Raw genomic sequence first — 56,533 nt, forward strand, 5'->3', positions numbered from 1 at the left:
GTTGTTGGCGGCCTCCTCGGCCGAGCCGGCGTAGGTCGAGGAGGTGTAGCCCTGCACGGCCGGAGCGGCCGGCGCCGCGGCGGCGGCGGTGGTGGGCAGTACCGCGAGGCCGGCCGCGAGGGCGAGGCCGAGGGTGGCGGACAGCACGGATCGCTTCATGTGGGGGCTCCGATTCCTGAGGTGACGTGGCCGGTTGGGGGCCGGCTTGGGGGACACCTGGTCAACGGGTGGTGTCCCCAGAGCTTCGGGCAAGCCGGTGCGCGTGCGGATGATGCCAACCCGCGATAGCACCGTCCAATACCCCTGCCGCCGAGCGGAATTGAGCTGTCTTTTCCTCGCCTTGACTCAACCGTGCCCCTGGCATTCCGTTCCGGCGGTGGCTAGGCTCCCGTTCGGGGAAGTACCCGGAGCGGCGGGCCGCTCGATTCCGGCCGAGCGGCCCGCCGCTCCGAACCCCGCCCGCGGACCGCGTCAATGGGCCTGTCCACCGCCCGTTCGCGGCCGTTCGCGCCGCGTCCCGCCGAGCAGTCGCGCCGAGCAGTCGCGCCGCGCTCCGAGCCGGCATGCCCGTCGGCGCGCACTTGAATGCCTGTCATGTCCTTGGCGAGGAAGCGTGACGGCGATTATGCTCCCGACGTGGAGCTCGACGTGAGACACCTCCGGGTGCTGTGCGCGATCGCCGATACCGGCAGCCTCCGCAAGGCCGCGCTCCAGCTCGGCATGACCCAGCCCTCCCTCACCACTCAGCTGCACCGCATCGAACGGGCCATCGGCGGCACCCTGTTCACCCGCGAGCAGACCGGCAGCCGGCCCACCGCGCTCGGCCACTCGGTGCTCTCCCGGGCCCGGCCGGTGATCACCGAGATGGCCGCCCTGGTGACCGCCGCCCGCCAGGAGGCGCGGGATTCGGCCGCCCCCGGGCGGCAGCGGCGGCTGCGGATCGGCAGTGTCGGCAACCGGGCGGTCGCGGCCTGGCTGCGCCGGGTGCACGAGCGGCTGCCGGACACCGACACCACCATCCACGTGGACATCTCGGCCAGCGCACTGCTGCGGATGGTCGCCGCCGACCAGCTGGACGTGGCCTTCGTGTACGAGAGCGAGGGCTTCCCGCTGCGGGTGCCGCCGGACGCCGAGCAGCGGGTGCTGATGGCCCGGGAGCCGCAGTTCGTCGCGCTCGCCGCCGGGCACCCGGCCGCCGCCCGGCCGGTCGTCCACCTGGCCGACCTCGCCGAGGACACCTGGATGGTCGACCCGACCGCCGACCACGAGTACGCGGCCATGCGCCGGGTGTTCAGCGAGGCCGGGCTCAACCCCCGGGTGGTGCAGGTGCGGGACAACGCCACCGCCGCCGAGCTGGTCGCCTCCGGCGAGGCCGTCCGCCCCTGCCAGCCCACCTCGCTGCCCGGGCCCGGCACGGTGGTCCGGCCGGTGCACGGGGACCCGCTGGCCGTCCGGCTGCTGTTCACCTGGCGTCCGCGGGTGCTCAGCGCGCCCGCCCTGGACGCGCTGTACGGCGAACTGCGGGCCGCCTACCTGGACCTGGCCAAGGACAACCCGGCCTACCTGGACTGGCTGGCCCGGCACGAGCCGGTGCTGCTGGGGCGGGCCGGTTAGCCGTCGGCCCCCGAGCCGCGGTCCGGCCGGCCGGCCTGCGCCCGCCTGCTCTCCAGGCCGTGGACCAGCACGCCCACCGCCACCATCAGCGCGCAGACCAGGCCCGCCGCGAGCACCCCGGAGTCGCCGAGCGCGGTGCAGGCCAGCACCAGCACGGCCCCCACCGGTGCCAGGGACTGGGCCACCGCGCCCCGCTTGGTGTGCCGGGAGTGCAGGAACCAGACGGTGGCCAGGTAGAGCGCGGTGGGCACGGTGACCGTCGCGGTGGCGGCCGTCGCGGAGATGTGCGCCTTGTGCACCGCCGACTCCACCGCCACCTCCAGCCCGGCGCCGATCGCCGCCGCCGAGCCGAACACCAGGTAGTGCCCGTAGCCCCAGACCAGCGCCTGCCGGTTGGAGCGCAGGTGCTCGTGGACGGGCCGGGCGAAGTAGATCCACCAGGCGGCGAAGCAGATCAGCAGCCCGCCGACCGCCACCGGCACCAGCCGGCCCAGCCCCTCGTGCTCGTCCACCGCCGACTGCACGGCGACGGTCGCCGCCGCCACCGTCTCGCCGAGCACGATGAGGGTGAACAGCCCGTACCGCTCGGCGATGTGGTGCGGGTGCCAGGCGGTCCGCAGCCGCAGCTCGGCGATCACCGGCACGGCCAGCTCGCACAGCACCCCGACCGGGACGGCGTACGGCCGGGCGCCCTGCGGCAGGAACAGCATCACCACCCAGCCGACCTGGCAGAGCGTGATCCCCGCCGCGTAGCCCAGCGCGACCCGGCGCGCCAGGCCGTGTTCGCTGGCGGCCGCGCGCAGCCACTGGGTGACCATCGCCAGGCGCATCACCACGTAGCCGGCGATCGCCAGCGTCAGGTCCTGGGTGGCGAACAGCCGGGGCACCCCGGCGGCGAGGATCAGCACCCCGGCGATCTGCACCAGCGTGGTGACCCGGTACGGCACGTCGTCGACGTCGTACGCGGAGGCGAACCAGGTGAAGTTCATCCAGGCCCACCAGATCGCGAAGAAGGCCAGCGCGTAGCCGCGCAGGCCGTCCCCGTAGTGCCCGGCCGCGAGCGAGTGGGCGAGTTCGCGCCCGGCCTGGCCGACCGCGACCACGAAGCAGAGGTCGAAGAAGAGCTCCAGCGGGGTGGCGACCCGGTGCGGCTCGTGCCGGTCGCGCGGGACCATCCGGCGCACCGGCGGCGGGTCGACGGGGTGGCTGCGGGGTGCCGCGGCGGCGGGGTCACTGGCCATCGGTACGGCTCCGGGAGTCGGGGGATCGTCCCGCGCATCCTGGCAGCGCTCCCGGCCCGGCGCACGCACCGGCGCGGCAGGTGTGCACGCTCGGGCACGGCCGTGTGCGCGCTCGGGCACGGCGGCGTACGCGCTCCCGGGCGCGACCGTGCGGGCGCTCGGGGACGGCCGTGCGCGTGCTCGGGGGCGCGGGCGGGAACCCGCGCCCCCCCCGGCCGCGACGGCCCTGAATGTCCCTTTTTTCCTTACCGTCAGCCGTAGTTGACGCTCCGGTGCGCGAACCGGGTGACACCTCGGCGGGTTTCCGGGCGCGTCCCGCGCGCTGCGTCGCGCGCGGGCGGGGCGCCGCTAGATTCTTCCCCGGTTGGAAGAGCGCGGGCCCGGTCGGGCCCCACGACACGGGCGGCCTGCGGGCAACGCGGAAGGTCAAGGCGGGTGGCGGGACAGCGGGGGCGGCACGGCCGATCCTCCCGCGTCCGCGCCACCGGCCTCGTGATCACCGCGCTGCTCGCCAGCGCCTGCCGTGCGTCCCGCCTCGTCGCGGCGGCTACTTCTCCCAGCCGATCCTGCTGTAGTCCTCCGCCGCCAGGCCGAAGGCCCCGTAGTTGGCCAGTCCCTTGCGGGTCGCCACGACCTCCGGCCGCTGGTAGAGCTCGACGGTGTGGCCGAGCTCCCAGATCTTCGCGTCCGCCTGGTTGTAGAGCTTCGCGGCCTCCGCCGGGTCGACCGCCCCGGCCGCCTTCTTCAGCAGGTCGTCGATCTCCTGGCTGCCCAGTCGCGAGGGGTTGCTGAAGCTGTTGTCGCCCACCGGCAGCCGGAAGTTGGTCAGGCTCTTGGACAGCGGGAAGGAGTCGGTGTTGCGCCAGCTCGCGATCTCGAACTTGCCCGGGTTCACGTACTTGGTGAAGAAGTCGTTCGCCGGCACCTTGTCCAGGCTGACCTTGGCGCCGGCCGCCTGCCACATCGCCACCGCCGCGGTGGCCAGGTCGATCTGGGCCTGCGGGGTGGAGTCGTTGAGCACCCAGTGCAGCTCCAGCGGCCGGCCGTCCTTGGTGCGCGGCTGACCGCTGCCGGCCTCCTTCCAGCCCGCCTCGTCCAGCAGCTTCTTCGCGGCGGCCAGGTCGAACCTGGCCCACTCGCCGGAGGTGTCCTGGTAGCCGGTCTGGTTGGGCATGAAGATGTGGTTGCCGAGCGGCTTGAACTCCACCGGCACCCCGTTGTTGGCGATCTTGATCAGCGCGGAGCGGTCCAGCGCCTTGCCGAGCGCCTGGCGGACCTTCTGGTCGGCCAGCGCGCCCGAGCCGCCGAAGGAGATGTGCACCTCGTCCCACGGGCTGGCGCTGCGGATCACGGTGTCCTTGGCGTTCTTGAGCTGCCCGTACGCGGTGGCGGTGCCGGCCGCGGCGTAGTCGATCTCGTTGTTGAGGTACGCCTGGGTCGTCGCCGACTGGGACATCACCCGGAAGGTGATCTTGTCGACCTTGGCCCTGGTGCCCCACCAGGCCGGATCCGGGACGAGGGTCAGGGTCTGCGCGGTCTTGTCCGCCGTGCCGACCTTCAGCGCGCCCGCGGTGATCGGGATCTTCTCCACCCAGCCCTTGTTGAAGTCGTCCGGGGTGGAGATGCCGGCCGCCGGGATCAGCGGACGGAACAGGTTCTGCCAGTCGGCGTACGGCTCGGCGAAGGTGACCTTCACCTCGGTCGGGTCGGCGCCCTCCTCGACCGCGGAGATCTGCTCGTAGCCGGAGGGGTCGGAGACGTTGTACGCCGGGTCCTTGCCGCTCGCGGCCTGCCAGTCGGCCTTGAAGTCCAGGTAGCCGAGCGGCTTGCCGTCCGACCACTTGGCCTTGGGGTTGAGCTTGTAGGTGACCACCTGCGGCGAGGTCGAGGTGACCTTGGCGTCCACCAGGTAGTCCGGGTTGGGCAGGAAGGTGCCGGCGGCGTCGGTGGTGAAGAGCGAGGGCTCCAGGTTGCGCATGATCGAGACCGCGGAGCCGTAGAAGCCGTCCACCTGCAGCGGGTTCCACTGGGTGATCCACTGGTACAGCGGGAAGCGCACCTCCCCGCCGTCCTTGAGCTGGTCCGCCGGCTTGGGGTTGAGGTCGTTGGCACCCGTGCCCGGCGGTTCGGTCTTGGCCACGTCGCCGGACGAGCCGCCCCCACCCAAGCTGCACGCGGTGACCGCCAGCGCGACGGCGACGGCGAGGGCGGTCGCCCGGCCGAGACGGCGGGCCGTGGTGGAAGCGTCCATGAGGGTCCCCCTGGGATTGGTGACGCGAGTCGGGGCGCGCGAGGTGTGACGAGGCTTGAGCGTGGGCAGCCAATTCGGCACCGGGCGAGCAGAACGTAACAGCGGATCAGATCCGCCACCAGGGGGAGGAGCGCACACCTGATCCAAAAGTCACACGCGGCAACACGGGCGCAACACCACCTCAGCGACCCGGTGCTTCACTCTGACCAGCGCTTTCCCGAATCCCGCTCCCCACCCGCCCACTGACGCCCCGACCGGGCCCGGAACGAAGGCCACCACCCGATGCCCACCAGACGCGTCGGCCCCACCCGCACCGCGACGGGCGGCCGTTGATGCTCCGCTACCTGGCGAAGCGGCTGAGCTACTACGCGGTGCTGCTGATCGCCGCCGTCTTCCTGGCGTACGCGATCTCCGCGACCGCCCTGCAGCCTCGCACCTACTTCGACGCCAAGGTCCCCCGCCCGGCCGTCGAATCGGTCGAGCGCCAGCTCACCGCGCTCAACCTGAACGACCGCACCCCGGTCGTCGAACGCTTCGGCCACTGGGCCGGCGGGCTGCTCCACGGCGACCTCGGCCGGACCATCCACGACACCCCGGTCACCGACGACTTCGGCCGCCGGGTCTGGGTCTCGCTGCGGCTGCTGCTGATCGGCAGCCTGCTCGGCATGGTCCTCGGCGTCGCGGCCGGGGCCTGGAGCGCCGTGCGCCAGTACCGGCTCTCCGACCGGCTGCTCACCGTGCTGTCCTTCGTGCTGCTCTCCACCCCGGTCTTCCTGGTCGCGCTCTTCCTCAAGAACGGCGCCATCGCCGCCAAGGACGCGGCCGGCCACGACGTCATCCCGTTCACCGGCTACGAGACCCCGGGGCTCACCGGCGGCCTCGGCACCCACCTCGCCGACTGGGCGCTCCACCTGCTGCTGCCCACCATCTCGCTGGCCCTCGGCGGCCTCGCCACCTACAGCCGCTACCAGCGCGGCACCATGCTCGACGTGCTCGGCTCCGACTACCTGCGCACCGCCGAGGCCAAGGGGCTCACCCGCCGGCAGGCGCTGCTCCGGCACGGGCTGCGCACCGCGGTGATCCCGATGTCGACCATGTTCGCCTACAGCTTCCTGGGCATCTTCACCGGCGCGATCTTCACCGAGACGATCTTCGGCTGGCACGGCATGGGCGAGTGGCTGATCCAGTCGATCAACGAACAGGACGTCAACTCCGTGGTGGCCGTCAACCTCTTCACCGCCGTCGTCGTCCTCGCCTCCGGCTTCCTCGCCGACACCCTGCACGCCGCCCTCGACCCGCGCGTGCGGTCCTGACCGGAGGCGATCCCCACCATGACCACCACCGTCGCCGACTCCCCCGCCCCGGCCGCCGCCCCCCGGTCCACCGGCCGCGGACGGCTCGTCCTCGGCCGGCTGCTCACCGCCCGCGGCGCCGTCGCCGGGGCCGTCGTCGTCCTGCTGCTGTTCGCGCTCGCCTTCGGCGGCCCGTACCTCACACCCTGGGACTACGCCGCGCCGGACTTCTCCGCGCTGCACCGACCCCCGTCCGCCCAGCACTGGTTCGGCACCAACGGGGTCGGCCAGGACGTCTTCGCCCAGACCGTCCGCGGGCTGCAGAAGTCGCTGGTCATCGGCCTGCTGGTGGCACTGTTCTCCACCGTGCTGGCCTCCCTGGTCGGCGCCTGCGCCGGCTACTTCGGCGGCTGGGCCGACCGGAGCCTGATGTTCCTGGTCGACCTGCTGCTGGTCTTCCCGTCCTTCCTGATCATCACCATCGTCTCGGGCCGGCTGAAGAGCGCCGGCTGGATCGCCTTCGTGCTGCTGCTCGCGCTGTTCAACTGGATGATCACCGCCCGGGTGGTCCGCTCGATGACCATCTCGCTGCGCGAGCGCGAGTTCGTCCGCGCCGCACGGTTCATGGGCGTACGACCGCTGCGGATCATCAGCCGGCACATCCTGCCGAACGTCGCCTCCTTCCTCATCATCGACGCCACCATCGCGGTCGGCGGCGCCGTGATGAGCGAGACCGCGCTCTCCTACTTCGGCTTCGGAGTCAAGGCCCCGGACGTCTCGCTCGGCACCCTGCTCGCCGCCGGGACGAGCGAGGCCCCGGTGTTCCCGTGGCTGTTCTACTTCGCCGCCGGGCTGCTGGTGGTCTTCGTCCTCGCCGTCAACCTGATCGGGGACGGGCTGCGCGACGCCCTCGACCCCACCTCCGGGGCGGCGCCCCGCCGTTCGCGGTCCGCCCGCCGTTCGCCTCGCACCCGTCGTTCCGTCAGCGGCCCCCGCGCCGCCAGCCGTAGGAAGCGCCCGTGACCACCGTCGTCGAAACCCCGCTGCTCGCCGTCCGGGACCTCCGGGTGGACTTCGCCGGGCCCGACGGCCCGGTCCCCGCCGTCCGCGGGGTGGACCTCACCCTGCGGCGCGGCGAGACCCTCGGCATCGTCGGGGAGTCCGGCTCCGGGAAGTCCGTCACCGCGCTGTCCGTACTCGGGCTGCTGCCCGGCACGGCGAGCGTCAGCGGCTCGGTGCGGCTGGACGGCCGGGAACTGGTCGGACTGCCGGGCCGGGAGCTCGCCGCGATCCGCGGCCGCCGGATCGCCATGGTCTTCCAGGACCCGCTCTCCGCCTTCACCCCGGTCTACCGGATCGGCGACCAGATCGCCGAGGCGGTCCGGATCCACCAGCGGGTGGACAAGGCCACCGCGCGCCGCCGGGCCGCCGAACTCCTCGACCTGGTCGGCATCCCGGCGCCCGACCGGGCCCTGGACAGCTTCCCGCACGAGTTCTCCGGCGGCATGCGCCAGCGCGCGATGATCGCCATGGCGGTCGCCAACGAGCCCGACGTCCTGCTCGCCGACGAACCCACCACCGCGCTCGACGTCACCATCCAGGCCCAGGTGCTGGACGTGCTGCGCACCGCCCGCCGGGAGACCGGCGCGGCACTCGTCCTGGTCAGCCACGACCTCGGGGTGATCGCCGGGACGGCCGACCGGGTCGCGGTGATGTACGCCGGCCGGGTGGTCGAGACGGCCGGAGTGGACGAGCTGTTCGCGGCCCCGCGCCACCCCTACTCGCTCGGCCTGATCGGCGCACTGCCCCGGCTGGACGGGCGCGGCGGCCCGCTCGTGCCGATCCCCGGCGCCCCGGCGCCGATGGCCGAACTGCCCCCGGGCTGCCCGTTCGCGGCCCGCTGCCCGCTGGCCGAGGAGCGCTGCTCCGCGGCCGAACCCGCCCTGGAAGGGACGGACGGCCACCTGTCGGCGTGCGTGCGGTCGGCCGAGCTCGCCGAGCGGCGTCCCGCACCGGCCGAGGTCTACCCCGTCCCGGAGCTGCCCACCGCCGCCGCCGGCCCCGACGACCGCTCCGCCCGCACCCCGGTGCTGTCGGTGAGCGGGCTCGGAAAGACGTTCCCACTGCTCAAGGGCACGGTGTTCAAGCGCAAGGTCGGCGAGGTGTACGCGGTGGACGGCGTCGACCTGGACCTGCGGGAGGGCGAGACCCTCGGCCTGGTCGGCGAGTCCGGCTCCGGCAAGTCCACCACCCTCTTCGAACTGCTGCGGCTCGGAGCCCCCGAGACCGGCCGGATCGAACTGCTCGGCCGGGACACCGCCGCGCTCACCCGGGCGGAGGCCCACCGGCTCCGCGCCCGGGTGCAGATCGTCTTCCAGGACCCGATGGCCAGCCTCGACCCCCGGATGCCGGTCGGTGACATCGTCGCCGAACCGCTGCTCGCCCAGCGCGCCCCGCGCGAGGAGATCGCCCGCCGGGTGCCCGAGCTGCTGCGCCAGGTCGGCCTCGACCCGGAGCACGCCGTCCGCTACCCGCACCAGTTCTCCGGCGGCCAGCGCCAGCGCGTCTCGATCGCCCGGGCGCTGGCCGTCCGCCCCGAGCTGCTGGTGCTGGACGAACCGGTCTCCGCACTGGACGTCTCCATCCAGGCCGGGGTGCTCAACCTGCTCCAGACGCTCAAGGCCGACCTGGGCCTGTCCTACCTGTTCGTCTCGCACGACCTCTCGGTGATCCGCCACCTCGCCGACCGGGTCAGCGTGATGTACCTCGGCCGGACGGTCGAGCAGGGCGAGGTCTCCGCCGTCTTCGACCGCCCCCGTCACCCGTACACCCGCGCCCTGCTCTCCGCCGTCCCGCTCCCCGACCCCGCCGCCGAGCGTGCCCGCGACCGCATCCTGCTGGCCGGCGACCCGCCCCCGCCCACCGAGCGCCGCACCGGCTGCGTCTTCCGCACCCGCTGCCCCCGCTACGCCGGGCTCACGGCCCCGGCCGACCGGGCCCGCTGCGAGCAGGAGCGGCCGGCCCTGGTCGGCGGCGCGCCGGCGGCGGACCACCAGGCGGCCTGCCACCACCCGGAGCCGACGGCCGGAGGGGGTAGCGGACGGTAGCCGCTCGAACGCGATTCGGTGGATCGGGTCGGCGGCGTGTAAAGTCTTCGACGTCAGCAGGCGCCGCTAGCTCAGTTGGTTAGAGCAGCTGACTCTTAATCAGCGGGTCCGGGGTTCGAGTCCCTGGCGGCGCACATGGCAAGGTCTCAGGCCGTCCACTCCGGTGGGCGGCCTGAGGCGTTTCCGGGCGCCGGTCAGCGGGTTGCAGCGGGTGCCGGTGGGTGCCGGTGGGTGCCGCTGGACGCCTCAGCGGGTGTCGAGCACCGCCGAGGCCACCGCGTCAGGGCGGTCGAACATCACCAGGTGCCCGGCGGGAGCGGTGGTGCGGAAGTCCGCCCCGAGCAGGGCCGCCAGCTCCCGCTGCCGGGCCAGCCAGTCCTCGCCGCGCCGGGTCCGGCAGCCGTCGTCGGCGGCCAGCACGGTGACCGGCAGGTCCTCGGCCAGCGGCCGGGTGCGCCGCAGCCCGTCCAGCTCGGCGGCCGTGTCGAGGTAGCGGCCGTTCTCCCGCAGCAGCGCGCGCAGCGCCCGCCCGGTGCGGTAGCAGCGCCGGACCAGCGGCGCCGGGGCGAGGTCCTCGCGGCGGACGGTGGACAGCCGGGCCGTGGTCCGGCGGACGGCCGGGCCGAGCAGGTAGGGCACGGCGAGGGCGGTGGCGGCGCCGGCCAGCACCCGGGCCGCCAGGTCGCGCGCGGCCGGCGCCGGGTACGGCCGGACCCCCGCCTCCACGCTGCCGTCCACCAGCACCAGCCCGGCGGTCCGCTCGGGGTGCAGCCGGGCGAAGGCCTCGACGTGGAAGCCCGCGAGCGAGTGGCCGACCACGGTGCAGGGCTCGCGCAGCCCGAGGCCGTCCAGCACCGCCCGGATCCGCCCGGCCTCGCCGGCCGCCGTCGGCGCGGGCCGCCCGGCGGCGGGCTCGGCGGCGCTCAGCCCGTAGCCGGGACGGTCGAAGCGGACCACGGTGCGGTACGGCGTCAGGAACGGGACGACCAGGTCCCAGTCGAACCAGCTGCTGCCGAGGCCGCCGGAGAGCAGGCAGGGCGGACCGCCGCCCTCGACGCGGACGTGCAGCGGGACGCCGTCGACGCGCAGGAAGCGCGTCCGGCCGTCGGCCTCCGCCCCGGGAGCGCTCATGCCGGCCTCCGGTCCGGGAGCGGCTCGGGCGGGCGGTGCCGCTCGTCGCCGCTCCGGCCGCGCCGCTCGCCACTGTCCCGGCCGCGCTGCTCGGCGCCGTCCGCGTCGACCGGGCCGTACTGCTCGGTGCCGTCCGCGTCGGGCGGGTTCGGGCGGGCGGAGCGGGCCACGCCCAGGGCCAGCAGGCCGAGCCAGAGCGCGACCAGCAGCACCTGCAACCGCTGCCCGGCCCCGAGCGCCCAGGTGCCGTGCCCGGCCTGGAAGGCGGCGATCGAGGCGAGGCTCCAGCCGGTGGCGAGCAGCTCGGCGCCCAGCAGCCAGGGCCCGAACCGGCGCACCGGCGCCCACCAGCGGTAGCGCCGGGCGGCCACGGTGAGCGAGACCAGCGCGGCGAGCGCCCCGGCCATGGCGAGGCTGCTGGTGACGGCGTGCGCGGTGTGGGTGGCGGGGACCAGTCCGGCGGTCTCCCGGGCCGCGCACATCTCGTCGCTGGTGGGGGTGCAGCTGAGCGGCAGCCGGGAGTCGGCGGCGGTCGCGGCGCCGGACAGGGCCAGCGCGGACCAGCCGGCCAGCGCCCAGCGGTGCCGCCGGGAGGCCCCGGCCCGGCCGGTGGCGAGGGCGGTGCCGGCGGCGGCGAGCAGGCAGAGCCCGGCGGCCAGGTCGGTGGCCCGGAACAGGCCGCCCAGCGGCTGGTCCTCCGCGGCGAGTTCGCTGATGTACGCCTGCACCGGGTCGAGCCCGGTGCTCAGCACGACCTCCAGGACCCAGGCGGTGTACGCCACGGCGCTGAGCAGCAGCAGGGCGGCGACCGTCGTCCGCGCGGCGCGGTGTCCCGACCTGCCACGTCCTGGCCCGCCGGGTCCTGCTCGCGGGTGTCCTGGCTGGGAGCTGGGCACCGTTCCACCCTAACCAGCGGCGAACTCCGGCCCAACCGGAAGGAAAGGGACGGATCGGGCGGCGTCCACCGCGATGGTCGGAGGCACCCCTCGGAAGCGTGTATTGTTTTCCAGGTCAGCAGGCGCCGCTAGCTCAGTTGGTTAGAGCAGCTGACTCTTAATCAGCGGGTCCGGGGTTCGAGTCCCTGGCGGCGCACAGACAGTTGGGGAGCCTCTCGCAGCAGCGAGGGGCTCCCCGATTTTTTGGCCTCCGACGTCCGTTTTGCGTGTGATGTCGGTCTCGATTGGCGATCCGCCGGAGCCATCCGGCCCGTTCTGCTCGTCCAGGGCAGTAGAACCGGAATCGGGACAAAGGTCCCCAACCGCCGATGTCCCCGTCCGTGCGGGCTGCCCCGGTGCGCCCGCAGGAAAGGCCGCGCTTTGTCCAGAAACGCCCAGAGCGGCCGTCGCTCGCCGTCGATCAGCCTCCGCCCGGTCAAGCGGCTCAAGCGCACCACCGGCCCGGCCGGCGGGTTCGGCGGATCCGGTGGGTTCGGCGGGTCCGGCGGCAAGAAGTCGCGCCGTCCCAAGCGCACCGGCTGGCGCCGGCTGATACCCACCTGGCGGATGACCCTGCTCGGCGCCGGCTCGGCGCTGCTGCTCGGCATCGGCCTGTTCGCGCTGGGGATCGCCCTGGTGAAGGTGCCGGACGCGCACGCCGCCGCGACCGCCCAGAGCAACACCTGGCTCTACTCGGACGGTTCGGTGCTCACCCGCACCGGCCAGACCAACCGGCAGAACGTCACCCTGGACAAGGTCTCCCCGGCCGCCCAGCACGCCGCGCTGGCCGCCGAGGACCGGGACTTCTACAACGAGGGCGCGGTCAACGTCCAGGGCCTGGCCCGGGCCGCGATCAACACCGCCAAGGGCCAGGGCACCCAGGGCGGCTCCACCATCACCCAGCAGTACGTGAAGAACACGTACCTGAACCAGAAGCAGTCCATCAGCCGCAAGGTGAAGGAACTGTTCATCGCCATCAAGGTGGACGCCACCGAGAGCAAGGACGACATCCTCTCCGGCTACCTGAACACCTCCTACTACGGCCGCGGCGCCTACGGCATCCAGGCCGCCGCCCAGGCGTACTTCGGTGTCGACGCGTCCGCCCTCGACGCCGCCCAGGGCGCCTACCTGGCCACCCTGCTGAACGCGCCGAGCGCCTACGACGTGGCCACCGCCACCGCGGCGGGCAAGCAGAACGCCGTCAACCGCTGGAACTACGTGCTCGACGGCATGGTCAAGGAGGGCTGGCTCCCCGCGGAGGAGCGGGCGAGGACCGCCTTCCCGGAGGTCCGCGACCCGCAGCCCAACCCGGGCCTGTCCGGCCAGGCCGGCTACCTGGTCGACGCGGCCACCCAGTACCTCACCTCCAGCGGGGTGATCAGCGAGGCCGAGCTGGCCAAGGGCGGCTACACGGTCAAGCTGAGCATCGACCCGTCCCGTCAGCAGGCCCTCCAGGACTCCGTCCAGGCCCAGCTGCACGACACCCTGAACCCGGACAAGCGCAAGAAGGACGCGGCCGCCCAGGCCGGCGCCGCCTCGGTGGACCCGAAGACCGGCGCGGTCATCGCCCTGTACGGCGGCGTCGACTACGTGAAGCACTACGTCGACAACGCGACCCGGCGCGACTACCAGGCCGGCTCGACCTTCAAGGCGATCGCGCTGGCCGCCGCCTTCGAGAACGACGCCAGGACCCAGGACGGCCGCACCGTCACCCCGCGCACGGTCTACGACGGCACCAGCGGCCGGAAGGTCCGCGGCGGCAAGGGCACCCCGTACGCCCCGCCGAACGAGGGCGACAAGAGCTACGGCCAGATCAGCCTCCAGCAGGCCACCGACTGGTCGGTGAACTCGGCGTTCGCGCAGCTGGCGCAGGACACCGGGCTGCAGAAGGTCAAGGACACCGCCATCGCGATGGGCCTGCCCGGCAACACCCCGGGCCTCGACCCCGTGCCGTCCATCCCGCTGGGCGCGGCCACCCCGAGCGTGCTCGACATGGCGGGCGTGTACGCCACGCTGGACAACGGCGGCAGGCAGATCACCCCGTGGCTGGTGCAGTCGGTGGACCGCGAGGGCGAGAACGTCGCGCTGCCCGCGCACAAGACCACCCAGGCGATCAGCGAGGACACCGCCAACCAGGTCACCTCGATGCTCCAGGGCGTGGTGAGCGACCCGGGCGGCACCGGCTGGCGGGCGAAGGCGCTGGGCCGTCCGGCGGCGGGCAAGACCGGCACCACCGACGACCAGAAGTCGGTCTGGTTCGTGGGCTACACCCCCGAGCTGGTCACCTCGGTCGCCCTGTTCGGCCAGGACCCGGCCAACGGCGCCCAGGTCAGCCTGAGCGGCGTCGGCGGCATCGACGGCGCGGCGGGCGGCCAGTACCCGGCCCAGATCTGGACCAGCTACATGAAGGCCGCGCTCAAGGGCCAGCCGGTCGGCGACTTCCCGACCCCGGCCGGCGGTGACTCCGCGGGCGCCACCGACCTGCCGACCGCCCCGAGCACGCCGAGCAGCGGCCCGTCGACGGGCGCCCCCACCGGCGCTCCCAGCACCGGTCCCACCACGACGCCGGGCGACGGCTCGGGCTCGACCCCGTCGGGCGGCACGGACGGCGGCGCGACCACCGCGCCGACGGCACCGCCGACCAGCCAGCCGACCACCCAGCCCACCAGGCCGCCCCGGCCCACCTCGAAGCCGACGCCGACCACCCCGCCGACCACGGCCCCGACCACGCAGCCGACCACCCAGCCCACGGGCGGGACGGACGCGCTCGCGGGGGCGGGTGCCGGGTCGGTTTCCGGGGGCTGACGGGCGGGGGTTTCCGGGGACAGGTCCTCGGGACCGGGCCGGCCGGGCTCTCCGGCCCGGGTGAGTTCGCCACTCCGCACAGTTGTAGGCAGGACCAAATGACGGAATGGCGCCTTACCCGATCACTCGTATGACTGTCACAATGCGGCGGTGCACAGATCAACGGCCTCGCCCACCCTCCCTTCGGGCAGAACCCTCGGCCTCGGCCTGGCGCTGGTCTCCGCCGTCGCCTTCGGCGGCTCCGGCACCGCGGCCAAGCCGCTGATAGAGGCCGGGCTCTCCCCGCTGCACGTCGTGTGGCTCCGGGTCACCGGGGCGGCGGTGGCACTCCTCCCGGTCGCCTACCGGCACCGGCACGCCGTACTGCGCCGCCCCGGCCTGCTGCTCGGCTTCGGCCTGCTCGCCGTGGCGGGCGTCCAGGCCTGCTACTTCGCGGCGATCTCCCGCATCCCGGTCGGCGTCGCCCTGCTCATCGAGTACCTCGGGCCGCCGCTGCTGATCGGCTACGTCAAGTTCGTCCAGCGCAAGCCGATCACCCGCGGCGCGGCCGTCGGCGCCGGCGTCGCGGTGGCCGGACTGGCCTGCGTGGTCGAGGTCTGGAACGGTCTGAGCTTCGACGCGCTGGGCGTGCTGTTCGCCCTCGGCGCGGCCGTCTGCCAGGTCGGCTACTTCGTGCTCGCCGACGCCGGCCGGCACGGCGACCGCCCGGTCGACCCGCTCGCCGTCAGCGCCTTCGGGCTGCTCGTCGGCGCCGTGCTGCTCACCGCCCTCACCCGGCCGTGGCAGGCCGACTGGGGCCTGCTCGGCGGGTCGGTGGTGATGAACGGGCACTCCCTGCCCGCGTTCCTCCCGGCCGCGTGGATGGTGCTGATCGCGACCGTGCTCGCCTACCTGACCGGCGTGATCTCGGTCGGCTACCTCTCGCCGCCGATCGCCGGGGTGGTCGCCAACCTGGAGGCCGTGGTCGCCACCGTGACCGCCTGGGTGCTGCTCGGCGAGCACCTCGGGCTGCCGCAGATCGCGGGCGGCCTGCTCGTGCTGACCGGCGCCTTCGCGGCCCAGGCGAGCAAGCCCGCGGAGTCGGGCGCGGCTTCGGGGAGCGACGGGGCCGGGACGACCGGCTCCCGGGGCGACGGATCCACGGCTTCGAGAGCCCGTGCTGCCGAGTCCGGGGCCGGCCGGCCCGGCGTCGCCGGGACCGAAGAGGCCGAAGCCGGAGCCCGTGACCGGGTGACCGGGTGACCGGGTGACCGGGTGACCGCCGAGGGTGGGGTCAGCGGCCGGTCCAGCCGAACCAGTCGAGGTGATTGAGCGGCCACACGACGGCCGACACCGGGCCGACCACGTTGTCCACCGGCACGGCGCCGCCACCCGGGCCGTGCTGGTGGTAGCGGGAGTCCGCGGAGTCGCTGCGGTGGTCGCCCTCGACCCAGACGTAGCCCGAGGGCACCTTCACCGGCCCGAAGTCCAGCCCGGCGCAGGAGTCGTCCCCGGGGTGGAGGTACGGCTCGTCGACCTTCCGTCCGTCGACGGTCAGCGTGGTGCCCTGGCACTGCACGGTCTGGCCGCCGGTCGCGATGACCCGCTTGACCAGGTAGTTGTCGTCCTTCGGCGGCACCAGGCCGACGAAGCCGAGCACCGAGCTCACGGCGTTGGTGACCGGGTTGGGGTCGGTGGGCTGCGGCGGCAGCCAGCCCCCCGGGTCCTTGAACACCACCGGCTGCCCCGGCTCCGGCTCCCAGCCGGTCAGCGGCGCCAGCTTGTTCACGCCGACCCGGTCGCCGATCCGCAGGGTGTTCTCCATCGAGCCGGACGGGATGGTGAACACCTGGAACAGGCAGGTCTTGATCAGCAGCGCGACCACCAAGCCGACCGCCACCATCAACGGCAGCTCGATCCACCACGGACGGGGACGCCGGCCCGAACGGCGGGCCTTGCGACCGCGCGAACCGCGCGCCCGGCGGCGGGCCTCGGCGCGGCCGCCGGACACCCCGTGAGCGTTCGACGCGGAGTCGCTGGGGGCTCCGGCTCCACTGGGCGTTTCGGGCAGGTTCACCGCCATCGTCGCTGCTCCACCTCTCCGGCTGGGGAAGTCTGCACGCTACGCCAACCGTGGAGCCTGACGAAATCGGTCATTTAGCCGCCGCCGACATCACCGGGCGTCCCGGGGCCGCCCGGTGAGCCGGCCCTTGGGCCGTTCGTGACCGCTCGGGACCAGGTGCCCGGGCCCCGGGCCGGCAGCTCCCGGGCCGGCGGCTTTCGGCCGGCGGGGCCGGGCCTACGGCTTTGGGCCGCCGGGGCCGGGCCTACGGCTTTGGGCCGCCGGGGCCGGGCCTACGGCTTTGGGCCGCCGGGGCCGGGCCTACGGCTTTGGGCCGCCGGGGCCGGGTCTCAGGCGCGGGCGATGGCCTCGTGGTGGCGGATGACCTCGGCGATGATGAAGGTCAGGAACTTCTCCGCGAAGACCGGGTCCAGCTTCGCCCCCGCCGCCAGCTCCCGCAGCCGCTTGATCTGGTCCCGCTCGCGCGCCGGGTCGGCCGGGGGCAGCTTGTGCTCGGCCTTGAGCCGGCCGACCCGCTGGGTCGCCTTGAAGCGCTCGGCCAGCATGTGGACCACCGCGGCGTCGATGTTGTCGATGCTCTCGCGCAGGCTGGTCAGCTCGGCCCGTACGGCGTCGTCGATCCCCTCGGTCAGGCCGGTCTCGGGGGTCGTGGAGTGGTCCGTCATCGGGGCGGCTCCCGGTGTCTGCGGTGGGCGCCCGGCCGTACGGCGGCCGGGCTCGGGCCCGGGCAAATCTAACAGGGCCCCCGCTGCAGCCCCGCACCGTCGGACGGAACCGTCCACGATCCGGACGCCGGTCCGGGACCGGCCGACGGCTCCGCACTCCGCCCGCCCGCCGCGGCGTGACGCACCGGTCCGTCGCGGCGTCTGCCCGTAGGCTGGGCGCGCATGACCTGACGTGACCGCTCGAACACTCCCTCGACACTGGAGGAACCGACCGTGGCAACCACCCGCACCGCCACCACCGCGTGGGAGGGCAACCTCATCGCCGGGAAGGGGCTGGTGACCTTCGCCTCCTCCGGGATCGGCGAGTTCCCCGTCTCCTGGCCCGCCCGCGCCGAGACGCCCAACGGCAAGACCAGCCCCGAGGAACTCATCGGGGCCGCCCACTCCGCCTGCTTCTCGATGGCCCTCTCGCACGGCCTGACCGGCGCCGGCACCCCGCCCACCAAGCTGGAGACCCGGGCCGACGTCACCTTCCAGCCGGGGACGGGCATCACCGGCATCCACCTGACCGTCGTCGGCGAGGTCCCGGGGCTGGACGAGGCGGGCTTCGTGAAGGCCGCCGAGGACGCCAAGGCCAACTGCCCGGTGAGCCAGGCCCTGACCGGCACCACCATCACCCTGTCGGCCTCGCTGGCCTGAGCCACCCCCTCTCCCCTTCCTCTCTCCTCCCGCCGGCACCGCCTCCGGTCCCGTCCGCCCTCGGCTCCCGGCCCATTCCGCGCCACTTCCGGCGCGCGACCGGCGCCCAGGGGCGCGGCTTCGGCGCACGCGCCCCCGGTGCACATCATGTGATGTGCACCGGGGGCGTCTGCACGTACCGCCATTCATGATCACAAAGCGGGCGAATCACCCTGCCGGCGGTCACCGCGCGTTGCCGTCGCGGCCTATGATCGGCCGCAGCGCCCTGTCCTTCCGGTGGGTCCCCGCGCGCCGGCGCCCCACGACGGGCGGCCCGTAGCGGACCGACTCCGAGGACCACGACAGAGTGCGGAGCCGACCGCCGGGTCCCGACTGGCCGGCCGGACCATCGTCAAGCGTCAGCAGCGGACGGGAGCATGCCGTGCCGGGCCAGAACGAGGGGGCCGACGCACACCACCGGGGCGTGCGGCACGAGGGATCACCACGCCACCGCCACCTCGCCTCGCCGGTCCTGGGACCGGCCGCCGGATCCGCCACCGGGCCGGGCGCGGGACCGGACACCGGGCCGACCGCGGGGGCCGTCACCGCCCGCAGCGCCTGCGGGACGCTCGCGGAGCCGGAACTGCTGCTCTGCCCGACCTGTTCGGCCCCGCTCACCGCCGACGCCCACCGGGACCGGGACCGGGACCGCGCCGACGGCGGCACCGACCGGGCGGACGGCGGCACCGACCGGGCCGAGGGAGGCACCGACCGGCTGCTGGCCGCGCTGCGGGCCAGCGAGTCCCGGTTCCGGGCCGCCTTCTGCGACGCCGTCATCGGCATGGCCCTGATCGACGCCGAGGACCGGATCATCGAGGTCAACCCCGCCTTCGCCAGCCTGATCGGACGGAGCGTCGGAGACCTGGTCCGCACCCACCTGCACGAGATCATCGACCCGGAGGGCATGCCGGACCGGCTCTTCTCCGAGCTCGTCCACGGGGAGCGGGAACGGTTCCGCGTGGAGAAGCAGCTCAAGCACCGCGAGGGCCACACGGTCTGGAGCAAGGTCACCGTCTCGCTGATCCGGGACGGCGCCGGGGAACCGCTCTACACCCTGGCGCTGGTGGAGGACATCACCGAGCAGCGCCGGCTCGGCGACCGGCTGGAGTACCAGGCCCTGCACGACCCGCTGACCCGGCTGCCCAACCGCGCCTCCTTCTTCGAGCGGCTCGACGCCGCCTGCCTCGCCCCGGCCGACGGGCCGGGCCCGACCGGGGCCTCGGGCGAACGCCGGGTGGGGGTCTGCTACCTGGACCTGGACGGCTTCGCGGCGATCAACGAGGCGCTCGGCCACCACATCGGCGACCAGCTGCTGATCGCCGTCGCCACCCGGCTGCGGCACGGGTTCGAGGGGCGCGACACGCACCTGGTGGCCCGGATGGGCGGCGACGAGTTCGCCGTCCTGGTCACCGACAGCCTGGGCATCGCGCAGCTGACCGAGCTGGCCGACCGGATCCTGGAGATGCTGGAACGTCCCTTCGACGTCGCCGGGCACCGGCTGGTGATCACCGCCAGCGTGGGCGTGGTCGAGCGGTCCGTGCACGAGACCACCCCGACCGACCTGGTCAAGGACGCCGACGCCACGCTCTACTGGTCCAAGGCCGACGGCCGCGCCCGCTGGACCCTCTACGACCCGGACCGCGGCGCCCACCAGCTCACCCGGCAACTGCTCGCCACCGCGCTGCGCCCGGCCCTGGAGCGCGGCGAGTTCACCATCGAGTACCAGCCACTGGTCGGGCTGGCCGACGGAACCGTGCACGGCGCGGAGGCGCTGGTCCGCTGGCGCCACCCCCGCTACGGGACGCTCTCCCCGGACCGCTTCATCCCGCTCGCCGAGGAGACCGGCGCGATCGTGCCGCTCGGGACCTGGGTGCTGGAGGAGTCCTGCCGGCAGGCCAGGCAGTGGCTCGCCGAGTTCCCCGAGACCGAGACCTTCGTGAGCGTCAACCTGGCCGCCCGCCAGATCTGGGACTCCGACATCGTCGCCGACGTCGCCCGGGCCCTCGAACGCACCGGCCTGCCGGCCCGGCTCCTCCAGCTGGAGATCACCGAGAGCGCCCTGCTCGGCCCCGGCGGCCGACCCCTCCAGGCCCTCCAGGCGCTCGCCGACATGGGCGTGCGGATCGCGATCGACGACTTCGGCACCGGCTACTCCAACCTGGCCTACCTCTCCCGACTGCCGGTGCACGTGCTCAAACTGGACGGCACCTTCATCGAGGGCTTCCGCGAGCCCGCCGCGGCGGACCGCCCCGGCCGCCCGGAGCTCGGCTCCCGCCGCAGCGACGCGGACGAGCAGATCGTCGGCGCGATGGTGCAGCTCGCCCACACCCTCGGCCTGACCGTCACCGCCGAGGGCATCGAGAGCGCCGCCCAGGCCGAGCGCCTGCGGCTGACCGGCTGCGACACCGCCCAGGGCTGGTACTTCGCCCGCCCCGGCGAGGCCGAGCTGGTCGCGGCCATACTCCGCGAGGGCCGCCCCGCCCTGGACGGCGGCAGCCGCCGGGGCTGAGGCGGGGGAGGCGGCTGCCGGGTCGGGCCGCGGCGGGGCCGGTCGCCGAGCACGCGGTCGCCGTCTCGGCGCCCCCGTTACGCGTCGCCGTCGGGCACGTTCCTGTCGCCGGGTCGTTCCCGTCAGGCTGTTCCCGACCTCCCGACGGCGGGGCACCGCCGTCGGGAGGTCATCGCGAGGGGCATCGCCGGGGCCGCCGCCGTCACGCGGTCGACGTCAGGCCGTACGCCTCGGCGATCAGGCCGTACGAGCGGAGGCGGGCCTCGTGGCCGTGGATGTGCGAGGTGACCATCAGCTCGTCCACGCCGGTCCGCTTGCGCAGCGCCTCCAGCCCGTCGGCGACCCGGCCCGGGTCCCCGAGCACGACGTTGTCGAGCCAGCTGTCGATGAAGTCCGCCTCGACCGGGCTGTACGGGTACTGCTCGGCCTCCTCCGGAGTGGGGATCGGGCCGGGGTTGCCGCGCCGCAGCCGGAGCATGCCGAGGGCGGCGGAGCGGGCCAGGCGCCGGGCCGAGGACTCGTCGTCCGCGGCGACCGCGCTCACGCCGATCAGCGAGTACGGCTCGGCGAGCACGGCGGAGGGGCGGAAGGACGACCGGTAGAGGTCCAGCGCGGGGATGGTGTTGGCGCTGCTGAAGTGGTGGGCGAAGGCGAACGGGAGGCCGAGGCGGCCGGCCAGCTGGGCGCTGAAGCCGGAGGAGCCGAGCAGCCAGACCGGCGGGCGGTTCTCGCCCTTGGGAACGGCCGTCAACCGGGCGTACGGGTGGCCGTCCGGGAAGTCCCCGTCGAGGAAGTGGGTCAGCTCGGCGAGCTGCTGCGGGAAGTCGTCCGCGCCCTCGGCGAGGCCGCGGCGCAGCGCCCGGGCGGTGGCCGGGTCGGTGCCGGGGGCGCGGCCGAGTCCGAGGTCGATCCGGCCGGGGTGCAGGGCCTCCAGCAGGCCGAACTGCTCGGCGATGGCCAGCGGGGCGTGGTTGGGGAGCATGACGCCGCCGGAGCCGAGCCGCAGCGTCGTGGTGTTGGCCCCGAGGTGGGCGAGCAGGACGGCGGGGGTGGAGCTGGCCACTCCGGGCATGCCGTGGTGCTCGGCCACCCAGAAGCGGTGGTAGCCCCACTGCTCGGCCCGGCGGGCCAGCTCGGTGGTGGCGGCGAGGGCCTCGGCGGGGGTGTGGCCGACGCCGACGGTGGCCAGGTCGAGGATCGAGAGCGGAGCGGGTGCCGTTCCCCGGGCGGTGCCCCGGATCGCCGCGTCGGCCGTCGGCTCGGTCGCGTGCTCCTGCTGGTCCTCGGTGGTCATCCCGTCCGCCCTCCTGGCTGCCGTCCTTGAGCCGGCCGTCATGGGTGACCGCGCGGGCCCGGGTGGCCCGACGGTCGCTGTCGCCGACGGGGGTCAACCACGGCCGGGGGCTGACTGTTCCCGCCTCCGGGATGTCGTCCGGCCAGGGTCCGGTCGGGTTTCGGCCATTTCGCACGGAAGTCGGGTTGAAGCCCCGGCTGACGCAGAGCCAGCGGGCGAACACGGTTGGCGACTTCCCGCCAGCGCCGGAAGTCGCCAGCACGAGGTCTCGCGGCAGCGGGCGGGCGTCCGGCAGGCTGGGGACCAGGAGCGGGTCGCCGGAGCGGGATCCGCACTCCACCAGCAAGATCGTCGGGCTGGACCAGCACCGGACGATCACTGCGAGCCCTCGGCGCGGCACCCCGCCCCGGGGGCTCGTTCCAGTTGCGGCGGCCCTCCGCCGCCGGGGCGGCCCGCCGCCCGGCCCGACCGCACGACCTGCCAGGTCACGCGGTTCGCCGCCCGGAGCGCGGCCGGAATCAGCGGCCGTGATCCATGCCATACCGGGGTGCTTCATGGCATGAAAAGTCGAGGCGCTAGCGTTGACCCCTGCAGCCACCTGCTCCCCCGGGAGGCGTGGAGGGAGTAAGGGCCTTGAACTTCGTGGCGGCGGTCGGATCCTCGTGGATCTGCGCGCTGGCGCTCGTCGCCGTGCTCGGGGACGCCCTCCTTCCGTTCATCCCCAGCGGGACGCTGGTCATCCTGGCCGTGCTCAAGACGTCGCAGATCAACGGCGCCCCTCTGATGCTCGGACTGGGCGTGGCGGTCGCCTCCTTCCTGGGCGACCTCCTGCTGCTCAACCTCGCCCGGCGTGGCGCCCCGGTGCTGCACCGCCGACTCGCCCGGCGCCCGAAACTGGCGGCCAGTGTGACCCGGGTCCAACAGGCCCTGGTCGAACGCCCCCACGGCGCGGCCGCCGCGATGGTGGTGATCGCGCGGTTCGTCCCGGCCGGGCGGACCGTCCTCGACCTGGCCATCGGCCACTCCCCCACCCATCCGCACCGGTTCCTGCACTGGTCGGCGCTGGCGGCGCTGATCTGGGCCGCGTACATCGTGACGCTGGGCTGGCTGAACAGCCACTGGTTCAACACCGCCTGGCTGAGCCTGGTGGTCTCCTGCGCGGCGGCCACCGCCATCAGCACCGCGATCGCGCGCATGGTGCGCCGCACCCGGCGGCTCGCCGCGCTCTGACGGTCCGACCGGCGACCGCTCCCTGACGGCCTGCCCGCCCCTCGGTCGCTCACTCCGGCGGACACGCTCCGACCGCCCGTCCCCGCTCCGGCCGACATGCCCGGCCGTCCCGCTCCGGTCGGCGCGTCCCTTAGTGGGCTTCAGGCCTACCCGGCCCGACAAGGGGCAAAAGTTTTCCCAAAAGGGCGATCAACCGGGCCGAACGCTGACGAACTCCACCGGGGAGCGGGCTGCCCGGAGGTACCGTACTGACCGGGCCGCACGGGGGTGGACAGCGTCACAGGACGGCAACAGTCGACGCATCTCCGCAGCCCAGCCGGATGCGCCCAGCGTGTTGAGAGTCGTCAGTGCTCGACGACCTTGGTGGCCGTTGCGGCGGCATGACATGCTAACGGCGGAATAATCATCAATTGCCCGATTTGACCGGTGCGGTTGCGGACCGCCCTCACCACCGGCATCGGCACCCAGGGGAGACCATGACCAGCATCTCGCGCAGGACGGTGCTCAGTGCGACCGCTGCGACCGCGGCCCTCGGCGCGGTCGCGGCCTGCTCCAGCGGCGGATCCGGTTCGGGCCAGGGTTCCGCCTCTCCCGGCCCCAGCGGCACGAGCACCCCCCGGAGCGGCACCGGCGACCCCACCCAGGCGGTGGTGCCCAAGGGCACCCCGATCGGTGACGGCTCCAACGCGGACACCGGCCCGCAGCCGAACCAGCCCAAGCCCGAGAAGCTCAAGCCCGGCGAGCGGCCGCCGCAGTTCGTGGTCTTCTCCTGGGACGGCGCCGGCGGCACCGAGGACGGCCAGTTCCCCCGCTTCCTGAAGCTGGCGGAGCAGCACAAGGCCACGATGACCTTCTTCCTCTCGGGCATCTACGCCCTGCCCAAGGGCAAGGCCGACCTGTACCACCCGCCGAAGCACTCGGTCGGCGCCTCCGACATCCCGTACCTGTCGGACGGCGCGGTGAAGAGCACGCTCAAGCTCATCAGCCAGGCCTGGCTGGCCGGGCACGAGATCGGCACCCACTTCAACGGGCACTTCTGCTCCAGCCGTCCGGACAAGAACGGGGTCAACGTGTGGACTCCGGAGGACTGGCAGAGCGAGATCGACCAGGCGATCGGCTTCGTCACCCAGTGGCGGACCAACACCGGCTTCACCGACGTCGACCCGCTCCCCTTCGACTACAAGAAGGAGCTCATCGGCGGCCGCACCCCGTGCCTGGAGGGCCAGAAGGCGCTGCTGCCGACCATCGCCAAGCTGGGCTGGAAGTACGACGCCAGCTCCTCGGGCGGCCTGCAGATATGGCCGCAGAAGGTGCAGGACGGCAAGGTCTGGGACTTCCCGCTGCAGTCCATCCCGTTCCCCGGGCACAACTTCCAGGTCCTGTCGATGGACTACAACATCCTGGCCAACCAGTCCAAGGGCAGCACCAAGGGCGACCCGGCCATGTACGGCGAGTGGCGCACCCAGGCCGCGAACTCCTACCTGGCGGGCTTCGAGCGCGCGTACAACAGCAACCGCGCGCCGTTGTTCATCGGCAACCACTTCGAGCAGTGGAACGGCGGCATCTACATGGACGCCGTCGAGGAGACCCTCAAGGCCGTCGCCGGCAAGCCCGACGTCCGGCTGGTCTCCTTCAAGCAGCTGGTCGAGTGGCTGGAGGTGCAGGACCAGTCCACCCTGCGCAAGCTGCGTTCGCTCAACGTCGGCCAGGCGCCGGCGGGCGGTTGGGAGAGCTTCCTCGGCACGGCCGGCTGACACCGGGCCGACGTACCGGGCCGATCCGGACCGGCGTACCGGCCTGACGCGTCGACCGGCGGACGGCCGAAGCACCGGCGGCGGTCGGCGGGTTCTCGCACCCCGCCGGCCGCCGTTCCCCGTACCAGTCGGATCCCGGGGCGGCTCGGCTACCCGACGGCGAGGGCGTCCGCCAGCAGTATGCGGACGATGCGGTCCGCCCCGGCCTCGCCCCAGAGGATCGAGTAGTGGTTGGTCCCCGGCACCGGCGTGGCCGTCACCTTCTCCGGGTCCAGCCCGGCCAGCCCGATCCGCCCGTGGTCGTAGAGGCCCTGCGGCTCGTCCAGCAGCCCGCGCTCGGCCCAGAGCAGGTCGGCCGGGCAGGGCAGCCGGTGCACGGCGGCGGCCGCGTCCTCGTCCAGCAGGACCTGGGCGCCGTCGGTCTGCACGGCCTCCAGCACGCAGGAGGAACGCAGTTCGGGCTCCGCCCCGACGAGGTCGCGCTGGGTGTAGGCGTCGATCCCCTCGGTCCACCCGCCGGCGAAGGCGGGGTGCCCGCGCCAGAACTCCCGGTAGGCGTCCCGGTCCGGGAAGGTCGTGGACAGCCGGGCCAGCGCGGGGCCGAGCACCGCGGCCAGGGCGTCCTGCTCGCGGACGCCCCGCGGCAGCGGGAAGGTCACCGCCCCGTCGACCAGCAGGACGCGCCGGACCAGGTCGGGGTGCCGGACGGCGGCCAGGGCGGTGACCCAGGCCCCCATCGAGTGGCCGACCACCATGGCGGGCCCCGAGCCGAGAGTGCCGATCAGCGCGGCCACGTCGTCGGCGTGCCGGGCCAGTCCGTACGGTCCGGCGACCGAGCGGCTGGCGCCGCGGCCGCGCAGGTCGGGCGCGAGCAGGGTCACCCGGCCGGCCAGCCGGCGGGCGACCTCGTACCAGGCGAGGCCGTTGGCGGTGATGCCGTGCACCGCCACGACCGTCGGGGCCCGCGGGTCGTCGGCCGGCCAGCGCAGGACGGCCAGGTCCCCACCGGGCACGGGGACGGTCAACTCCTCGGGCTTCAGCGGCGACTGGCTCACGCGGGGGTACCTCCGGTGGGGTGGGCGGTTCCGGGGCCGGCCGGCGCCGGAGCGGACCGGGCGGATCGGTCGGCGCGGATGCGGGCAGGCAGTCTAGCCAGGCCGCCGGGCAGCAGGTAGACCACGGCGACGAACAGGGCGCCCAGCAGGAACAGGGGTTGGGAGAGCGGCACGCGCAGCGCCGCCGGCAGGTCGGCGACGGTCGACGAGTTGGCGAGGTCGCCGAGCCGGTGGCTCGCCCAGGTGTAGAGGACCCCGCCGAGCAGCGGCCCCCAGCGGGTGCCGGAGCCGCCGAGGACGACCATGACCAGGAGCGCGAGCGTGGCGTCCGAGGTGGCGGCCTGCGGGGTGGCGCCGCCGGTCAGCAGCAGGTAGACCACCCCGCCCAGCCCGGCGAGCCCGCCGGCCAGCACGAAGGCGACCAGCTTGTAGCCGTACGGCCGCAGCCCGAGCACCTCGACCCGGCGCTCGTTCTCCCTGATGCCCTCCCAGACCCGGCCCATCGGCGAGTTGACGGCCCAGTGGACCGCGGCGAGCGTCAGCACCAGGTAGCCGACGGCGATCCAGTAGAGGTTGGCGGTGTTCTCGATCCCGAGCAGCCCGTCGGGCAGCAGGTCGGCCGGGGCGGAGCGGCCCTCCTCGCCGCCGGTGACACCGCCGGGGTTGCGCTGGACGAGGATGGAGCCGGCCTGGGCGAAGGCCAGGGTGACCATGGAGAAGCCGATACCGGTGACGCGCAGGCTGACTGAGCCGAGCAGCAGGGCCAGCAGCACGGAGCAGGCGACACCGAACACCGCGGCGGCGGCGAACGGCAGTCGCAGCTCCAGCATGCCGAGGCCGGTGGCGTAGAGGCCGGTGGCGAAGTAGAGCGCGTGGCCGAAGGAGAGCAGTCCGGTCCGACCGAGCAGGAGGTCGTAACCGGTGGCGAGGGCCCCGTACAACAGGCACAGGGCGAGCAGTTGGAGGCTTCCGGGGCTGCCGAGCGGGCCGTCGAGCAGTCCCGGGACGGGAAGCGCACTGTATGGGGCGACAAGGAGCGTGATCAGCAGGGCGATCGGCCACCAGCGTAGCGCTCCGTGCATGACTGTCCAGCGATTAGTGACTGAATCACCTGTTCGAGGGATGGCGCCGGACCCGGCCCTGTGTTCACAATGGGTCTCGGCAAGGCCGGTGTCAGTCCCCCTTGCCACAGTGGCGGTGTCGGCGGAGCTGGTGTCAGTCCCCTCTGCTGACATGGTGGTCACGGCAGGGCTGGTGTCAGTCCCCCCTGCCGGAAGGGCGGCGCTGCGGCCGGCCGCGGGGCCACCGGTGCTCGTGATCGGTGTTTCGGCGCTCACGCGAGCCTCCCGGTGAGTCCACGGGGTCGGACGAGAAGCAGCACGGCGAGCAGGACGACGACCGAGAGGTCGCCGAGCCCGGCGCCCGTGTAGTAGTTGGCGAACTGCTGGACGAGGCCGACGCCCACCGAGGCGACGGCGGCTCCGGTCACGGAGCCCATGCCGCCCATCACCACCACGACGAAGGCGAAGATGAGCAGGCCGGTCCCCTGGCCGGGATTGACCGAACCGAAGTAGAGGCCGCCGAGGGCGCCGCCCAGCGCGGCGGCCGCCCCACCGAGGGCGAAGACGAGGGTGAACGCCCTCCGGACGTCGATGCCGAGCGCCGTGACCATCGCCCGGTCCTCGACGCCGGCCCGGACGATCAGCCCGTAGCGGGTGCGGGCGAGGAACAACCGAAGAGTGAGCAGCAACAGTGCGGCGGCGGCCACCAGCACGAAGCGGTTGACCGGGACGGTCGCACCGAGCACGTGCCAGGTGCCGGACAGCAGCTCCGGCTGGGGGAAGGGGCGGGAGTCCGCGCCCCAGATCCCCATCAGCAGGGCGGGTACGGCCAGCCCGACCCCGACGGTGGCAAGGATCTGGTCGCGCGGGCGGCTGTAGAGCGGCCGGATCAGGAAGAGCTCCAGCAGGACGGCGGCGGCCGTCCCGACCAGGGTGCCGAACGGCACCGCGAGCCAGAAGGAGAAGCCGGCCTCGGCGCCGGCCCACCACGTGGCATAGGCGCCGATGGAGAGCAGGGCGCCGTGCGCGAAGTTGAGCACGTCCATCAGACCGAAGATCAGCGACAGACCGGAGGCGACCAGGAAGTACAGCGCACCGAGACCGAGCCCGGTACAGAAAAGGAGGACGACGGTGTCCATCAGGGCTTCACCTCGGCGGTGACGACAGGAGTGGCCGGGGAGGCGGCGGGCCGGGGCCCGCCGGCGAGCGGGTGACGCGAGCCGACGCCGAGCAGGCGGCGGGCGGCCTCCTCGTCGGCCAACAGCTCGGCGGTGTCCCCGCGGTGGGCGGTGCGGCCGTCGGCCAGGACGGCGCAGGTGCCGGCCAGCCGGCGGACGAGGGCGAGGTTCTGCTCGACCAGCAGGACGGGCACGGCCTCGGCCGCACGGGCCAGCACCTCGGCCACCTCGGCGACGATCTTCGGGGCCAGGCCCTTGGTGGGCTCGTCGGCGATGATCAACCGGTTGCGGTTGAGCAGCGTCCGGCCGATCGCCACCATCTGCTGCTGGCCGCCGGAGAGCGTCCCGGCCAACTGTCCGGCCCGCTGCTTGAGTTCGGGGAAGAGCTCGTGGACGAGCGCGTAGTTCGGCTCACCGGCCCCGTCCCCGCTCCCGGCGGCGCGCTCGGCGAGGCGGAGGTTCTCGGCGACCGTGAGGCCGGCGAAGATCCCCCGGTCCTCGGGCGCGTACCCGATGCCGTGGCGAACGACCAGATGCGTGGGAAGGGAGGAGAGTTCGGCACCGGCGAGCCGGATGCTTCCGGTACGCGGCACCAGGCCCATGGCGGCCTTGACGGTGGTGGTCTTTCCGGCGCCGTTGCGGCCCAGGAGAGCGGTCACCCCGGCGGGGGCCACGTCGAAGTCGACACCGTGCAGGATGTGCAGCCCGTCGACGACCACCCGCAGATCGCGGACGGAGAGGAGGGGATCGACAGCCGGCGGCAGCGAGGAGGCGGAGTGCGCCGCGGGAGACGGGCGCTGAGCGGAGAACGGAGAGGAGGTCACAGCGCCTCACCCAGGTAGGCCTGTTGCACGGTCGGGTCGGCCATCACGGCCTCGGGGGTGTCCAGGGCGAGCAGGGTGCCGTGGTGCATCACCGCCAGCCGGTCGGCCAGGCCGAGCAGGACGTCCATGTGGTGCTCGACCATCAGGACGGTCCGGCCCAGGTCACGGTGCACGGAACGGATCAGCTCGGTGAGGGCGGGCACCTCCTCCGCGCTGACACCGGCCATCGGCTCGTCCAGCAGGATCAGCCGGGGCTCGGAGACCAGCAGGACGGCCAGCTCCAGCTTGCGCTTCTCCCCGTGCGAGAGCGCACTGGCCAGAGTGTCCGCGCGGTGGGTGAGATCGGTGCGTTCCAGGGTGTCGGCCAACTGCTGCTCGTAGCGGTCGGCCCGGCGCCAGAGCCGGTACGAGGCACGAGGCCCGGCCGCCGCCTGGGCGGCCAGACGGACATGGTCGGCGACCGTCGTGCCCGGCCAGAGGGAGGAGGTCTGGAAGGTGCGGCCGAGCCCGCGGCGGGCCCTGGCGTGCACCGCCTCGGCGGTGATGTCCGCGCCGTCGAGGTGGAGGCTGCCGTGGGTCGCCGGGTAGATGCCCGAGATCAGGTTGAAGAGGGAGGTCTTGCCGGCGCCATTGGGCCCGATGAAGGCGATGAACTCGCCTTCGCCGACCGAGAAGGAGACGTCCTCGACGATCGGCACGCCGCGGACGGCCCAGCCGAGCCCGTCCAGACGCAGCACCGGAGAGGAGGACGAGGACGGCCCGGAGAACGCAGAGGGCCCGGAGGCGGAGGCGGCGGAAGGAGTGGAGGAGGTACGGGCGGACATCGGGATCAGCCCGCCATCGGGGTGACCGGGGGTGCCGCCTCGTCCGCGGTCAGGGTCTTCTCCACCGAGGGCTTGGCGGCGGCGCCGTTGCCGGTCAGCCGCACCTGGAACATCGGCTGGAGCAGCGCGTGGTCCTCGGCGCGGACGGTGGTCTTCCCCTTCACCCCGTCGAAGCTCCAGCCCTCCAGCGCCTTGACCAGGGCCGAAGTGTCGTCGGTGGAGCCGTGGTTGGACTCGACGGCGTGCACGATCATCTGGGCGGCGGTGAAGCCGTCCGGGGTGAAGATGTCCGTCTTCCCTCCGGCGGCGGTGACGGCCTCGGTCATGGCCTTCTCCACCGGGGTGCCGGCGGCGCCGTCGAAGTAGTGGTTCAGGAAGGAGATCTTCTCGCCCGCCGGGCCGAACAGCGGGTAGGAGGCGGCCAGGTCGAGGCCCGTGACGACCTTGGTGTCCGCGAACGCGTCCTGCTGGTTGAGCGCCGTCCACAGGGCCGAGGCGGTGTCGCCGGCCCAGGCGACGAACAGCAGGTCGGGCTTGGCGGTCTTGGCCTGGGTGGCGAAGGGGGTGAGGTCGGTGGCGCTCGGCGGGGCGAGCACCTGGTCGACCGTCGCCCCCTCGGCACCGAGCACCGCCTTCACGGCAGCCACGTTGGCCTGGCCGAAGGCGTTGTCCTGAGCGAGCACGGTGACCTTCTTGCCCTTCGCGTCACCGACGAACGAGGCCGCGGTCCTGATGTCCTGGTAGGACTGGCGGCCGGAACGGAAGGTGTACTTGTTCAGGCCGGTGGCCTTGTCGGCGGCGGCCGGTCCGCTGATGAAGAGCACCTTGTTCTGGGCGGCGATCGGGCCGACCTGGAGGGCCACACCGGAGGCGGTGGATCCGGCCAGCACCTTGTAGCCCTTGCCGATCAGGTCCTTGGCGGCGGACACCGCCTTGGCCGGGTCGCCGGCGTCGTCCTGCTCCTCGAACTCGATCCTGTGCCCGTCGACCGCCCCGGTGCCCTTGGTCGCGTAGTTCAGGCCGGCCTTGAAGCCCTCCAGGTACTGCTTGCCGTAGGCGGCCAGTGGCCCGGTCTTGGAGTACACCAGGCCGACCTTGACCGGGCCCTTCGTTCCACCGTCCGCCGCGCTCGTCCCGGCCGTACCGGCCTTGGCGCAGCCCGAGGCGAGCAGGACGCAGGCCGCGAGGGCGGCGAGCTTCCGGGCCGGGCCGCCGGTCAGGGAGTCACCCGGGCCGACGCCGGCGGCAGTCCTGGAGGGCGTTGTCGAGCTGCGCATGATGACCGACTCCTGAGGTGCGGCGGGGTGATTGCGGGAACCGTAGGTGTGCGGTGGGGGCGGCGACATGTGCCCGGCCGATGCATCAGGCCATCGGGATGTGGCTCCGGCCTCCATACCGTCGGCCCGCCGCTGTTCTCCGGGCGCCCAGGTGTGGGACACCCACACGGTTCCCCGCTCACCCGTGGGGGCGGCCGCCATGGCTGACGCGGCCCCGGCCGGGTGACGGTGGAGGGGCGCGGAGCCCGTCCGGCGGCAGCCACCCCAGCGGCGTGCCCGACCCGGTCCGGCCCAGGCAGGACCCCAGCCCGGCCTGGTGCGGCCACGGGCTCCGCGCGGTTCCCGAAGCCCGCCGGCCTCCCCTCCCAGCTGCTCTCCCGCCTGCCCCCGCCTCCCTCCCGCCCGCTCCTCCCGCGGCCCCTCGCACCGCCCGCTCCCACCCGCCTCCCCTCCTCCCACTCCCTCACGAGGTGACCCCTTGGACAAGGTCCTGGACTCCCCCGCCGACGCGGTCGGGGACATCCCCGACGGCGCGGTGCTGGCCGTCGGCGGCTTCGGCCTCTGCGGCATCCCGAGCACGCTGATCGGCGCCCTGGTGGACTCCGGTGCCACCGGGCTGCGGGTGGTCTCGAACAACTGCGGGGTGGACGACTGGGGGCTGGGCCTGCTGCTCCGGGCGGGCCGGATCGCCCGGATGACCTCTTCGTACGTCGGGGAGAACAAGGAGTTCGCCCGGCAGTACCTCTCCGGCGAGTTGGAGGTGGAGCTGACCCCGCAGGGCACGCTGGCCGAGCGGCTGCGGGCGGGCGGCGCCGGGATCCCGGCGTTCTTCACCCCGGCCGGGGTCGGCACCCAGGTCGAGGAGGGCGGGCTGCCCTGGCGCTACGCGGCCGACGGCTCGGTGGCCCTGGCCTCCCCGCCCAAGGAGGTCCGCGAGTTCGGTGGCCGCCGGTACCTGCTGGAGGAGGCGATCAGGGCGGACTTCGCGCTGATCCGGGCCGAGGTGGCGGACCGGCACGGCAACTGCGTGTTCCACGCCGCCGCCCGGAACTTCAACCCGCTCTGCGCGGCGGCGGGCCGGATCACCCTGGTCGAGGCGGACCGGATCGTCGAGCCGGGCGAACTCCCTCCGGACGCGGTGCACCTGCCCGGGGTGTACGTCGACCGGGTGGTGGCCGCCGACCCCCTGGACCGCCGCGTCGAACGCCGGACCTTCCGCCCCGCACGCCAGGAGGCCTGACCCGATGCCCACCGAGACCGCCGTCACCAAGACCGCCGCCCGCACCGCGACCGCCCCCGCACCGGCGTCCACCCCCGCACCGGCCGTCGCCGAGGCCCCGGCCCCCGGCCTCGACCCGCGCAACGCCCTGGCCGCCCGCGCCGCGCGCGAGTTGCGCGACGGCCAGTACGTGAACCTGGGCATCGGCCTGCCGACCCTGATCCCCAACCACCTCCCGCCGGGCGTCGAGGTGGTGCTGCACTCGGAGAACGGCATCCTCGGCGTCGGCCCGTACCCGGAGGAGGGCGCCGAGCACGCCGACCTGATCAACGCCGGGAAGGAGACGGTGACGGTCGCCCCCGGCGCCTCGTACTTCGACTCCGCCTTCTCCTTCGGCATGATCCGGGCCGGGCGGATCGACGTCTCGGTGCTCGGCGCGATGCAGGTGTCGGCCGCCGGGGACCTCGCCAACTGGATGATCCCCGGCAAGATGGTCAAGGGCATGGGCGGCGCGATGGACCTGGTGCACGGGGCCCGCCGGCTGATCGTGGTGATGGAGCACACCGCCCGGGACGGCTCGCCGAAGATCGTCGAGCAGCTGTCGCTTCCCGCGACCGGCCGGGGAGTCGTGGACCGGATCGTCACGGACCTCGCGGTGGTCGACGTGACCCCGGAGGGTCTACGGGTGGTGGAGACGGCACCGGGCGTGGACTTCGCCGAGGTGCAGGCGGCGACCGGCGCCACCCTGCTGCCCCCGCTCTGACCAGTCCAGCCGCAGCCGGAACCCAGCACGGCTCCCGCGCGGACAGCGCGAACCCGGCACGGGCCGGCACGGCTCCCGCGCAGACGGCCGGATCGCCCCGAGGGCGGTCCGGCCGGTTCCGCTGCCTCCGCGCCCGCCTCCTCAACCGCCCTCCACCGCCTCCGAGTTCCACGCGTCCTCCGCTCGGCCGGAACGAATTCGCCGCAATAGCACCCGCACCGACCGGATCGGCCGGAACCACGGCATCTTCACGCCTGGGCGGCGGCGATCTCCCGGATTGGTTGCGATCACCGTTGCGCTCAGGGAGAGTTGAGGAGGTTAAGGGTCCCGACGTGTCCGGAGGGGAAGCTGGAGAGTGCATCGGGATCCCGGATTCGAGGCCGCCGTACCGACGTACCGACGCACAACTGAACCGGCCACACACGCCGAAATGTGCTGGACAGCCCGGAAACCGCCGGAGAACCGCGGTTCACCGGGCCGCGTTCCAGCCGATTCCGACCGGTTCCCCCTGTTCCACCCCAAACGGCTCCGAGTCGAGGCAAGCCCACGCAGATGCCGAGCGAGCCGAACAAGTCTCGAACTCCGGGGGGAGCAGCCATGACCAAGCCGTTCTCACGGCGAAAGGGCGTCGGAACGGCCCACGGGCGAGGTGCCGGGCAGCTGGACGAGGCCGCCCTGAGCAACGTTCCCGTACCCGAAGCCCCGTACGACTACGGCCACTTCAGCCGTCTCGCGGGTCCGGCCCACGACCCTGACGAGGACGACGACCTCGGCGCCGGCGTCTACCGGCCGGAACCGGCCACGTCGTACCGACCCGCGCCGTACGTACCCGCCCCGTACGCCACCGCCTCGTACGACCCCGCCCCGTACGCCCCCGCCCCGGACGAACCGCCCCCCGCAACCCCCTACCGCGTGCGCTACCGCAGCCTGCTGCGCCGCGAGCCGCACCGGATCCGCGCCGCGCTGCTGCTGATGGCCGCCCCCGTGGTGGAGGCGGTGCTGCTGGTCTGGCTGCTGCTGCCGGAGCACTGGCCCGAGCGGCTGGACGAGACGAACGGCCTGGTGCTGCTCGGCGACAAGGTGATGATCGGCATCATCGCCGTCGTCGAGGTGTTCCGGCTGGTCAACGTCGTCTCCAACACCCACGCCACGCTGGTCGCCCGCGACCCGGTCCCGGTGACACCGGAACCCGGCACCCGGGTCGCCTTCCTCACCACCTGCGTGCCGGGCAAGGAGCCGCCGGAGATGGTCCGGGCCACCCTGACCGCGGCCCGGGCCGTGCGGCACGACGGTCCGTACGACGTCTGGCTCTTGGACGAGGGAAACGATCCTGCAATGCAGGCGCTCTGCACCGAGCTGGGCGTCCGCCACTTCAGTCGCGCCGGCCGGCCGCACTGGAACCGGCCGAAGGGCAGGTTCCGCGCCGGAACCAAGCACGGCAACTACAACGCCTGGCTCCAGGCCCACGGCGACGACTACGAGTTCTGGGTGTCCGTGGACACCGACCACGTCCCGCTGCCGGACTTCTGCGAGCGGATGCTCGGCTACTTCCGCGACCCCGACGTGGCATTCGTGGTCGGACCCCAGGTGTACGGGAACTACCGCAGTTCCGGTTCGGCCGTCACCAAATTCTCCGAGAGCCAGCAGTACCTCTTCCACGCCCTCATCCAACGCGCCGGAAACCGTTACGGCGCGCCCATGTTCGTGGGCACCAACAACGCCGTCAGAATCAGCGCACTCCAGTCGATCGGCGGGTTGTACGACTCCATCACCGAGGACATGGCGACCGGTCTGGAGTTCCACCGGCGCCGGAACCCGCAGACCGGGGAACGCTGGAAGTCCGTGTACACCCCGGACGTGCTCGCGGTCGGCGAGGGGCCGTCCTCCTGGACCGACTTCTTCTCCCAGCAACTGCGCTGGAGCCGCGGCACCTACGAGACCCTGCTCACCCAGTACTGGCGGGTGCTGTGGCGGCTGTCGCCCGGGCGGCTGCTCAACTACTCGCTGATGGTGGGCTTCTACCCGATGGCGGCGCTCACCTGGCTGCTCGGCGGCCTGTCCAGCGTGCTCTACCTGGGCTTCGGCGCCTCGGGCGTGCACGTCTCCTCGGAGATCTGGATGATGCTCTACAGCGACGCCGCCGCGCTCCAGCTCCTCCTCTACACCTGGAACCGCAAGCACAACGTGAGCCCGCACGAGCCGGCCGGCTCCTCCGGGGTCGCCGGCATGGCGATGTCCGCGCTCTGCGGTCCGGTCTACGCGGCCTCGCTGCTCCAGGCGCTGGTACGCCGCCGCAGCCGCTTCGTGGTGACGCCGAAGGGCCGCTCGGCCAGCACCGACCGGCTCGGCACCTTCCGCTTCCACCTGTTCTGGACCCTGGTGTTCGGCGGCGCGATCACCGCCTCCTACTTCACCGGCTACGACCACGCCGCGATGCGCACCTGGGCCTGGATCGCCTTGGCGCTCACCCTCCTGCCGATCCTGATCAGCGCGGGCGACGCCGTCCGCCGCCGCCGGACCCGTCCCACCGCCACCCTCACCGTCACCGGCGGCCCGACGGCGGCCCCGCGGGTCGTCCTGGAGAGGCGCCGCCCGCGCCACGCCCGCGACCCCCGAGCCGCCCGGCTCTCCGGTCCGCCCCAGCCCGTCCCGACGGCGCCCCGGCCCGCACCGCCCGAACCGCCCGCCCAGCCCGCCCAGCCCCTACGGACCGCACCCGACCACGCCCGCAGCGGCACGCCCTCCCACTGAGCAGCACCGTCCACCGAACAGTGCCCCATACCGAACAGCACCGAACAGCGCCGCCCACCGATCCGCACCAGAGCCGCCCCCGACCGCCCCGCCCCCGACCGTCTCCCGAGGGGAGCACCCACCGTGAAGATCCACAAGGCCGGCCGCACCAAGCGCCTCGCCCTCGGCAGCACCGTCGCGCTGACCGTGGCCGGGATGAACGCGCCGGCCGTCCTCGGCTTCGCCTCCGAGCAGTACCACCACTACGTGATCAACCGGCCCGAGTACAAGGCGCGGTACGGCCACTGGCAGACCCTGTCGCTGCCAGCCGAGTTCCGGGTCAACGCCGTGCACGCGACCCTGCTGCGAACCGGCAAGGTCCTGATCGTGGCGGGCTCCGGCAACGACGAGAAGCAGTTCAACGCGGGCACCTTCAAGAGCCTGCTCTGGGACCCGGCGGGGAACACCTACAAGCTGGTCCCCACCCCGGCGGACATGTTCTGCGGCGGCCACTCCTCGCTCCCGGACGGCCGCGTCCTGGTGGCCGGCGGCACCCAGCGCTACGAGAAGCTGGCCGGCGCCGTGAAGAAGGCGGCCGGCATCATGCGGGTGCGCAACGAGAGCCCGGAGCGCGACCGGACCTTCCCGAAGGGCACCGTCTTCGTCTCCCCGGACGGCCACGAGTACGCCAGCACCGCCCCGGTGACCGTCCCGGCCGCGACCAAGACCGGCTCCGGCAGGCAGACCGTGGTCACCGCCGGGGAGCAGCACGTGTACGTGGAGGCGGTCGGGCCCGGCCCGGAGTACGTCTCCGGCTCCCCCGCCCAGTACCGGATCAAGGGCCTGAGCGGCGCCGACGCCCGCAACCTGTACGGGCAGAACGAGAAGCTGACCCTGGACAAGCAGGAGTACCAGGGCATCCGCTCCGCCTTCGAGTTCAACCCGGACACCGAGCTGTACGAGCCGGTCACCGACATGGCCCACGCCCGCTGGTACCCGACGCTGACCGGGCTGGGCGACGGCCGGGTGGTCACCGTCTCCGGGCTGGACGACACCGGGGAGATCCTCGACGGCAACGACAACGAGATCTACGACCCGAAGAGCAAGTCCTGGTCCAAGGGCCCCGACCACTACTTCCCGACCTACCCGGCGATCTTCCTCACCGCCTCCGGCAAGCTCTTCTACTCTGGCTCCAACGGCGGGTACGGCCCCGGCGACAAGGGCCGCGAGCCCGGCGTGTGGGACCTGTCGAACGGGGCCTTCCAGCCCGTCCCCGGCCTGCGCGACCCGGGCCTCACCGAGACCTCCTCCTCGGTGCTGCTGCCGCCCGCGCAGGTGCAGAAGGTGATGGTGCTCGGCGGCGGCGGTGTCGGCGAGTCCCCGCTGTCCACGGCCCGCACCGACATCGCGGACCTCTCCTCCGCCGTCCCCTCCTTCGCCCCGGGCCCGGACCTGCCGGCCGGCGGCACCCGCTACCTCAACAGCGTGATCCTCCCGGACGACACCGTCTTCACCACCGGCGGCTCCAGCGGCTACCGCGGCCGGGGCGACAGCGACCTGCTCAAGGCGCAGGTGTACCACCCGGACTCCAACAGCTTCAGCACCGCCGCCGCGCCGACCGTCGGCCGCAACTACCATTCCGAGGCGCTGCTGCTGCCGGACGGCCGGGTCGCCGTGCTGGGCTCCAACCCGCTCTTCGCGGACAAGGCCGAGACCCAGCCGGGCGGCTTCGAGCAGCGCATCGAGATCTGGACCCCGCCGTACCTGTACCGCGGCGACCGCCCGCAGGTCGGGGCCGTTCCGGAGGCGGCCAGGCTCGGCGGCACCGTCACCGTCGGGACGGCGCGGCCGGAGGCGGTCGCCACCGCCAAGCTGATAAGGCCGAGTTCGGTCACCCACGTGACGGACGTCGAGCAGCGCTCGGTGGCCCTGGACGTCACGGGACGGACGGCGGACGGCGTCTCGCTCACCCTGCCCGGCAACCCCAACCTGCTGCCGCCGGGCTGGTACATGCTGTTCCTGACGGACGCCGCCGGCACCCCGTCGGTCGCCCGCTGGATCCAGGTCACCGACTGACGCCCGGGCGCGACCGCAGGCATCCGCGCAACCTCAGGCGCCGGCGGCCTCAGCGCGCCGCCTGCGCGAGCCCCAGCGCGTACGGCAGCCAGAACTCGCCCGCCCGGGGCTCGCCCCGGCCGCAGTCGCCGTCCGACTCCCCCGGGTTCTTGATCCACAGGTAGGCGTCCACCCCCGGCCGGCCGGTCTCGGTGGTCGGCCGCTCGCCGAGCGCCCGCCCGGCCGGGTTGCACCACGCGTCGCCGCCCAGCGCACCGTTGCCGCTGCGGCTGGTGTCGATGACGAAGTTCTTCCCGCCCAGGGCCGCGGAGAGCCTGGCGCCGTACGCCGCGTTCCGGTCGGTGTCGTAGAAGTTGGCGACGTTCACGGCGAAGCCGTCCGCCGCCGCGATGCCCGACTTGCGCAGGGCCGCGGCCAGTTCCTCCGGGTCCTGGGCCCAGCCGGGGTTGCCCGCGTCCAGGTAGACCCGCGCGTTCGGGTTCTTCTTCAGCTCCTGGACGGCGAAGGCGAGCAGGCCGTACCGCTCGGCGGCCAGGTCGCCCTTGATACCGCAGCTGTCCAGGGTGTGCGCCACGGCGTCCGGCTCCAGCACCACCCAGGCCCTGCGGTCGCCGAGGGCCTGGGCGACGCCGGTGATCCAGGCCCGGTAGGCAGCCGCGTCGGGGGCGCCGCCGGCCGAGTACTGGCCGCAGTCGCGGTGCGGGATGTCGTACGCGACGAAGACCGCCGTCCGGCCCGCCTCGGTGGCCCGCCGGCTCACCTGCTCGGCGATCTCCTTGGCGCCCTGCTCGCCGAGCCACTGGGAGGAGGGCTGGGCGGCGATCCGCAGCAGGGTCTCGGCCTCCGCCGTCCGGCCCTGGCCGCGCAGCGCGGTCACCTGGTGGGCGGCGTTGGTCCGGTCGGAGACGTAGAAGGCCTGTCCGGGGATCTGCGCCAGGCCCCCGCCCGCACCCGCACCGCCGGCCCCTCCCGCACCCGGGCCGGTGACCGCGGCCGGGCTCTGCCCCGCCCCCGGAGCGGCGCCCGGTGCGCCACCGCCCGCCGAGCCGCCGCAGCCGGACACGGCCGCCAGTACCACCCCGGCCAGCAGCGCCCCCGCGGCCCCCCGCAACGTCCCTGTCCGCCCCAGCCCGCGCACGTACCGCCCCTCCCCGGGACCGGTCCGGCGACCGGTCGGCACCAGCTAAGCACACCCGGAACCGGCCGTCGGCCACCGCCGGTGAACGGCAAGTGGCCGTGGGCGAACGGGACATCGAACCCGCCCGGCCCACGGCCACCGACGCTCAGAACCCGCGGAGCACCACCCGAGGCGCTCCCGCCGGGGCTCAGGCCTCCTTCAGGTTCGGCACCTGCCAGTCGATCGCCCCGCCGCCGAAGGAGTCCAGCGCGGCGTTGATCTGCGAGAACGGACGGCTGCCGAAGAACAGCTTGGCCGACAGCGGCGACGGGTGCGCCCCCTGCACCACCACGTGCTTGGCGGTGTCGATCAGCGGCAGCTTCTTCTTCGCGTAGTTGCCCCACAGCACGAAGACCACCGGCTCCTCGCGGTCGCTCACCGCCTTGATCACCGCGTCGGTGAACTTCTCCCAGCCCTTCGCCTTGTGCGAGTTGGCCTCGTGCGCGCGGACCGTGAGCACCGCGTTGAGCAGCAGCACGCCCTGCTCGGCCCAGTGCATCAGGTAGCCGTTGTCCGGGGCGGGGATGCCCAGGTCGGCGTCCAGCTCCTTGAAGATGTTGCGCAGCGACGGCGGCGTCCTGGTGCCGGGCAGCACCGAGAAGCTCATGCCGTGGGCCTGGCCGTTGTCGTGGTACGGGTCCTGGCCGAGCACGAGCACCCGGACCTTGTCGTACGGAGTGGCCTCCAGCGCGGCGAACTCCTGGCCGCTCGGGGGGAACACCTCGTGCTCCGCGCGCTGGGCCGCCACGAAGGCCGCCAGCTCGGCGAAGTAGGGCTTCTCCGTCTCGGCGCCCAGCACCCCGCGCCAGGACTCGGGCAGCTCCAGCCCGCCGCCCACGCCGGCCTCGACCACGCCCGCCTCGACCGTGTCCGTCACGACATCTACCTCCCACACCGCGGCTGCTGCGCCGCACGCCCTCTTTCACCCCGAACGCTACACAGCCCCACCGACAACTCACTCCCCCGGAGCGGATTCCGGACTCCGGACGGCCACCGCCCGCTCCGTCGCCGGATCCACTTCCCGCTCCGCGTCCCGCCGCTCCACGTCCCGCCGCTCCGCCACCCGCCGCTCCACCCTCAGGTGCTCCACCACGTTGAGCGCCACCAGCAGCACCGCGAGCACCAGCAGCACCACCAGCGCCGGCAGCCGCACCATCGCGGGCAGCAGCGCCAGCACCACCCCCGCCGCGGCGATCCTGGTCGCCGCGACCTGACGGAACATCATCCAGCGCGTGTAGCCGAAGGTCAGCAGGTACAGCCCGCACCCGCCGTACAGCAGCGCCACCGGCCCCGCGCCGAGCGCCCGCCGCGGATCCGCGACCGTCTCCCCGAAGCCGACCGCCACCCCGATCACCCCGGCCGCCAGCGCCAGGTGCCCGTACTGGAAGACCCGCCGGACCAGGTCCCGGCGCGAGTCGGCAATCACCACGGCGTGCCGCATGGCGTCCGCCGCGTACACGAAGTACTGCCACCACAGGCCCACCGAGATCGTGAACGCCACCGCCACCGTGGCGAGTTCGGCCGCGTCCAGCCGGGCCGCGGCCGCCGTGCCGCCGATCCCGACGATCGACTCGCCGAGCACCACCAGCAGGAACAGCGCGAACCGCTCCGGCATGTGCGCCGGGTGGTACGCCACCACCGCGAGCCGCCGCCGGAACACCAGCGGCGCGGCCAGGTCGCCGAGCGCGGCCGCCGCCCACAGCGCGAGCCGCGGCCCCTCCGGCAGCAGCCCGCCCGCCACCAGCAGCGGCCCACTGACCAGCACGCCCACCCCGTAGGGCCCGCGCCACGCGCCCGGGATGCGGACCACCAGGAGCAGCAGCACCACCCGGGCCAGCCAGTACGCGGCGCCGAGCAGCACGCCCCGCCCGCCGTACGCGCCCGGGACCGCCAACGCCATGAACAGGCCGGCCAGCCCGACCAGCAGGATGCCCAGCCGGTCCCGCAGGTTGTCCACGTCCCGGATGTTGGCCTGCACGGTGGTGCCCACCCAGCACCAGTACACCGGCACGAACACCACCAGTGCCCGGACCAGCCCCGTCCCGTCGTGGTGGTGGTGCAGCAGCCCGGAGACCTGGGTGATCGCGAAGACGAACACCAGGTCGAAGTAGAGCTCCGCCCAGGTGACCCGCTTCTCCCCCAGCCCCTGTGACTCCCCCGTCACGCCCATCCGCCCGGCCCTCCCCGCAGGTACGAAGCGGCCCCGCTCCGGCGATCGACCGGAACGGGGCCCACGACAGCACCGCAGAGGTTAGGGGGTCTCCGCCGGTTCCCGCCAGGCACCGGTCCGACGCGGACCGCCGGACGCACTGCCCGGGGCCGGCCCGACGAGGAGCCCGACGAGCGGCCCGACCGACCCGACGAGGGGCCCGACCAGGGGCTCTAGACCAGCTCGACCAGGTCCGCGATCGACTTGACCACCCGGGTCGGCCGGTACGGGAAGCGCTCCACGTCGGCGGCGGAGGTCAGGCCGGTGAGCACCAGGATGGTCTCCATGCCGGCCTCCATGCCCGCGACGATGTCGGTGTCCATCCGGTCGCCGATCATCACCGCCGTCTCGGAGTGGGCGCCGGCGGTGTTCAGCGCCTCGCGCATCATCAGCGGGTTGGGCTTGCCGACGAAGTACGGCTCGACCCCGGTCGCCTTGGTGATCAGGGCCGCGACCGAGCCGGTGGCCGGCAGCACGCCCTCGGTGGAGGGGCCGGTCTCGTCCGGGTTGGTGCAGATGAACCGGGCACCCTGGTTGATCAGGCGGATCGCCTTGGTGAGCGCCTCGAAGGAGTAGGTGCGGGTCTCGCCGAGCACGACGTAGTCGGGGTTGTTGTCGGTCAGCACGTAACCGGCCTGGTACAGCGCGGTGGTGAGCCCCGCCTCGCCGATCACGTACGCGGTCCCCTTCGGCCGCTGGCTCTTGAGGAAACTGGCCGTGGCCAGGGCGGAGGTCCAGATGCACTCCTCCGGCACCTCCAGCCCCATCCCGGCGAGCCGGGCGCTGAGGTCGCGCGGGGTGTAGATGGAGTTGTTGGTGAGGACCAGGAAGGGCTTGCCGGACTCCCGCAGCCTGCGCAGGAACTCCTCCGCCCCGGGGATCGGCGTGCCCTCGTGGATGAGGACCCCGTCCATGTCGGTCAGCCAGGACTCGATGGGCTTGCGCTCTGCCACGTGCGTGTCTCCCGAAGTGTTGCAGCGTCTTGCGAAATACGAGGGCCCTGACGCGGCACAGCCTAATCCGCCCGGGTGTCCGGGGACAGGACGTCCCGTCCACCGGGACACCGGCACCGGCACCGGCACGCGGCCACTGGCACCGGCACCGGCAGTGGCGCGCAGCCACCGCCCACACCGGGCGGCGGCCGTTCCGTCGAAACCGGGAGCAACCGGGTGCCTCGTGATTGAGTAGGCGTATGAACCCGAAGACGACCCCCGGTCCGTTCCGCGTCGGCCTGATCGGCTACGGCCTGGCCGGCTCCGCGTTCCACGCGCCGCTGATCGCCACCACGCCGGGGCTCCGGCTGGACGCCGTGGTCACCGCCAACCCCGAGCGGCGTGCCCAGCTGGCGCGGGAGCACCCCGGTGCCCGCGCCGTGGACACCCCCGAGCAGTTGCTCGCCGACCCGGACGCGCTCGACCTGGTCGTCATCGCCTCGCCGAACCGCACCCACGCGCCGCTCGCCCGCGCCGCCCTGCGGGCCGGCCTGGCCACCGTGGTGGACAAGCCGCTGGCCGGCACCGCCGCCGAGGCGCTGGAGCTGTGCCGGCTCGCCGAGGAGCGGGGCGTGCTGCTCTCGGTCTTCCACAACCGGCGCTGGGACGGCGACTTCCTCACCGCGAGCCGGCTGGTGCACGGCGGCGCGCTCGGCCGGGTGCACCGCTTCGAGTCCCGCTTCGAGCGCTTCCGCCCCAAGCCCAAGCCGGGCTGGCGGGAGTTGGCGGACCCGGCCGAGGTCGGCGGCACCCTGTACGACCTGGGCAGCCACCTGGTCGACCAGGCGCTCACCCTGTTCGGGCCGGTCGAGACGGTGTACGCGGAGATCGACGTGCGGCGCGACGGCGCGGTGGTGGACGACGACGCCTTCCTGGCCCTCACCCACGCCTCCGGCACCCGCTCCCACCTGTGGACCAGCGCCATCACCCCGCTGATCGGGCCCCGGCTGCGGGTGCTCGGGGACACCGCCGGCTACGTCAAGCCCGGCATGGATCCGCAGGAGGCCGACCTGCGGGCGGGCCTGCGCCCGGACGGCACCCGCCCCTGGGGCGCCGACCAGCCCTCGCACTACGGCACCCTCGGCACCGACGAGTCCGCGATCTCGCTGCCGACCGAGCCGGGCGACTACCCCGCCTTCTACGCGGGCATCGCCGCCGCCCTGGCCACCCCGGGCACCCCGCCCCCGGTCGACCCGCGCGACGCGGTGGCCGCCCTGGCCGTGCTGGAAGCGGCCCGCACCTCCGCGGCGACCGGGACGACGGTCCGCCTGGGCTGACCGCGGTCCGGGCGGGGGGACCGCCGCCCTCACACCCCGATGACCTCCACCGCCGAGCCGAGCCCCCGGAAGTCCGCCAGGTTGCGGGTGTACAGCGGCAGCCCGTGGGCCGAGGCGACCGCGGCGATCATCAGGTCGATCCGGCGCGGGCGCGGCTGCCGGCCAGCGGCGATGGTGAGGGTGACCAGGGTGCCGTAGCGGGCGGCGGCCGCCGCGTCGAAGGGCAGCGGGTCGAAGTCCGCCATGGCAGCGCCCAGCACCTCCAGCCGGTCCGCCCGGCTGACCGGGTCGCGGGCCATCGACACGCCCTGCTGCAGCTCGGCGAAGGTGATCGCGGTCAGTTCCGGCACGGCCGGCAGGTCGGCGGGGTTGAGCAGCGCCAGGTCGATGTAGACACAGGTGTCCAGCACCCCGGCCGGCCGCCGCCGGGACGCTCTGCGGCGCTCAGCCACGCCGCCGCTCGAACGGGTCGTCGCCCTCGTCCCCCACCAGCTCCTCGGGCCCGAAGTACTCCTCGGCCTCCTTGCGCATCCGCTGGTAGTCCACCCGCGGCAGCTTCACGTGCCGCGCCACCAGCTCCTCCGCCGTGAGCCGCCGCCTCCCGGACACCGGCCGCAGCTCCGCGACCTCGACCCCGTTCCTGGTGATGTGGAAGGTCTCCCCCGCCTCCACCGCGTCCATCACCGCGGCGGAGTTGTTCCGGAACTCCCGCTGGGTAATCGTCCTCATCCCTCCACGGTAGCCCCGCGTAGCACCTCTGGCTACACCCCCGCGACGCCGCCGAAAGCCTCGCCGACCGCGCCCGATCCGCTAGGTTCGAACACGTCCAGGCACTGGCCCGCGGATGGGCCGGCGGCCCCGCGCAGCCGGCGGGTTCCGGCGAACGGGGCGCCGACCGTGAAGGCACTGTCACGGACCCTGGGAGGAAGACCCGGTGAAACGGCGCTGGGTGCTGCTCGGGGTAGCGCTGCTGCCGGTGTTGGTCGTCGGCCTGGTGGGAGCGCGGGCCTGGGTACGGGACCTGGAGCGGAACCCACCCGCGAACAGTGGGCGGCCGGGCTCGTGGATGACGGTCTCCTTGGAGCAGGTCATCGAGTTCTCGCGGGTCCGGCCGTCCGCGTCGGCGGTCGAGGTGCGGTGGTCGTACCTGAAGGGGCTCCAGGATGATCTGGCGTTCCTCTCGTTCCGGTTGCCGCCGGGCGCGGAGCAAGGATTCCTGGCCGACCTGGGAATCACGATGGGCCCGCACCCCGGCACCGGGTTCGGTTCCTACACGCTGGAGGGGTTCCGTCGGGCCGGGGCGCCGGCCCCGGCGACTGCGGGGCCCCTGCGGTACGGCTCCTTCATCGCCGAGCCGCTGCCCGGGCACAACAAGCGGCTGGGGGAGACGGTCTGGCTGGCGGCGGAGGCGGACGGGGGCACCCGGGTGTGGGTGGAGGCAGCGGATTCGCCGTAGCAGCGGGAACCGGACGGGCCGTAGGATTGTCCTGCTGGAACGTCAGGGAGCCGATGGGACACCGGGAGGGGGAGCGCGCCGTGACCATGGTTGCGATGCTGCTGGGCCTGCTCCGGGTGTTGACCGGGGAGTTGGTGGCCGACAGCGGGACGCTCGCGTCGGTTGCCGCCGTCGCGGCCGTGGTGCTGGTGGCCGGGGCGGTCGCCGGGGCGCTGGCCGGGGCGCGGCTCTCGGGAGCGCGGGCGCCGGCGGCGGTGCGCAGCGGGGTGCTGCGGCGTCGGGCGTTCGGTACGGCGTTCCTTCCGCAGCGTGATCCGGACGCCCGGGGCAGGCGACGCCCCAGGGCGCCGGGAGCGGCCCTGGCGGCCGCGTGAAACCCCTCGTTCCGTAGGCAGTTCCGCACGGCCGTCCTCCGCCGACCACTCATGTCATGAGACCCCGGAGGGCTCGCTCCACCATGTCCGTACTCGCTGTTCTCGATCCTGCCGTCGCCCTGGCGCACGCCGTCGTCGCCGCCGTCGCCCACCTGGTGCCGACCGCGCTGGCCATCGTCCTGTTCACCGTCGCCGTCCGGCTGGCGCTGCATCCGCTGGCGCGGGCGGCGGCGCGCGGGGAGAAGGCCAGGGCGCGGCTGGCGCCGAAGGTCGCCGCGCTGCGGCGCAAGCACGGGGACCGGCCGGAGCGGCTGCGGGAGGCGCTGGCCGAGATGTACCGGAAGGAGCAGGTGTCGCCGTTCGCGGGGTGCCTGCCGCTGCTGGTGCAGGTTCCGTTCTTCTCGGTGATGTACCGCCTGTTCACCACCCCGAACGACCTGCTGGACGACACCCTGTTCGGCGTTCCGCTGGGACTGCACGTCACGGGCGCGCACGGCGCCGGGCAGTGGGCGGTGTTCGGGGTGCTGTTCGCCGGGCTGGCGGCGGTCGGGTACGTCAACTTCCGCCGGGCCCGGCGCGCGGCCGCGGCGACGGTGGCGGCGCAGTCCGCCCCGCAGCCGGGGGCGGGACTGCTGCCGTACCTGTCGTTCGGGTCGGTGCTGTTCGCGGCGCTGGTGCCGGTGGCCGCCGTGCTCTACCTGCTGACGGCCGGCGTCTGGTCGGCCGCCGAGCGGGCCTGGCTGTACCGGGACGGGACGCCCGTGCCGGCGGCCGCGCTGGTCGCCTGATCAGCCACGACGGCCGGCAGTCGACAAGCCGCGGTCAGAAGTGGCGCAGCAGCTCGGGGAAGGTCCCGAGCTGCAGCGTCGCCTCGTCCGGGCCGAGTTCCGCGTGCTCCAGCACCCAGGTGTGCTGGTGCGGGATGAAGACGGTGCGCAGGCCGGCCCGGCGGGCGGGGGCGATGTCGGACTTGGGCGAGTTGCCGATCATCCAGGTCCGGTCGGGGTCGAGGCCGAGGTCGGCGGTGAGCCGCCGGTAGGTGTCGACCGACTTCTCGGCGACGATGTGGACGCCGCGGAAGTGGTGGTCGATGGTGGACTCGGTGACCTTGCGCTGCTGTTCGCCCTGGTCGCCCTTGGTGAGCAGCAGCAGGTGGTGGCGGTCGGCGAGGGTGGCCAGGGTGTCCGCGACGCCGGCGATCAGTTCGACGTTCCGGCTGGTCAGCGGGGTGAGCAGGGCCTCGATCCGGGCCAGCTCGTCGGCGGTGGGGGTGCGGCCGTTGAGCCGCTGCAGGCAGTCGGTGAGGCTCTGCCGGAAGACGGTGGCGCCGTAGCCGAGGGTGGCGGAGTTGACGGCCTCGATCTCGTCGAACAGGGCCCTGGTGCGCTCGTGCTCGGCGGGGGCGGCGACCCAGTCCAGGAAGCCGTCGATGACGCGCTCGAAGAGGACGTTGTTCTCCCAGAGCGTGTCGTCGGCGTCGAAGATCAGGATCTGGTCGGTGTGCATCCGGTGGTCTCCAGGAGGAATTCGGTCGGGCGGCGGCAGGAGTCGGTCGGGCAGCGGCAGGAGTCGGTCGAGCGGCAGCAGCAGTGGGTCAGACGGCCGACAGCGGCAGCGGCAGCGGGTCAGACGGCCGGCAGCAGGCGGGCGGCGCGGTCGAGGGTCTCCCGGAGGTTCTCCTCGGTGGTCCGCCGCCTGGCCTCCTCGACGGTGAGCCACTCCAGCGGGGACGCCGGGTTCTCCGGCCGGGCCTGCTCCGGGGTACCGGTGGCCAGCAGGAAGCGCAGGTCGGCGTGCTCGTGCGCGGGTTCGGTGGGCGACGCGGGGACGGGCACCACGGCGAGGTGGACGAGGGCGGGGCCGGGCCAGGGGGTGAGGTCGGTCAGGCCGGTCTCCTCCAGGCCCTCGCGCAGGGCGATGTCCAACGGCCGGGTCTCCCCCGGGTCGCCGTGGCCGCCGACGTGCAGCCAGGCCTGCTGACGGACGTGCCAGCGCAGCAGGACGCGGCGGGTCGGCGGGTGGACGATCAGCGCGGAGGCGGTGAAGTGGAGCGGGAAGGTGCTCCGGTTCCAGGCGTCGGCGACGCCGAGGAGGCCGCGGGCCCGCTCGTGGTCGGCACTCTCGACCGGGCCCTGCGGGCGGTGGTCGTCCAGCAGTAAGGCCAGGTCGGGGCTCTGGGACGGGCTTCCCGTGGTCACCATGGTTCTGTGCTCCTCGTTCCGCTCCGGGGCGGCGCGGACCGCGTCGACCGGCGTGCGGAAGGGGGCGGTCGGGCCCCGGGCTTCGGGCTTCGGGTTCCGGCGAACCCGCACAGCCTAGCCCGGGGGCGTTCGGGCGGCCCACCGGTTTTCACCGACGGGCGCGGGGCCCGGGACGCCCGAGCGGACGGGCCCGGGCCGGGCCGCGGCCGGGTCCACTGCGCGTTCGACGGGCCTTCCACGGGCCTTCCACCGGCGGACACTTCCGGTACGGACGGCGGCGTACCGGCTGGTCCGGGCGTCTCCCCGGAGGCCGTAGCCTGTGGTGATCGTTTCGGGACAGGTGGAGGGATGTCGTCATGGTGGCTGCTCCGGCGCTCGCCGAGCTGCGCGAGGTGTGCCAGCCGCAGGCCAAGCTTCAGAGCCGCAACGGCGAGCACTGGGCGGGCCGGCTCTACATGCGGCGGATCTCGCTGCGGACCACCCGGCAGCTGGTGCGCACCCCGGTGTCGCCGAACACCCTCACCTGGGTGATGGTGGCGTGCGGGGTCGGCGGCGGCGCGGCCCTGCTGATCCCCGGCCTGACCGGTGCGGTGCTGGCCGTCGTGCTGTTCCAGCTGTTCCTGCTGTTCGACTGCGTGGACGGCGAAGTGGCGCGCTGGAAGCGCCGGTTCAGCATGGCCGGGGTGTACGTGGACCGGCTCGGCGCCTACCTGGCGGATGCCGCGCTGATGATCGGTGCGGGCGTACGGGCGGCGCGCGGCGGCTCGGAGCTGTGGGTGTCGGCGGGGCTGGCGGCCGCGCTGGGCGTGGTGCTGCTCAAGGCCTCGACGGACCTGGTGGACGTCGCCCGGGCCCGCAGCGGGCAGCTCCCGGCGACCGAGGAGTCGACGCAGCCGCGCTCCCAGGGCATCGCGACGGCCCGCAGGGTCGCCTCGGTGTTCAAGATCCACCGGGTGACGAACGGCATCGAGGCCTCGCTGGTGCTGCTGGCGGCGGCTGCGGTGGACGCCGGGCTCGGCAACCTGGACGCGACGCGATGGTCCCTCGCGGGCATCACGGTGATCACCTGGGGCATGGTGGTCGCCCACCTGGCGTCGATCCTGTCCTCCTCGCGGCTGCGCTGAGCGGCCCGGGCGCGGGGCAGCCGCGCCGCGCGAAGCCGTAGGGCCGTAGGGCCGCAGGGAACCACCGGAAACCGCCGGAAACCGCCGGGAACGCTCCCTCCTCGGAACCAGTTGGACTACATATTCAGTCCAACGACATATACAGTCGCCCGACTGTTCCGACCGAAGGGGGCACCTCCATGCCGCCCCGCACGACGATCCGGACGGCCGCCACCCGGCCCGCCGCCGTCCTGCTCGCCGGGTACCTCGCCGAGCTGCTGTTCCGGCTCGCCCTCGTCCGGCAGATGAGCTTCCCGTCCGTCCACCCCGACGAGGACTCCTACCTCGCCCTGGCCCGGGTACTGGCCGGCGGCTCGGCGACCGAGATCCCGGTCGGCGTGGTCGTCCCCGGCGGGTACCCGCTGCTGATCTCCCCCGCGCTGCGGCTGGCCGACGATCCGGTGACCGCCTACCGCCTGGTCATGGGCGTCAACGCCGCCGTCAACGCGCTGGTCCTCCCGCTCGCCTACGTCGCGCTGCGCCGCCTCGGCCTGGACCGCCGGCCCGGATACCTCTTCGCCGCCGCGACCGCGCTGCTGCCGCCGGTGGTCTTCTACTCGCAGTTCGCGATGACCGACGCCGTCCTGCCCGTCCTGGTGCTCGCCTGGCTGCTCTGCCTGCACGGCTGGCTCGCCGACGGCCCGCCGCGCCGCCGCGCCTGGCACGCCGCCGGGGCGGGAGCCTCGGCCGGCTACGCGATGGCGGTGCACGACCGCGGCGGCGTGGTGGTCGCGCTGACCGCCGCCGTCCTGCTCGGCGTGCTGGTGCTGCGCCGGGCGCCGTGGCGCGCCACCGCGGCGGGGCTCGCGACGCTCGGCCTCGGCGTGCTCGGCGCCGAACTGCTGGCCGCCTGGCTGCACGCGCGGTTCACCGTCCAGGAGAGCGCGGTCGGCAGCCTCCTCTGGCAGGGCCTGGCCGACCCGGCGCTCGCCGGGCGGACCCTCGCCCGGACCGCCGGCCAGACCTGGTACTTCATCACCTCCACCTGGGGCATCGGCGGACTCGCCGTCGTCGCCTGCCTGTACGCGCTGTTCGACCGCCGCCTGCCGCGGGCATCGCGGATCACCGGCGGCGCCCTGGTGGCGCTGCTGTTCGGCACCGCGCTGGCCTCCGCCGCCGCGCTGCCGCCGGACGGCCGGGTCGACGACTGGGTGTACGCCCGCTACACCTCCTGCCTCGTCCCGGCGGCCTTCGTGACGGGCGTCGCGGTGCTCGCCGGGTACCGGCGCCGCGCGCTGCGCCGGGCGGCGGCGGTGACGGCCGGGCTCGTCCTGCTGCTCGCGGTGACCGTGACGCTGGCGGCCGGCGCGGAGCTGCGCACGTCGAACTTCATCCCCTGGAGCCTGCCCGACGTCTCGTTCCTGGCCTCCGACTGGGGCCGGCTGGACATGCCCCGCGCCTCCGCCGCCGCGCTGGTCGTGCTCGGCGGGGTGGTCCTGCTGCGCGGCGCCGGGGGCCGCCGGGTGCTCGGGGCCCTCGGGGTCTCGCTGGCGCTGTTCGCCGCCTTCGCGACCGTGACGATCACCGCGCAGGTCGCCCAGCCGCATTCGGTGGGGCGGGAGGGCCTGGCCACGGGCTTCACCCGCTCCTCCGGGATCGACCAGGACGACGACGTGGTGTTCGCGTGGGACGTCGACTGGTCGCTGCGGGCCGCCCAGACCTTCGAGGTCTACCGGGGGCGGGTGTGGTTCCGCGACCCGCGTTGGCAGCCCGTCCCGGCGGAGGCGAACGTCATGGTCCTCCCGCTGCCCGAGGCGGGCCGGCCGCCGGAGGCGTACTGGCCCGACCACCCCGCCGACTGGTACGTCGAACGGTTCGACGCCCAGCAGAACTGGGCGGTCTGGCACCGGCGTTGAGCTCTCCTCGGCAAACCGGCCGGCGCCGCCGCCGAGCCAGTCCCGGCCCACCGGCCGACACCGCCGCCGAGCCAGTCCCGGCCCACCGGCCGACACCGCCACCGGCGCCGCCCAGCCCGTCCGGGACCACGGAGCCGCGGTCCTACTCGCCCACCGTCCGGGCGTGGGCGGCGAGGACGGTGTCGAGCAGGCCGGGGAAGCGCCGCTCCAGGTCGACCGTGCGCAGGGCGGAGAAGCGCCGGTTGGCCTCCTCGCGCTGGCTGATCAGGCCGGACTCGCGCAGCACCTTGAAGTGGTGGCTCAGCGTGGAGGGCGCGACGTCCACCGGGAAGGTGCCGCAGGCCCGCTCGGACTCGGTGCGCAGGATGCGGACGATGGTCATCCGGGTGGGGTCGGAGAGCGCGTGCAGGATGTCGAAGAGGTCGATCTCCTCGGTCTCCGGGTGCGCGAGCGCCGGTCGGCGGCGGGTGCTGCGGGGCACGTGTCGACCTCCCTGGTCTGCGATGTTCGACATCCATGGAAACGGCGTGGTACCACTTCTCCCGCACCAATTTCGTCGTTCGTCGAACATCGTAGTCGAGGGGGCCCGACATGCGCGCACTGGTGATGACCGCACCCGGTGGATCCGAGAACTCGCAGGTCCAGGAGATCGCCGCACCGCACCCCGGACCGGGGCAGGTGGCGATCGACGTCGCCCACGCCGGGCTGAACTTCGTGGACGTGATGACCCGCCGCGGCGACGCCGCGTACGCCGCCGAGTGGCCGTACCGGCCCGGCAAGGAGGTGTCCGGCACGGTCCGCGAGGTCGGCGCGGGCGTCACCGGCCTGGCGGTGGGCGACCGCGTGGTCGCCGCGCCGGTCGGTGCCGGACTGGCCGAGGTGGTGCTCGCGGAGGCCGCCCTCACGGTGCCGCTCCCCGACGGGGTGGCGCTGCGCGAGGCCGCCGCCGTCCCGCTGGGCCTGGCCACCTCGCTCCTGCTGCTGACCGACGCCGGCCGCTTCACCGCCGGGGACACCGTGCTGGTCCACTCGGCGGGCGGCGGGATCGGCAACGCCGTCGCCCGGCTGGTCCCGCTGCTCGGCGGCGGCCGACTGATCGGCACGGTCGGCCGGGCGGAGAAGGCCGCGGCCGCGATCGCCTCCGGCTACCAGCACGCCTTCGCCCGGGGCGACGACACGGCCGAGGCCGTGCGCGCCGCCACCGGCGGCCGGGGCGTCGACCTGGTGCTCGACCCGCTGGGCACCGCGGCCCTCGACCTCGATCTGGCCGTGGCGGCGCCCGGCGCGCGGATCGTGCTGTTCGGCAACGCGAGCGGCGGCGCCGTCGCCGACCTGCCCCCGCTCAGCCGCCTGATGGCGGGCAACCTGACCCTCACCGGATTCAGCCACCGCGGCCTGGCCGCGACGGCCCCGGAGCGCCTGGCCCGCGCCATCCGCCGGGTCCTCGACCTCGTCGCGGACGGCGGCCTGGAGCTGCCGGTCACCGAACTGCTCGACCTGGACGCCGTTCCGGCCGCCCACGACGCCATGCAGGAGGGCCGGGCGACCGGCAAGTACGTGGTGCGCGTCGGCGGCTGAACCCGACGCCCGAGGCCAGGCTCCTGCCGCCTGCCGCCTGCCGCCTGCCGCCTGCCGCGCGAGCGTGCCCGGAACGGCAGCGCGCCCTGCCCGGGAAGTCGAATCCGCCGACTTCCCGGGCAGGGCGCGCTACTCGCCGGGACTCAGCGGCCGGCCGGGCTCGCCGCCCTGGCGGCGGAGGCGGCAGCGACGGAGCCCGCGCGGCCGGTGGCGGTGGGAGCGGTACGGACCGAACGCTTCAGTGCCATGTGCATGACAGGCTACCTTTCGACGAGGGATGAGGGTCGGGCGTCACCGGCGACGACGCGTCAGCTCAGCGGCCCGCCCGGGCACCAGGCGTCGCCCCAGGCCGTCGTCTGGACGCAGTTGTGACCGGTGGCGACGGTGGAGTCCGTCAGCGTCGCGTCGTCGGACACGGAGGCACCGGCCGGGGCCACCCCGCCCAACCAGGCGGCGGCACCCAGCGCGACCGCGGCCAGTGTCCGCGCCACGATTCCTCGCATGATGACAACTCCCATGACTTCGGGGACAGTTCCACACGTTTCGGACGTTTCCGCAGTTCCCGCGGCATCGCCCGGCCCGTGATCGCCACCCTGCCAGTCGGCGGATGGCCACGGCATCCCCCACAAGGGATCATGAGCCTGCCTGGCAGCTTGAGGAGGCATGCGATGGACTCCGGGACCGGCCCCGACGCGACCGCCGACGTACCCGCGCTCGACAGCGCAGCCGTCACGCTCTACCGGTGGACGGTCGTGCACGAGCGCCTCACCCCGGGGACCCTCGCCCAGGCCGCGTCGGAGACCGGCCTGAGCCTGCCGGAGTGCGAGGCGGCCGTCCGGCAGCTCACCGGCGCCTGCCTCTTCCAGGAACTGCGCGCCCCCGACGGCCCGGCACCCGGAGCCCCGCTACCCGACGGCCCGGCACCCGAAACCCCCACGGCCGACGCGCCGCTCGCCGGCTTCCCGCTCGCCGGCTCCCCGCTCGCCGGCTCCGCGCCGGCCGGCGCCACCATCGCCTGGCAGCCCGTCAGCCCCCAGGCCGCGACCGCGCAGCTGCTCTCCGCGCGCGACACCGCCCTGCGCGCCCGGGAGGAGGCCCTGCGCGAGCAGCGGCGGCTCATCCAGCGGCAGCGCGACGGCCTCGCGGCGCTGGTGCCCGTCTACCTCCAGGCCCGCCAGCACGCCTTCCCCCAGGGCACCATCGACCGCCTGCCGGACAAGTTCGCGGTGCGCTCGCTGCTCGCCGACGTGATCGACTCCTGCCGCAGCGAGGTGCTGGTCTCCAAGCACGGCGGGTCGTTCCCCCCGGCCGCGCTGCGCGAGGCGCTCCCGCGCGACCTCGCGCTGCTCGACCGGGGGATCCGGATGCGGAGCCTCTACCAGCACGCGACCCGCTTCGACCAGCCCACCCGGGTGCACGCGGAGCAGCTCATCGGGGCGGGCGCCGAGATCCGGACGCTGCCGGAGGTGCTGCCGCAGCTGATCATCGTGGACGGCTCGCTGGCCCTGCTGCCCGCCAGCTCCGGCGGCGCGCTGATCATCCGGGAGCCGGACCTGCTCTCCTACCTGCTGACGGTCTTCGAGCGGGACTGGGAGAACGCGACCCCGTTCGCCACCGGCCCGCAGGCCGCGCACGACGTCACCAAGACGATGAAGCAGAGCATCCTGGTGCTGCTCGCGAAGGGCCTCAAGGACGAGTCCATCGCCCGCCGCCTGGGCATCTCCCTGCGCACCTGCCGCCGCCACGTCTCCGAGCTGCTGGACAGCCTCGGCGCCCACAGCCGCTTCCAGGCCGGCGTGGTCGCGGAACGGCTGGGCCTGACCTCGCACCCGGCACCCGCCGAAGCCGGGGAGTCCGCCGCCGAGGCCGGGGAGCCCGCTCCGGCGGAGGCCTGCCCCGCGTGCGGCGGCCCGCTGACGGCGTCCGCCCCCTCCCCCGCCGGCCGGCGCCCGGGCGGCCGCCCGCCCCGCTACTGCTCACCGCGCTGCCGCTCCCGCGCCTACCGGAGCCGCCAGCGGGAACGGGCCGACGGCGTCACGTAACCCGGCTCCGGCGTGACGTAACCCACCGGCGCCGGCGCAGCGGAAACCCGGATGACCCTCCGCACCCGGTCTGCTTGACTCCCCGCCATGAGCACCTCGAACGCCCTGCCGGTCCTGCGGACCCCCAACCGGTGGGTCGCCTACGAGGCCGCCCAGCGGCTTCTGGGGATCACCGTGCACCACCGCTCGACGGAGGCGCACGCCTACGCGGAGGAGCTGACGGCGGCGGAGGCCCGGCGCCTGTTCGAGGCCTTCCCCGACCAGGTGCACCCGGGCGCCACCGGCCACGGCGTCGGGTACGACGAGGCCCGGCGGCTGCTGGCCGCGGGCGATCCCCGGGTGGACGAACTGGCCCCGTTCTCCTTCCAGTTCGACGACCGGCCGGTCGGATCGATCGAGGACCGGTTCCTCGGCCTCCTCGGCTCCTCGCCCGCCGCACTGTCCTGGAGCGGCTTCGCCTGGCCCGCCGTCCCCGAACTCGGCCTGGACCTCCGCGCCAAGAACGCCGGGGTCCAGATCGCCCTCAACAGCCGCAACGTCGACTACGACCGGCCATCGGACGACCACACGGTGTTCCTACACTTCCGTGCGGGCGACGTCCGGCGCGCCGAGTGGTTGGCCCGGTACGTGGGGCTGGCCCCCGTCGGCCCGGTGGAGCAGGGCTGGTAGCCGCCCGGGCATAGCCACCGATCGGCCGGCGTTGGGCCGGGCATGACCAGGATTCTGCTGATCGGCGCAACCGGAAGTGTGGGCAGGCACGTTGCGTCCTCGCTGGCCGAAGGCCGCCACGAGGTGCGGGCGTTGGTGCGGGACGAGGCGGAGGCCCGGCTGCCCGCCGGGGTCGAGGCCGTCCAGGGCGACCTGACGGTGCCCGGGAGTCTGGAACCGGCGCTGGCCGGCGGGGTGGAGGCGGTGTACCTGATGTGGCCTGGGCTGCCCGTTCAGCCCCGGGTGGTGGAGCTGATCGCCCGGCACGCCGAGCGCGTCGTCTACCTGTCGGCGGACGTGGCGGACCTCGCCGACGACGAGCCCGCCGTGATCTTCCACCAGGAGATCGAGCGGCTGATCCGGCGGTCGGGCCTGGGCTGGACCTTCGTCCGGGCGATCGACTTCGCGGGCAACCTGCTGGCCTGGGCGGACCAGGTGCGGGAGGGCGTGGTCCGCTGGCCGTACGGGCGGGCGCGGCGCTCGCTGGTGCACGAGCGGGACATCGCGGACGTCGTGGTGCGGGCGCTCACCGAGGACGGGCACGACGGGGCCAGGTACGTGGTCACCGGCCCGGAGTCGCTCTCGCACGCCGAGCTGGCCGGGATCATCGGCGAGGAGCTGGGCATCGCGGTGCGCTGGGAGGAACTGCCGGTGGAGACGGCCCGCGAGCAGCTGACGGCCGCCTGGGGGAACGCGGAGTTCGTGGCGGCCCGGCTGCGCGCCTGGGAGTCGTTCACGCGCGAGCCGGAGCGGGTGACCGACACCGTGCGCCAGGTGCTCGGGCGTCCGCCGCGCGACGTCCGCAGCTGGGTGCGGGATCACGCGGCGGACTTCCGCTAGGGCCTCAGGCCGTGGACGGTAGGCCGCGGAGGGTGCGCCCGGGCGCTGCGGGCGTCGTCAGTAGCGGACGGCCTTGACCACCACGGGCAGCAGGGTCATGTCCGCCGGCTGCCGGCTGAAGGCGATCGGCTCGGCCGTGCCGTTCGGCGGGATGTCCCCGGCACCGACGACGGAGCTGTCCACGGTCCTGCCGCCGGCGTCGGTGAAGTCGACCTGGACGGCGTAGGAGGCCGGGAGGGTCCCCCGGTTCCGGATGGTGACGACCACGGCGTGCAGGCCGCCGGTGTTCTGCCGCGCGACGCCGGTGACGGTGACGTCGCCCAGCGCGTTGCCGCCGTCCGTCACCCCGCCGAGCACCGAGGCGGCCTTCTCCCTGGTCATCGCCTGCTGCGCCGAGACGGACGCCTCGAAGGCGGAGGCCCTGGCGGCCTCGGCGGCGGAGGCAGAGGCGGAGGCTTCCGAGGCCGAGGCGATCGCGGCCGACGCCGAGGCCAGCAGCGACTCGGCGGCGGAGGCGATCGCGGAGGGCGGCTCGCCGGAGAAGGCGCCCGCCTCGGGCGCGGTGGCCGCGGGCGAGCCGGCGGCCGTGCCCGACGAACCGCTGCCGCAGGCCGCGAGCACGGCGACGCCGGAGGCGGCCGCGATCAGCGCGATCGTGCGCTGCGGCGTCCACCTCCGGCCCGGGCACCGGTCCCCACCCGGCGAGCGGCCGGACAACGAGAGGCGAGGCCGGCCGCGGCCGGGGAGACTGTGGAGTTCACGCACCGGGGATCCCTGTCCTGGTCGGAAGTCGGGGCCGAGGGGCCCGTACGTCCCCATGCTTGGCGGCATCCCGCTCCGCAGCGACAGCGCGTGACCCGTCCGGGTGGGCGGGCCCGCGCCCGGAAGGGGGCCGAGGCGCCCTCAGCCGCCGATGGTCAGCACCGCCTTGCCGTGCAGCCGCCGTCCGAGCAGGGCGTCGACCGCCTCGGCCGCGTCGTCCCAGTCGCCGCGCCAGGTGATGCCCGGGTCCAGCTCGCCCGCCG

49 protein-coding genes, 2 tRNA genes and 1 pseudogene (2 of these 52 running past the window's edge) are annotated in these 56,533 nt (G+C 73.8%); 26 read left to right on the forward strand and 26 right to left on the reverse strand.

Annotated features, from left to right (window positions below):
* Positions 1-159, reverse strand: partial view of a snapalysin gene (gene snpA, locus ACZ5GH_RS13265; RefSeq protein WP_387757009.1) — the 5' end (the start) only. The gene continues 465 nt to the left of window position 1, outside the view; only the first 159 of its 624 coding nucleotides appear in the window; the start codon lies at positions 157-159; the stop codon falls past the left edge of the window.
* A 435-nt stretch (positions 160-594) separates the two neighbouring features.
* Between snpA and ACZ5GH_RS13270 the strand changes: the two genes are divergently transcribed.
* On the forward strand, positions 595-1,614 hold the full coding sequence (locus tag ACZ5GH_RS13270; protein WP_387757008.1) for a LysR family transcriptional regulator: 1,020 nt from the start codon (positions 595-597) through the stop codon (positions 1,612-1,614).
* Here the strand turns inward: ACZ5GH_RS13270 and ACZ5GH_RS13275 are convergent.
* Both ACZ5GH_RS13275 and ACZ5GH_RS13280 read right to left on the reverse strand, forming a co-directional pair.
* Positions 1,611-2,855, reverse strand: coding sequence for a low temperature requirement protein A (locus ACZ5GH_RS13275; RefSeq protein ID WP_387757007.1), 1,245 nt, complete (start codon positions 2,853-2,855; stop codon positions 1,611-1,613). The two genes, ACZ5GH_RS13270 and ACZ5GH_RS13275, sit on opposite strands and share 4 nt — an antisense overlap.
* Before the next feature lie 547 nt (positions 2,856-3,402).
* Positions 3,403-5,106 (reverse strand): ABC transporter family substrate-binding protein, encoded by a 1,704-nt coding sequence (locus ACZ5GH_RS13280; RefSeq protein ID WP_464334345.1) that lies wholly within the window; start codon positions 5,104-5,106, stop codon positions 3,403-3,405.
* A 332-nt stretch (positions 5,107-5,438) separates the two neighbouring features.
* Between ACZ5GH_RS13280 and ACZ5GH_RS13285 the strand changes: the two genes are divergently transcribed.
* The 4 genes from ACZ5GH_RS13285 (at position 5,439) to ACZ5GH_RS13300 (ending at position 9,639) form a co-directional block, all read left to right on the forward strand.
* Positions 5,439-6,419 (forward strand): ABC transporter permease, encoded by a 981-nt coding sequence (locus ACZ5GH_RS13285; RefSeq protein ID WP_387757005.1) that lies wholly within the window; start codon positions 5,439-5,441, stop codon positions 6,417-6,419.
* 18 nt (positions 6,420-6,437) lie between these two features.
* The gene (locus ACZ5GH_RS13290) at positions 6,438-7,421 is read left to right on the forward strand and encodes an ABC transporter permease (RefSeq protein ID WP_464334346.1); all 984 of its coding nucleotides are present in this window, start codon (positions 6,438-6,440) and stop codon (positions 7,419-7,421) included.
* Complete coding sequence (locus ACZ5GH_RS13295; RefSeq protein WP_464334347.1) at positions 7,418-9,505, forward strand: ABC transporter ATP-binding protein; 2,088 nt, start codon at positions 7,418-7,420, stop codon at positions 9,503-9,505. Before ACZ5GH_RS13290 ends, ACZ5GH_RS13295 begins: the two co-directional genes overlap by 4 nt.
* A gap of 60 nt (positions 9,506-9,565) precedes the next feature.
* Positions 9,566-9,639, forward strand: a tRNA-Lys gene (locus ACZ5GH_RS13300).
* A gap of 112 nt (positions 9,640-9,751) precedes the next feature.
* On the opposite strand, the gene ACZ5GH_RS13305 is transcribed toward ACZ5GH_RS13300, so the two are convergent.
* Positions 9,752-10,636 carry an alpha/beta fold hydrolase gene (locus ACZ5GH_RS13305; protein ID WP_464334348.1) on the reverse strand — a complete coding sequence of 295 codons (885 nt, stop codon included), beginning with the start codon at positions 10,634-10,636 and terminating at the stop codon, positions 9,752-9,754.
* A gap of 152 nt (positions 10,637-10,788) precedes the next feature.
* Positions 10,789-11,436, reverse strand: a pseudogene (locus ACZ5GH_RS13310) (DUF998 domain-containing protein); the annotation flags it as partial.
* A 218-nt stretch (positions 11,437-11,654) separates the two neighbouring features.
* Between ACZ5GH_RS13310 and ACZ5GH_RS13315 the strand changes: the two are divergent.
* From ACZ5GH_RS13315 to ACZ5GH_RS13325, 3 genes are all read left to right on the forward strand, one after another.
* Positions 11,655-11,728: transfer RNA gene (locus tag ACZ5GH_RS13315), tRNA-Lys, on the forward strand.
* Positions 11,729-11,952: 224 nt separating this feature from the next.
* Positions 11,953-14,376, forward strand: a complete 2,424-nt coding sequence (locus ACZ5GH_RS13320) for a transglycosylase domain-containing protein (RefSeq protein ID WP_464334349.1) — start codon at positions 11,953-11,955, stop codon at positions 14,374-14,376.
* Between the two features lie 150 nt (positions 14,377-14,526).
* Positions 14,527-15,618: an EamA family transporter gene (locus tag ACZ5GH_RS13325; protein WP_464334350.1), complete on the forward strand. Its 1,092-nt coding sequence runs from the start codon at positions 14,527-14,529 to the stop codon at positions 15,616-15,618.
* Positions 15,619-15,649: 31 nt separating this feature from the next.
* Here ACZ5GH_RS13325 and lepB read toward each other — a convergent pair whose 3' ends face one another.
* Positions 15,650-16,366: a signal peptidase I gene (lepB, locus tag ACZ5GH_RS13330; protein WP_464334351.1), complete on the reverse strand. Its 717-nt coding sequence runs from the start codon at positions 16,364-16,366 to the stop codon at positions 15,650-15,652.
* Between the two features lie 401 nt (positions 16,367-16,767).
* The gene (locus ACZ5GH_RS13335; protein WP_464334352.1) at positions 16,768-17,103 is read right to left on the reverse strand and encodes a chorismate mutase; all 336 of its coding nucleotides are present in this window, start codon (positions 17,101-17,103) and stop codon (positions 16,768-16,770) included.
* Positions 17,104-17,376: 273 nt separating this feature from the next.
* Between ACZ5GH_RS13335 and ACZ5GH_RS13340 the strand changes: the two genes are divergently transcribed.
* Together ACZ5GH_RS13340 and ACZ5GH_RS13345 are read left to right on the forward strand one after the other, a co-directional pair.
* Positions 17,377-17,802, forward strand: coding sequence for an OsmC family protein (locus tag ACZ5GH_RS13340; RefSeq protein ID WP_464334353.1), 426 nt, complete (start codon positions 17,377-17,379; stop codon positions 17,800-17,802).
* Between the two features lie 421 nt (positions 17,803-18,223).
* Positions 18,224-20,350, forward strand: a complete 2,127-nt coding sequence (locus ACZ5GH_RS13345) for a putative bifunctional diguanylate cyclase/phosphodiesterase (protein ID WP_464334354.1) — start codon at positions 18,224-18,226, stop codon at positions 20,348-20,350.
* 202 nt (positions 20,351-20,552) lie between these two features.
* Here the strand turns inward: ACZ5GH_RS13345 and ACZ5GH_RS13350 are convergent, their stop codons facing one another.
* Positions 20,553-21,644 (reverse strand): LLM class flavin-dependent oxidoreductase, encoded by a 1,092-nt coding sequence (locus ACZ5GH_RS13350; protein ID WP_464334355.1) that lies wholly within the window; start codon positions 21,642-21,644, stop codon positions 20,553-20,555.
* Positions 21,645-22,286: 642 nt separating this feature from the next.
* Between ACZ5GH_RS13350 and ACZ5GH_RS13355 the strand changes: the two genes are divergently transcribed.
* Both ACZ5GH_RS13355 and ACZ5GH_RS13360 read left to right on the forward strand, forming a co-directional pair.
* Positions 22,287-22,874, forward strand: coding sequence for a DedA family protein (locus ACZ5GH_RS13355; protein ID WP_387757067.1), 588 nt, complete (start codon positions 22,287-22,289; stop codon positions 22,872-22,874).
* A 476-nt stretch (positions 22,875-23,350) separates the two neighbouring features.
* Positions 23,351-24,628 (forward strand): polysaccharide deacetylase family protein, encoded by a 1,278-nt coding sequence (locus ACZ5GH_RS13360; RefSeq protein ID WP_387756993.1) that lies wholly within the window; start codon positions 23,351-23,353, stop codon positions 24,626-24,628.
* Positions 24,629-24,777: 149 nt separating this feature from the next.
* Here the strand turns inward: ACZ5GH_RS13360 and ACZ5GH_RS13365 are convergent, their stop codons facing one another.
* The 6 genes from ACZ5GH_RS13365 to ACZ5GH_RS13390 all read right to left on the reverse strand — a co-directional run bounded on the left by ACZ5GH_RS13365 (position 24,778) and on the right by ACZ5GH_RS13390 (position 30,847).
* On the reverse strand, positions 24,778-25,683 hold the full coding sequence (locus ACZ5GH_RS13365; RefSeq protein ID WP_387756992.1) for an alpha/beta fold hydrolase: 906 nt from the start codon (positions 25,681-25,683) through the stop codon (positions 24,778-24,780).
* The gene (locus ACZ5GH_RS13370) at positions 25,680-26,765 is read right to left on the reverse strand and encodes a branched-chain amino acid ABC transporter permease (protein ID WP_464334356.1); all 1,086 of its coding nucleotides are present in this window, start codon (positions 26,763-26,765) and stop codon (positions 25,680-25,682) included. Before ACZ5GH_RS13370 ends, ACZ5GH_RS13365 begins: the two co-directional genes overlap by 4 nt.
* 251 nt (positions 26,766-27,016) lie before the next feature.
* A complete protein-coding gene (locus tag ACZ5GH_RS13375; RefSeq protein WP_387756990.1) occupies positions 27,017-27,883 on the reverse strand; it encodes a branched-chain amino acid ABC transporter permease in 867 nt (288 codons plus the stop codon).
* Complete coding sequence (locus ACZ5GH_RS13380) at positions 27,883-28,686, reverse strand: ABC transporter ATP-binding protein (RefSeq protein ID WP_464336822.1); 804 nt, start codon at positions 28,684-28,686, stop codon at positions 27,883-27,885. Before ACZ5GH_RS13380 ends, ACZ5GH_RS13375 begins: the two co-directional genes overlap by 1 nt.
* 56 nt (positions 28,687-28,742) lie before the next feature.
* Complete coding sequence (locus ACZ5GH_RS13385; RefSeq protein WP_464334357.1) at positions 28,743-29,570, reverse strand: ABC transporter ATP-binding protein; 828 nt, start codon at positions 29,568-29,570, stop codon at positions 28,743-28,745.
* 5 nt (positions 29,571-29,575) lie between these two features.
* A complete protein-coding gene (locus tag ACZ5GH_RS13390; protein ID WP_387756988.1) occupies positions 29,576-30,847 on the reverse strand; it encodes a substrate-binding domain-containing protein in 1,272 nt (423 codons plus the stop codon).
* Between the two features lie 478 nt (positions 30,848-31,325).
* Between ACZ5GH_RS13390 and ACZ5GH_RS13395 the strand changes: the two genes are divergently transcribed.
* The 4 genes from ACZ5GH_RS13395 to glxA all read left to right on the forward strand — a co-directional run bounded on the left by ACZ5GH_RS13395 (position 31,326) and on the right by glxA (position 37,635).
* A complete protein-coding gene (locus tag ACZ5GH_RS13395) occupies positions 31,326-32,087 on the forward strand; it encodes a CoA transferase subunit A (RefSeq protein WP_387756987.1) in 762 nt (253 codons plus the stop codon).
* Positions 32,088-32,091: 4 nt separating this feature from the next.
* Positions 32,092-32,829, forward strand: coding sequence for a 3-oxoacid CoA-transferase subunit B (locus tag ACZ5GH_RS13400; protein WP_387756986.1), 738 nt, complete (start codon positions 32,092-32,094; stop codon positions 32,827-32,829).
* A gap of 597 nt (positions 32,830-33,426) precedes the next feature.
* On the forward strand, positions 33,427-35,580 hold the full coding sequence (locus tag ACZ5GH_RS13405) for a glycosyltransferase family 2 protein (protein WP_464334358.1): 2,154 nt from the start codon (positions 33,427-33,429) through the stop codon (positions 35,578-35,580).
* Positions 35,581-35,703: 123 nt separating this feature from the next.
* Positions 35,704-37,635, forward strand: a complete 1,932-nt coding sequence (gene glxA / locus ACZ5GH_RS13410) for a radical copper oxidase GlxA (RefSeq protein ID WP_464334359.1) — start codon at positions 35,704-35,706, stop codon at positions 37,633-37,635.
* Positions 37,636-37,684: 49 nt separating this feature from the next.
* Here the strand turns inward: glxA and ACZ5GH_RS13415 are convergent, their stop codons facing one another.
* The 4 genes from ACZ5GH_RS13415 to ACZ5GH_RS13430 form a co-directional block, all read right to left on the reverse strand.
* Positions 37,685-38,746, reverse strand: a complete 1,062-nt coding sequence (locus ACZ5GH_RS13415; protein WP_387756983.1) for a glycoside hydrolase family 6 protein — start codon at positions 38,744-38,746, stop codon at positions 37,685-37,687.
* A gap of 214 nt (positions 38,747-38,960) precedes the next feature.
* On the reverse strand, positions 38,961-39,689 hold the full coding sequence (locus tag ACZ5GH_RS13420; RefSeq protein ID WP_464334360.1) for a uracil-DNA glycosylase: 729 nt from the start codon (positions 39,687-39,689) through the stop codon (positions 38,961-38,963).
* A gap of 78 nt (positions 39,690-39,767) precedes the next feature.
* Positions 39,768-40,982, reverse strand: a complete 1,215-nt coding sequence (locus tag ACZ5GH_RS13425; RefSeq protein WP_387756981.1) for a low temperature requirement protein A — start codon at positions 40,980-40,982, stop codon at positions 39,768-39,770.
* Positions 40,983-41,194: 212 nt separating this feature from the next.
* The gene (locus ACZ5GH_RS13430; protein WP_387756980.1) at positions 41,195-41,974 is read right to left on the reverse strand and encodes an HAD-IIA family hydrolase; all 780 of its coding nucleotides are present in this window, start codon (positions 41,972-41,974) and stop codon (positions 41,195-41,197) included.
* A 239-nt stretch (positions 41,975-42,213) separates the two neighbouring features.
* Here ACZ5GH_RS13430 and ACZ5GH_RS13435 point away from each other — a divergent pair, with 239 nt between their 5' ends.
* Positions 42,214-43,290 (forward strand): Gfo/Idh/MocA family oxidoreductase, encoded by a 1,077-nt coding sequence (locus ACZ5GH_RS13435; RefSeq protein ID WP_387756979.1) that lies wholly within the window; start codon positions 42,214-42,216, stop codon positions 43,288-43,290.
* Positions 43,291-43,319: 29 nt separating this feature from the next.
* Here the strand turns inward: ACZ5GH_RS13435 and ACZ5GH_RS13440 are convergent, their stop codons facing one another.
* Both ACZ5GH_RS13440 and ACZ5GH_RS13445 read right to left on the reverse strand, forming a co-directional pair.
* Entirely contained in the window at positions 43,320-43,742 is a 423-nt protein-coding gene (locus tag ACZ5GH_RS13440) for a type II toxin-antitoxin system VapC family toxin (RefSeq protein WP_387756978.1), read from the reverse strand.
* Positions 43,735-44,019 (reverse strand): type II toxin-antitoxin system Phd/YefM family antitoxin, encoded by a 285-nt coding sequence (locus ACZ5GH_RS13445; RefSeq protein WP_387756977.1) that lies wholly within the window; start codon positions 44,017-44,019, stop codon positions 43,735-43,737. The genes ACZ5GH_RS13440 and ACZ5GH_RS13445 overlap by 8 nt, the downstream gene beginning before the upstream one ends.
* 205 nt (positions 44,020-44,224) lie before the next feature.
* On the opposite strand from ACZ5GH_RS13445, the gene ACZ5GH_RS13450 reads away from it, so the two are divergent.
* The 3 genes from ACZ5GH_RS13450 (at position 44,225) to ACZ5GH_RS13460 (ending at position 45,908) form a co-directional block, all read left to right on the forward strand.
* Positions 44,225-44,746, forward strand: coding sequence for a hypothetical protein (locus tag ACZ5GH_RS13450; protein ID WP_464334361.1), 522 nt, complete (start codon positions 44,225-44,227; stop codon positions 44,744-44,746).
* Between the two features lie 86 nt (positions 44,747-44,832).
* Complete coding sequence (locus ACZ5GH_RS13455) at positions 44,833-45,120, forward strand: DUF6412 domain-containing protein (RefSeq protein WP_464336823.1); 288 nt, start codon at positions 44,833-44,835, stop codon at positions 45,118-45,120.
* A gap of 83 nt (positions 45,121-45,203) precedes the next feature.
* A complete protein-coding gene (locus ACZ5GH_RS13460; protein WP_464334362.1) occupies positions 45,204-45,908 on the forward strand; it encodes a YidC/Oxa1 family membrane protein insertase in 705 nt (234 codons plus the stop codon).
* Between the two features lie 34 nt (positions 45,909-45,942).
* Here ACZ5GH_RS13460 and ACZ5GH_RS13465 read toward each other — a convergent pair whose 3' ends face one another.
* Both ACZ5GH_RS13465 and ACZ5GH_RS13470 read right to left on the reverse strand, forming a co-directional pair.
* Complete coding sequence (locus ACZ5GH_RS13465) at positions 45,943-46,626, reverse strand: HAD family hydrolase (RefSeq protein ID WP_464334363.1); 684 nt, start codon at positions 46,624-46,626, stop codon at positions 45,943-45,945.
* A gap of 119 nt (positions 46,627-46,745) precedes the next feature.
* Positions 46,746-47,321 carry an NUDIX hydrolase gene (locus ACZ5GH_RS13470; RefSeq protein WP_464334364.1) on the reverse strand — a complete coding sequence of 192 codons (576 nt, stop codon included), beginning with the start codon at positions 47,319-47,321 and terminating at the stop codon, positions 46,746-46,748.
* A gap of 356 nt (positions 47,322-47,677) precedes the next feature.
* On the opposite strand from ACZ5GH_RS13470, the gene ACZ5GH_RS13475 reads away from it, so the two are divergent.
* Both ACZ5GH_RS13475 and ACZ5GH_RS13480 read left to right on the forward strand, forming a co-directional pair.
* On the forward strand, positions 47,678-48,445 hold the full coding sequence (locus tag ACZ5GH_RS13475; protein ID WP_464334365.1) for a CDP-alcohol phosphatidyltransferase family protein: 768 nt from the start codon (positions 47,678-47,680) through the stop codon (positions 48,443-48,445).
* A gap of 179 nt (positions 48,446-48,624) precedes the next feature.
* A complete protein-coding gene (locus ACZ5GH_RS13480) occupies positions 48,625-50,340 on the forward strand; it encodes a phospholipid carrier-dependent glycosyltransferase (RefSeq protein ID WP_464334366.1) in 1,716 nt (571 codons plus the stop codon).
* Between the two features lie 142 nt (positions 50,341-50,482).
* Here ACZ5GH_RS13480 and ACZ5GH_RS13485 read toward each other — a convergent pair whose 3' ends face one another.
* Positions 50,483-50,821 (reverse strand): ArsR/SmtB family transcription factor, encoded by a 339-nt coding sequence (locus ACZ5GH_RS13485; RefSeq protein ID WP_387756969.1) that lies wholly within the window; start codon positions 50,819-50,821, stop codon positions 50,483-50,485.
* Positions 50,822-50,931: 110 nt separating this feature from the next.
* On the opposite strand from ACZ5GH_RS13485, the gene ACZ5GH_RS13490 reads away from it, so the two are divergent.
* Complete coding sequence (locus tag ACZ5GH_RS13490; protein ID WP_464334367.1) at positions 50,932-51,918, forward strand: quinone oxidoreductase family protein; 987 nt, start codon at positions 50,932-50,934, stop codon at positions 51,916-51,918.
* Positions 51,919-52,226: 308 nt separating this feature from the next.
* Here the strand turns inward: ACZ5GH_RS13490 and ACZ5GH_RS13495 are convergent, their stop codons facing one another.
* Positions 52,227-52,421, reverse strand: coding sequence for a hypothetical protein (locus ACZ5GH_RS13495; RefSeq protein ID WP_464334368.1), 195 nt, complete (start codon positions 52,419-52,421; stop codon positions 52,227-52,229).
* 165 nt (positions 52,422-52,586) lie between these two features.
* Here ACZ5GH_RS13495 and ACZ5GH_RS13500 point away from each other — a divergent pair, with 165 nt between their 5' ends.
* The 3 genes from ACZ5GH_RS13500 (at position 52,587) to ACZ5GH_RS13510 (ending at position 55,508) form a co-directional block, all read left to right on the forward strand.
* Positions 52,587-53,960: a helix-turn-helix transcriptional regulator gene (locus ACZ5GH_RS13500; protein WP_464334369.1), complete on the forward strand. Its 1,374-nt coding sequence runs from the start codon at positions 52,587-52,589 to the stop codon at positions 53,958-53,960.
* Between the two features lie 87 nt (positions 53,961-54,047).
* Entirely contained in the window at positions 54,048-54,629 is a 582-nt protein-coding gene (locus tag ACZ5GH_RS13505) for a hypothetical protein (RefSeq protein ID WP_387756965.1), read from the forward strand.
* Positions 54,630-54,671: 42 nt separating this feature from the next.
* Positions 54,672-55,508: an NmrA family NAD(P)-binding protein gene (locus ACZ5GH_RS13510; protein WP_464334370.1), complete on the forward strand. Its 837-nt coding sequence runs from the start codon at positions 54,672-54,674 to the stop codon at positions 55,506-55,508.
* 57 nt (positions 55,509-55,565) lie between these two features.
* Here ACZ5GH_RS13510 and ACZ5GH_RS13515 read toward each other — a convergent pair whose 3' ends face one another.
* Positions 55,566-56,273, reverse strand: a complete 708-nt coding sequence (locus ACZ5GH_RS13515; protein WP_387756963.1) for a hypothetical protein — start codon at positions 56,271-56,273, stop codon at positions 55,566-55,568.
* Positions 56,274-56,411: 138 nt separating this feature from the next.
* On the reverse strand, positions 56,412-56,533 hold the 3' end of the coding sequence (locus tag ACZ5GH_RS13520) for a zinc-binding dehydrogenase (RefSeq protein ID WP_464334371.1). 811 nt of this gene lie beyond the right edge of the window; only the last 122 of its 933 coding nucleotides appear in the window; the start codon falls outside the window, past its right edge; the stop codon is at positions 56,412-56,414.

The organism is Kitasatospora sp. Xyl93, from assembly GCF_055383135.1.

Coding starts and splice junctions, on each gene's coding strand:
- ACZ5GH_RS13270 (WP_387757008.1), top strand. CDS start 595: ATGTCCTTGGCGAGGAAGCGTGACGGCGATTATGCTCCCGACGTGGAG.
- ACZ5GH_RS13275 (WP_387757007.1), bottom strand. CDS start 2,855: ATGGCCAGTGACCCCGCCGCCGCGGCACCCCGCAGCCACCCCGTCGAC.
- ACZ5GH_RS13280 (WP_464334345.1), bottom strand. CDS start 5,106: ATGGACGCTTCCACCACGGCCCGCCGTCTCGGCCGGGCGACCGCCCTC.
- ACZ5GH_RS13285 (WP_387757005.1), top strand. CDS start 5,439: ATGCTCCGCTACCTGGCGAAGCGGCTGAGCTACTACGCGGTGCTGCTG.
- ACZ5GH_RS13290 (WP_464334346.1), top strand. CDS start 6,438: ATGACCACCACCGTCGCCGACTCCCCCGCCCCGGCCGCCGCCCCCCGG.
- ACZ5GH_RS13305 (WP_464334348.1), bottom strand. CDS start 10,636: ATGAGCGCTCCCGGGGCGGAGGCCGACGGCCGGACGCGCTTCCTGCGC.
- ACZ5GH_RS13335 (WP_464334352.1), bottom strand. CDS start 17,103: ATGACGGACCACTCCACGACCCCCGAGACCGGCCTGACCGAGGGGATC.
- ACZ5GH_RS13350 (WP_464334355.1), bottom strand. CDS start 21,644: ATGACCACCGAGGACCAGCAGGAGCACGCGACCGAGCCGACGGCCGAC.
- ACZ5GH_RS13360 (WP_387756993.1), top strand. CDS start 23,351: ATGACCAGCATCTCGCGCAGGACGGTGCTCAGTGCGACCGCTGCGACC.
- ACZ5GH_RS13370 (WP_464334356.1), bottom strand. CDS start 26,765: ATGCACGGAGCGCTACGCTGGTGGCCGATCGCCCTGCTGATCACGCTC.
- ACZ5GH_RS13375 (WP_387756990.1), bottom strand. CDS start 27,883: ATGGACACCGTCGTCCTCCTTTTCTGTACCGGGCTCGGTCTCGGTGCG.
- ACZ5GH_RS13385 (WP_464334357.1), bottom strand. CDS start 29,570: ATGTCCGCCCGTACCTCCTCCACTCCTTCCGCCGCCTCCGCCTCCGGG.
- ACZ5GH_RS13390 (WP_387756988.1), bottom strand. CDS start 30,847: ATGCGCAGCTCGACAACGCCCTCCAGGACTGCCGCCGGCGTCGGCCCG.
- ACZ5GH_RS13400 (WP_387756986.1), top strand. CDS start 32,092: ATGCCCACCGAGACCGCCGTCACCAAGACCGCCGCCCGCACCGCGACC.
- ACZ5GH_RS13405 (WP_464334358.1), top strand. CDS start 33,427: ATGACCAAGCCGTTCTCACGGCGAAAGGGCGTCGGAACGGCCCACGGG.
- ACZ5GH_RS13425 (WP_387756981.1), bottom strand. CDS start 40,982: ATGGGCGTGACGGGGGAGTCACAGGGGCTGGGGGAGAAGCGGGTCACC.
- ACZ5GH_RS13435 (WP_387756979.1), top strand. CDS start 42,214: ATGAACCCGAAGACGACCCCCGGTCCGTTCCGCGTCGGCCTGATCGGC.
- ACZ5GH_RS13445 (WP_387756977.1), bottom strand. CDS start 44,019: ATGAGGACGATTACCCAGCGGGAGTTCCGGAACAACTCCGCCGCGGTG.
- ACZ5GH_RS13455 (WP_464336823.1), top strand. CDS start 44,833: ATGGTTGCGATGCTGCTGGGCCTGCTCCGGGTGTTGACCGGGGAGTTG.
- ACZ5GH_RS13460 (WP_464334362.1), top strand. CDS start 45,204: ATGTCCGTACTCGCTGTTCTCGATCCTGCCGTCGCCCTGGCGCACGCC.
- ACZ5GH_RS13465 (WP_464334363.1), bottom strand. CDS start 46,626: ATGCACACCGACCAGATCCTGATCTTCGACGCCGACGACACGCTCTGG.
- ACZ5GH_RS13470 (WP_464334364.1), bottom strand. CDS start 47,321: ATGGTGACCACGGGAAGCCCGTCCCAGAGCCCCGACCTGGCCTTACTG.
- ACZ5GH_RS13475 (WP_464334365.1), top strand. CDS start 47,678: ATGGTGGCTGCTCCGGCGCTCGCCGAGCTGCGCGAGGTGTGCCAGCCG.
- ACZ5GH_RS13480 (WP_464334366.1), top strand. CDS start 48,625: ATGCCGCCCCGCACGACGATCCGGACGGCCGCCACCCGGCCCGCCGCC.
- ACZ5GH_RS13490 (WP_464334367.1), top strand. CDS start 50,932: ATGCGCGCACTGGTGATGACCGCACCCGGTGGATCCGAGAACTCGCAG.
- ACZ5GH_RS13495 (WP_464334368.1), bottom strand. CDS start 52,421: ATGCGAGGAATCGTGGCGCGGACACTGGCCGCGGTCGCGCTGGGTGCC.
- ACZ5GH_RS13500 (WP_464334369.1), top strand. CDS start 52,587: ATGGACTCCGGGACCGGCCCCGACGCGACCGCCGACGTACCCGCGCTC.
- ACZ5GH_RS13505 (WP_387756965.1), top strand. CDS start 54,048: ATGAGCACCTCGAACGCCCTGCCGGTCCTGCGGACCCCCAACCGGTGG.
- ACZ5GH_RS13510 (WP_464334370.1), top strand. CDS start 54,672: ATGACCAGGATTCTGCTGATCGGCGCAACCGGAAGTGTGGGCAGGCAC.